We start from the raw sequence: 40,798 nt of genomic DNA on the forward strand, positions 1-40,798 counted from the left end.
ACGCGGTCTGGCCCCAGCGCAGGAACTGGTAGCGCTCCTTGTTGCGCTCGTACTCCAGCTCGACGTTGCGCTCGAAGGCGTCCTCGCGGCCGAACAGGTCGGCGATGACCGAGTGGTCGATGACCAGCTCGGCCGGGGCCAGCGGGTTGACCTTCGTGGCGTCGCCGCCGAGGTCGCGTACCGCCTCGCGCATGGTGGCCAGGTCGACCACGCAGGGCACGCCGGTGAAGTCCTGCATCAGCACCCGCGCCGGGGTGAACTGGATCTCCACGCTCGGGTCGGCGGTGGCGTCCCACGCGCCGAGCTGCTGGATGTGGTCGGCGGTGATGTTCGCGCCGTCCTCGGTCCGCAGCAGGTTCTCCAGCAGGATCTTCAAGCTGTAGGGCAGTCGCTCGTGGCCCTCCACCTTGTCGATCTTGAAAATCTCGTAGCTCGCGTCTCCGACGCGTAGCTGGGTCTTCGCACCGAAGGTGTCGAGGCTCGCCACGTCGTACTCCTTCACACCAGCGACCGTGAGTAGTCCTGAGCAGTTTGTCGCACCGACCGGAGCGCCGCCGTGCTTAGGCAACACTTACCTGCGTCGGTCTCTACAAAACCGTACGTCCGTCTTGCTATTCACGCAACCTCGTGCCACGCTGCGGGACGAGGAGGTGCCACCATGATCCATCACGTCCTGCTCGCCTGCCCCCGCGGCTCCGAGGATCTCTCCCGCTCCTTCTACACCGGCCTGCTCGGCCTCACCGAGAAGCCCAAACCCCCGGCCCTCGCCGCCCGCGGTGGTTGCTGGTTCACCGGGTACGACGCCGAACTGCACCTGGGCGTCGAGGACGACTTCCGCCCCGCCCGCAAGGCCCACCCGGCCCTGGTGCGCCCCGACCTCGACGAGCTGGCCGCCCGCCTGGACGCCGCCGGCCACGCCGTGACCTGGGGCGACGAGGAGATTCCCGGCATGCGGCGGTTCCACACGCACGACCCGCACGGCAACCGGCTGGAGTTCTTGGCCCCCGCCGGGTGACCGGGCGCGGGTAGGGTCGGCGGGGTGGTCGACGTACAGCACTGGCTCGCCGCCCTCCCACCGGGCCTGATCTGCCTGCTCGTGGGCGTGGTGATCGGCGTCGAGAGCATGGGCATCCCGCTGCCCGGCGAGATCGTGCTGGTCAGCGCCGCCCTGCTCGCCGCCACCGGCGCCGTCGGGCCCGAGTGGGTGGCCGCCGCCGCAGCCACCGGCGCGATCCTCGGCGACTCCGTCGGGTACGCCGTCGGCCGCCGCGGTGGCCGTCCCCTCTTGGAGCGGCTCGGCCGGCGCTTCCCGAAACACCTCGGCCCCGCGCACCTGGCCCGCGCCGAGTTGAGCTTCGCCCGGCACGGTGTCTGGGCGGTGTTCTTCGGGCGGTTCGTCGCGCTGCTGCGCATCCTCGCCGGGCCGCTCGCCGGAGCGCTGCGCGTGCCGTACCGCCGGTTCCTGATCGCCAACGCCGCGGGCGGGCTGGTCTGGGCGTTCGGCACCACCTACCTGTTGTTCTATCTGGGGCAGGCCGCCGAGCACTGGCTCAAGGACATCTCCTGGGCCGGGCTGGTGCTGGCCGTGCTGGCCGGCGTGGTGAGCACCGCGTGGCTGCGCCGCCGAGCCAAGCGCCTGCAGCCCCTGGACAGCCCCGACACCCCCGACCCGGTCCCCGCAGCCGACCGCTGACCCACCCCGCCCGCACTCCGGTCCCCGCCCTGGGCCATGGCCCCTGCTCCGGTCCCCGGCCCTGCTCCGGTCTCCGCCTCGCCTAGCTGCCTCCCCCCGGGCGCCGCCGCCGAGGTGATCAAGGAGTTTGTGTACGGATTCGGCCCGCCAGAGGACCAAAACTCCTTGATCGTCCGGCGTGGGCGCTGGCTGGTGGGCTGTAGGCCGGGAAAGCGAGAACGGGCGGGGCGAGCGGGAACGGGTGCTCAAGCGCGGGTGCGGGATTCCGGTGCGCCGCCCGCCCCGTTGATCATGAGGTTGGCGGCAGTTTGTGTCTGCTTTGTCCCGGCCAACCTCATGATCAACGAGGCGGGGTGAGGGCGTGGGGAGATCTGGTGGTGCGATGGCCGGTGGTCAGGGGGCGGTCAGCAGGTCGAGCAGGGTGTCGCGGGCGGTGCGTACGGCGGCCCGGGACTCCTCGGTGTGGTCCAGCGCGTCGAATCCGTGCTGACCGTTCGGCACGTCCACCACGTGCAGCGGGATGCCGCGCCGCCGGGCGACCACCGTGAACGCCTCGATGGTGGGTGCGACCTCGGGCCGTTCCCGGCCCGCCCTGGTCAGCACCAGCGTCGGCCGAGCCGGCTCGGCCGGCCGCGCGGCGGCGATGCCCGTGCCGCCGGAGTCCACGCTGCCCGGCGTCGTGGTGTCGTCCGGCAGCGCCGGGGTGGCGGTGGCGTCGCCGGTGGGGGCGGGCAGGTCGAGCGCGTCGATCGGGCGGAAGCGCGGATCCACCGGGGGCCACCCGGGCAGCGGGGCCAGCAGCGGATAGGTCGCGGCCAGGCCGCGCAGCCAGCGGGGCGGGTCGCGGAGCCAGTCGCCGAGCAGCAGGCCGGCGCCGGAGAAGAACCAGAGGCCGAGCCGGTCGGCGTCGACGCGCGAATCGGCGCGGAGCAGTTCGGCGGCGGCGGCGACCCGCGCGGCGACGGCGTACAGGTCGTCGGGGCCGGCCACGGTGAGCTGGGGAATCGCGGCCAGCACGCCCCGCTCGGCGAGCAGCGCGCCGTAACCGCGGTAGAGCGGCCAGTCGCGCGCGTCCGGCGCGTCGGGCGGGCCCGGCACGCCGTGCACGATCACGACTGCGGGATGCCGGCCGTCGCCGGTGGGGACGTGCAGGTCGACGTCGCCGTGCCGCTCCACTGCGGCGGGCCGGGGGTCGAGGACGAACGGGCTTTCCCAGAAACTGGTTCCCATCACGCCGATGCTAGGAGAACCCGCCCGGCCCCGCCGCCCCGTGACTGTCCGTTCAGGAGGACGACGACGCCTTCGCGTGCCGCTCGCGCAGCCGGTCCCGGATCTCCTCCGGGGTGTACGCGCGGCGTCGCCGTTCCGCGCGCGCCACGACCACTCCGGTCGCCGCGACGCCGGCGAGACCCGCGAGTCCGAGTACCTTCCACCACCGCATCCGTTGCCGCATCCGCTTAGGGTAGTCCTCCATGAGCATCAGCCTGGACGAGGCCGTGGAGCTGACCCGCACCGGCGATCTGTGGGTGTTCCGCGGGCGCAGCGTGCCGGACCGCGCCATTCAGCTCACCACCAACAGCCCGGTCAACCATGTGGGCATGGCGGTGGTGCTCGACGACATGCCGCCGCTGATGTGGCACGCCGAGCTGGGCCGTTCGCTGCCGGACATGTGGACCGGCACGCACCAGCGTGGCGTGCAGCTGCACGACCTGCGCGACGCGGTCTGCGTCTGGGCCAACCGGTACGGCCAACGGGGCTGGCTGCGTCAGCTCGAACCGCCGGCCGACCCGGCGATGGAGGAGGCGGTGCTGCGTACCGTGGCCCGTCTCGACGGCACGCCGTTCCCGTCCACCGCGCAACTCGCCTGGCGGTGGGCCCGGGGCCGGGTGCCGCACCCGCGCCGCCTGAGCCTCGACGGCATCAAGGGCCGGATCGGCGGCCGGGGCCGGACCAGGAGCGGAGACGAAAGCACGGACGGCGGGCAGAGCAGCGACAACGCGTTGGAGACGGCGTACTGCGCCGAGGTGGTGGCGGTGACGTACGAGGCGATGGGGCTGCTGCCCGCCGGGCGGCGGCCCAACTGGTACGACCCGGGACGGTTCTGGAGCGGCGACGACCTGGCCCTCAGCGGCGGCGCGCGCCTCGGAGCCGAGATCGAGGTGCGGATCCCGCCGCGCTGAGGAAGGTTTGCCGCCGCGCCGGGCCGGTAATGAGGAGCGTCGTGACGGCTTCCACCGACCTCGACACGCTCACCGACTTCTTCGACCGGTACGGCGTGGCGCTGACCACCGCCGACGTGCCGGCCATCGCCGGCTGCTACGCCCTGCCCGGGCTGGTGGTCGCCGACACCTACAGCTTCTCGTTCACCTCGCCGGCGGCGGTGGCGCTCAGCTTCGTCGGCGCCGCCCCCGACTACCAGGAGCGGGAACTGGTGGCCGCGAACGCGCAGATCGAGGACGTGCAACAGGTCTCGGCGTTGCTCACCGAGGTGGCGGTGCGCTGGGAGTTCCTGGACAGCCAGGGCGGCGCGGTGCCCGGCGAGCGTTACCGCTACCTGCTGCGTACCACCGAGGACGGTCCGGTCATCTGCACTGTCATCCGTACCGCCTGATCGTGGTGGTGCGGCGGCCGGCCACGGGGGCCGGCCGCCGCACCGACGGACGTCAGCGGTGGTGGGCGCCGGCCCAGCGGTCGGCCTCGGGGGCCGGGTGCAGGCCGGGCTCGTGCAGGCCCTCCTCGGTGACCTGGCCGATCCGGCGGTACGTCTCGGGCCGGCTGGTGCGCAGCACCGCGCCCCAGATCAGGCCGAGCACGCCCGCCGCCACCGGAATCGCCGGCAGCAGCCACTTCAGGTAGCTCGCGGTGTCGGGCGCGAGCAGCGCGTCGAAGTTGAACAGCAGCACCAGCAGCACGGCGGTGAGCAGGATCGTGCCGAGCCCCGGGGCGATCGCCCGCTGCCACGCGCTCTCCGGGCCGGGACGGCCCCGGAAGAAGCCCACGACGGAGGCCGAGGTGAGCGTCATCAGCAGCACGACGCCGACCGCCGCCGCGCCGGACAGCCAGGTGAACAGGTCGATGACCGGGTCACGGCCGGTCATCGCGAACGCCAGGAACACCACTACGGCGAGGATGCTCTGCACCAGCGAGCCCGCCACCGGGGCGCCGCTGCGGCTGGAGGTCGCGCCGAGGAAGCCCGGCAGGACCCGCTCGCGGCCCAGCGCGAACAGGTACCGCGCCACGCCGTTGTGGAACGACAGCAGGGCGGCGAGCACGCTGGTGATGAACAGGACGTTGGCGATGTCCGCGACGACCGCGCCGGTGTACTGGTCGAGCGCGCCGAAGATGACGCCGGGCCCCGCCTCGGCGCTGGCCGCCGGCGCGTTCTCCGGGCCGGTCAGCACGGTCAGCGCCCACGCGGAGAAGGCGTAGAACAGGCCGGTGAACGCGACGGCGATGTAGGTGGCCCGGGCCACCGTGCGCCGCGGGTCCTTGACCTCCTCGCTGTAGATGGCGCCGCTCTCGAAGCCGGTGAAGGAGGCGATGGTGAACGCGAGCACCGCGCCGAAGCCGGCGCCGAACAGGTGGCCGGGGCTGATGCCGGCGGTGGTGACGGCGCCGCCGGCCGGGTTCGCGAAGGCGACCAGGTCGAAGATCAGCACGGCGATGCACTCGAGGATGAGCAGCACCGCCAGCACGGTGGCGTTCAGGTCGATGCGCAGGACGCCGAGCGCGCCGATGAAGACCCAGGCCAGCAGCGCCCAGACCCACCAGTCGAGGCTGATGCCGGTCTTGGCGTCCATGAAGTCGCCGAGGATCGCGCCGAGCAGGCCGTAGAGCCCGATCTGAATGGCGTTGTACGCGGCCAGCGCGACGGCCGAGCCGGCCACCCCGCCGGCTCGACCGAGGCCGTTGGCGATGTACGCGTAGAACGCGCCCGCGTTGGCGACGTACCGGCTCATCGCGGCGTAGCCGGTGGCGAAAACGGCGAGCACTGCCGCGAGCAGCACGTATCCGAGCGCGGCGCCGATGTTGCCGCTGACCGCGTACATGGTGGTGACGCCACCGCCGAGAACGGTCAGCGGGGCCGACGCGGCGACGGTGAAGAAGACGAGGTGAGCGGTGCCGAGACGACCGCGGCGCAGCCCACCGTCAGAGAAAAACGGATCGGAGGACAAGGCTTCTCCAGGGGAGGGAAGTGAGGGGGTTCAGCTGTCTACTTCGGAACAACCTGAAGCAGGGTATTGGTGATCACTGATCGTCACAACCCCGTCTCGATATCGATTTGGGGGGCTCCTGATCGACCGGAATTGAGCTGTGCGTGGTCATGCCGTACCGTCCCGTGTCGACGTTCACGGCCACCGTTCGAGGATGGACCATGACCTACCCCGGGGCGCAGGCCACCTACCGGCTTGCGGATGCGCTGTTCCTTATCGGACACGACGAGTTCACCGGCAAGCCGCATGTCGCCGTCGACCGGCTGGAGTGTGGGCTGGCCGGCGCCGCGCTCGCCGAATTGATGTTCGAGGGCCGGATCGCCCTCGACGGCGGCGGAATCGCCGCTGTCGATCCGCGACTGTGGCAGGAGCCGCTCACCGATCTGCTCATTACCGAGATTCTGCGTCGGGAGGGCGCGCACCCGGCCCGGCTGTGGATCCGTTATCTGCGGACCCAGCTCAACATCAACGAGCGTGTCGGCACCCGGCTGGTCACCGCCGGCGTGCTCCGCCGGGAGCAGGGCAAGCTGATCGGCCGGACGGTGCGCTGGCCGGCCAACGACCCGAACCAGGCGGCCTCGCCGCGGGTACGGCTGACCGCCATGCTGATGCACTCGTCCCCGGCCGAACTGGACCCGGGCACGCTGCTGCTGGCCAGCCTCGCCGAGGCGGTCGGGCTGGCCGCGAACATCTTCGACCCGCAGGTCGGCGTCCGGATGCGGGACTGCCGGCGGTTCCTGCCGGGGCAGCTCGACGGACTGCTCGCCGCCGTCGTGGGCGCGCTCGACGTCAGCACCACGACGGTACGGCGATGACGTCCCGCCCCGGGTGAGGCCGGGGCGGGACGATCCCGGTCAGGCCGGGTCGCGCCACATCGGGTAGAGGCTGGGCCCGTCCGGCAGGTCGAGCGTGACCGGGCGGCGCCGGAACCCGAGCCGCTCGTAGAGCGCGGCGTTGCGCGGCGAGCTGGCTTCCAGGTACGCGGCGGAGCCGGCCTGATCCAGCTCGGCCAGCTTGTTACGCAGCAGCGCCGACCCGACGCCCTTGCCGTGATGGTCCGGGTGTACCGCGATGAAGGGCAGGTACCAGTGCGGCTCGCTCGGGTGGCGGGCGCCCATCATCTCGTCGAGCATGCCGAACCGCTTCATGGCCTCGGCGCCGATCGCGGCCTCCATTCCGGCGAACTCGTCGCCCTCCTCGGCCTCGTGGCCGTCGCCGGTGGGCAGCCAGAGCGTGGCGCCCAGGCCGTCGCCCGCGAGGTGGACCTCGCCGGTGCGCAGCGCCAGCGCGACGAACGGCCCGAAGAAGGCGGGATGGACCCGCGCGCGGTGGTCGTCGGCCGGGAAGACCCAGCCGCTCACCGGATCCCGCATGAACGCCTCGGCGAGAATCGCGGTCACGACGGCGGCGTCCGCCGTGGACGCCCGCCGGATGTTGCCCTGCCACTCAGTCACTGGCCATCCGTCCTACCGGCTCGACGAGCCATTGTGGTCATTGATCGGCGTGCAAGGTATCAGGAGTCCGCGCCGTGCGGCAGGCCCGATTCCGGCCGCTCGCCGCGGCCCGGTCCCGGTGGCTACGCTGGCCCGGACCCCGACAGGAGGACCATGTCCCACACGCGTCGCTCCGGCCCGCAGCCCGGGGCCGCCATGACCTCGTCCCCCTGGATCCTCGTCGCCGCCGGCGTGGTCGTGATGGTGGTCCTGTTGGCGGTGGCGCTCGGTTCGGTGCGGGGACGGAGCACGTTCCCGGCGGCCGATCCGCCCGATCCGCTGATGCCGCTGCCGCACGTGCCGCCGACCCCCACGGCGGTCAGCGCCAGCGGTCCGTCGCCGGTCTCCGCCACCGCTCCGGTGTTGCCGGGCCTGTCGCCCCGCTCCACGGAGCTGCCCGCCCGGCCGACGCCGGCCGCGTCGACGCCCAGCCCCCGGGGCGTCGCCCGGCCGGTGCCGCCCCCGTCGTCTCCGCCGCCGGTGGCGCCGCCGTCCGCGGTGACCGGCAGGTACAGCGTGCAGAGCGCCTTCGACGGCGGCTTCATCGGCGAGGTGCTGCTCGTCAACACCGCGCGTTCGCACCGGGGCTGGACGGTGCGCGCGGTCTTCCCCGGCGGAAGGCTGGTCACCGCCTGGGTCGAGGGCGCCGAGCAGGGCGTGTTCCGTTTCGACGACGGCGTCTTCACCTACCGCAGCGGATTCGACCTGGCCCCCGGGCAGTCCCTGGCGGTGCGGTTCCACATCGAGCGGGCGGGCACCCGGCCGGCGAGCTGCACCGTCGACGGCACGCCCTGCGTCGCTCGGTAGAACCCGCGCCCCGGGATCGGGGCGACACGCGTGCACTCTCTTGCAAGGTAACTGCTTTGTTGCAGCATGGTTTGCAAGGTATTGCAGAATATTTCGGCAAGGGCTAGCGTGCGGGCGAATCAGCGACCAGAGAAAGGCCGTCGATGAAACCGCCGCCGATATCCCCCAAGGCGCTGCTCGCCCTGGTCACCTCCCTCGTGCTCGCCGTCGTCGGCGTTCCGGTGGCCCTCCATCAGCTCGGCGACGACGCTCCCGAGCGCGCCGCCACCCCCGACGTCCTCGCCGCCGGCAACGCTCCCCAGTGGAACCACGAGCCCTCGCCCGACGCGCTGCTCGCGGCGAGCCGCAACACCGCCAAGGCCGAGCAGTTCTACTTCGTCCTGCCGGACCGCTTCGCCAACGGCGACAAGCGCAACGACAACGGCGGCCTCACCGGCGGCCGGCTCACCACCGGCCACGACCCGACCGACAAGGGCTTCTACCACGGCGGCGACCTCAAGGGCCTGATCGACCGGATGGACTACATCCAAGGGCTCGGCACCACTGCCATCTGGCTCGCCCCGATCTTCAAGAACCGGCCCGTGCAGGGCACCGGCGCCGACGTCTCGGCCGGCTACCACGGCTACTGGATCACCGACTTCACCCAGGTCGACCCGCACTTCGGCACGAACGCGGAGCTGAAGAAGCTGGTCGACCTCGCCCACCGGCGGGGCATCAAGGTCTACCTCGACATCATCGTGAACCACACCGCCGACGTCATCCGGTACGCCGAGGACAAGTACGGCTACGTGGACAAGAAGACCGCGCCCTACCGCGACGCGCAGGGACGACCCTTCGAGGACCGGAACTACGCCGACGGCACCCGTAAGTTCCCCGCCGTCAACGAGAAGTCGTTCCCGTACACCCCGGTGTTCGCCACCCCCGCCGACGCGAAGGTCAAGGTACCGGCGTGGCTGAACGACCCGACCATGTACCACAACCGCGGTGACTCCACCTTCGCCGGGGAGAACAGCGAGTACGGCGACTTCTCCCGCCTGGACGACCTGTGGACCGAGCGGCCCGAAGTGGTGCGCGGCATGACCGACATCTACGCCGAGTGGATCGGCAAGGCCGGCGTGGACGGGTTCCGCCTCGACACCGTCAAGCACTCGAACCTCGAGTTCTGGCCGCAGTTCGCCCGTGGCATCGACGCCGCCGCGGCGAAGGCCGGCAAGAAGGACTTCTTCATGTTCGGCGAGGTCTACAGCGCCGAACAGGAGATCCAGTCCACCTACGTGCGGCGCGGCGGCCTCCCCGCCACGCTCGACTTCTCCTTCCAGGAGGCGGCACGTGGCTACGCCGCCGCCGACGGCTCGGCCAAGGCCCTCGCCGACGTGTACGCCAAGGACGACCTCTACACCGCGCGGGACACGAACGCCAACCGGCTCACCACGTTCCTCGGCAACCACGACATGGGCCGGATCGGCTCGTTCGTCGCCGCCGGCGGCGGGGACGACGCCGCCCAGCTGACGCGCAGCCGGCTCGCCCACCAGCTCATGTTCCTCACCCGTGGCCAGCCGGTCGTCTACTCCGGCGACGAGCAGGGCTTCACCGGCCCGGGCGGGGACAAGGACGCCCGGCAGGACATGTTCGCCTCCCGGACCGCCGACTACCTCGACGACGACCTGATCGGCACCACCCGCACCCACGCCGTCGACCAGTACGACACCCGCCACCCGCTCTACCGGACCATCGCCGAGCTGGGCGGCCTGCGGGCCGCGCACCCGGCGCTGCGCGACGGCGTCCAGGTCACCCGGCACGCCGCCGACGGCCCCGGCGTCTTCGCGTTCTCCCGCGTCCTGCCCGCCGACCGGATCGAGTACGTGGCGGCGGTGAACAACGCCGCCACCCCGCAGACTGTCACGGTGGACACCTGGTCGGCCGGCGCCCGCTTCACCGGCGTGTACGGCGGCGCCGCAGACGTGACGGCCGCCGCCGACGGCAAGCTGAGCCTCACCGTGCCGGCGATGTCGGCGGTGGTGCTCAAGGCCGACCGGGCCATCCCGCACCCCGGGGCCGCTCCGAAGATCACGATCACCGAGCCGGGTGACGAGCCCGCCCCCGGCAAGGCCACCGTCACCGCCCAGGTCACCGGCGACCCGCTCGCCACCGTCACGTTCGCCGCCCGCGTCGACGGCGGGAAGTGGACGCTGCTGGGCAGCGCGCACCGCGCCCCGTACACCGTGCACCACGACCTCACCGGCCTGCCCGGCGGCACCACTGTCGAGTACAAGGCAGTGGTCCGCGACGGCAAGGGCCGCACCGCCACCGCCCGCGCCACCGGCACCGTCGGCACCCCGGACCGGGGCGAGTCGCGGGACTGGGCGATCGTGCACTACAAGCGCCCGGCCGGCGGGTACGACGACTGGCGGCTCTACGCCTGGGGTGACATCGACCCGGCGTACGTCACCGAGTGGCCCGCCGGGCAGCCGTTCGCCGGCGAGGACTCGTACGGCCGGTTCGCCTGGGTGAAGCTCAAGCCGGGCGCGAAGTCGGTCGGCTTCGTCGTGGTCGACTCCGGCGGCAACAAGGACGTCGCGGCCGACCGCTTCATCGACGTGACCCGGACCGGGGAGGTCTGGGTCAAGCAGGGCGACGCCGAGGTGTACCCGACGCGGCAGGCCGCCACCGGCGAGCCCGACCCGCCGGTGGCGCCGGACACGGCGCTGATCCACTGGCGCAAGGCCGACGGCAACTACGACGGCTGGGGCCTGCACCTGTGGGACGGCGCCGCCAGCCCGACCGACTGGGCCACGCCGCTCAAGCCGGAGAAGATCGACGCCTACGGCGCGGTGTTCCGCGTGCCGCTGAGCGCCGGCGCGACCGGGCTGAGCTACATCGTGCACTCCGGCGACCAGAAGGACCACCCCGAGGACCAGCGGCTCGACTTCGCCACCGCCGGGCGCGAGGTGTGGCTGCTCGCCGGCGTCAAGGGCCGGCTGCTGCCGACCACCACGTCCGGCGCCGCGACCGACATCGACATCACCAGGCAGAAGGCGAACTGGATCGACAGGTCCACAGTCGCCTGGGCCACCGGCCCGACCGACGGCAGGCGGTACGCGCTCGCGGTCGCCCCGGCCGGTGGGATCGGCGTCGCCGACGGCGAGCTGACCGGCACGTACACCGAGTTGCCGCTGCGGGCGCAGCGCAACGGGCTGACCGAGGCGCAACGACAGGCGTACCCCCATCTCTGGGACCGTCGCGCCTTCACGCTCGCGCGCGGCGACCTGGCCAAGGTGCCGGCGGCGCTGCGCGGGCAGCTCGTGGTGACCGAGCGGGACGCCGAGGGCGCCCTGCTCGCCGCCACCGGCGTGCAGATCCCCGGCGTGCTCGACGACGTCTACGCGGCCGCGACCGGCGCGAAACTCGGCCCGACGTTCGCCGGGCGGGTACCCACGCTGGCCGTGTGGGCGCCCACCGCGCAGAAGGTGGCGCTGGAGCTGTTCGACTCGCCCACGGCCGAGCCGACCACTGTGGCGATGCGACGCGACGACCGCACCGGTGTCTGGTCGGTGCGCGGGACGAAGGCGTGGACCGGCCGCTACTACCGCTACCAGGTGCAGGCGTGGCAGCCGGCGACACAGAAGGTGGTCACCGCGTCGGTGACCGACCCGTACTCGGTGGCGCTCGCGCCGAACTCCACGCACAGCCAGATCGTCGACCTGACCGACCCGGCGCTCGCGCCGGCCGGCTGGGCGAACCTGCGCAAGCCGGCCGCCCCGCCGGCGTCGAAGGCCCAGATCACCGAGCTGTCGGTGCGGGACTTCTCCATCGCCGACAACACGGTTCCGGCCGAGCGGCGCGGCACCTACCTGGCGTTCACCGACCCGCAGACGGCGGGCATGAAGCACCTGCGGGCGCTCGGCGACGCCGGGGTCAACTACCTGCACCTGCTGCCCGCGTTCGACTTCGCCACCATCCCGGAGAAGCGGGCCGACCAGGCCCAGCCGGCCTGCGACCTGGCCGCGCTGCCGCCGGACTCCGACCAGCAGCAGAAGTGCGTCGCGGCGGTCGCCGACACCGACGGCTACAACTGGGGGTACGACCCGCTGCACTACACGGTGCCGGAGGGCGGGTACGCCACCGACCCGAACGGCGCCAAGCGCACCACCGAGTTCCGGCAGATGGTCGCCGGGGTGAACAAGGCCGGCCTGCGGGTGGTCATGGACGTGGTCTACAACCACACCTCGGCCGCCGGCGCCGACCCGAAGTCGGTGCTCGACCAGGTGGTGCCGGGCTACTACCACCGGCTCCTCGACGACGGGTCGGTGGCCAACTCGACCTGCTGCGCCAACACCGCCCCGGAGCACGCCATGATGGGCAAGCTCGTGGTGGAGTCGATCGTCACCTGGGCCAAGGCGTACAAGGTCGACGGCTTCCGGTTCGACCTGATGGGCCACCACCCGAAGGCGAACATCCTGGCCGTACGGGCCGCGCTGGACAAGCTCACGCTCGCCCGCGACGGCGTCGACGGCCGGAAGATCCTGCTCTACGGCGAGGGCTGGAACTTCGGCGAGGTCGCCGACGACGCCCGGTTCACCCAGGCCACCCAGATCAACATGGCCGGCACCGGCATCGGCACGTTCAACGACCGGCTCCGCGACGCGGTGCGCGGCGGCGGCCCGTTCGACGCGAACCCGCGCGCGCAGGGCTTCGCCTCCGGCCTCTACACCGACCCGAACGGCGACGAGGTCAACGGCACGGCGGCCGAGCAGCGGGCCCGGCTGCTGCACCAGCACGACCTGATCAAGGTGGGCCTGACCGGTAACCTGCGCGACTACCGGTTCACCGACTCCTCCGGGAAGCGGGTCACCGGCGCGCAGGTCGACTACAAGGGCGCGCCGGCCGGATACACGGCCGCGCCGGGCGAGTCGGTCACCTACGTCGACGCGCACGACAACGAGATCCTGTACGACGCGCTGGCGTACAAGCTGCCGCAGGGGACCTCGGCGCAGGACCGGGCCCGGATGCAGGTGCTCGCGCTGGCGACCACAGCGCTCGGGCAGGGCGCCGGGTTCGTCACCACCGGCTCGGAGCGGCTGCGCTCGAAGTCGCTGGACCGCAACTCGTACAACTCGGGGGACTGGTTCAACCAGATCCGCTGGGACTGCGCCCAGGGCAACGGGTTCGGCGCCGGCCTGCCGCCGGAGGCCGACAACCGCGACAAGTGGTCGTACGCGAAGCCGCTGCTGGCCGACCCGTTGCTGGTGCCGGACTGCGCGGCGGTCGAACTGGCCGACGCCCGGTACGCGGAGCTGCTGCGCGTCCGCCGATCCTCGCCGGTGTTCGGGCTCAGCAGCGCCGAGCAGGTGCAGAAGCGGGTGGCGTTCCCGCTGTCCGGACCGAAGGAGACGCCGGGCGTGCTCACCATGACCCTCGACGCGCGCGGGCTGGACGGGACGTGGAAGTCGGTGACCGTCGTCTTCAACGCCACGCCGGAGACGGCGAAGCAGACGGTCACCGGGCTGCGCGGGGCGAACGTGACGCTGCATCCGGTGCTGCGGAACTCGGCCGACCCGGCGCTGCGTACCGCCTCGTTCGACCGGGCCGCCGGCACGTTCACCGTGCCCGCGCGCAGCGTGGCGGTGTTCGTCCAGAGCTGACCGGCACGGCCGACCGGCCCCCTGCCACGTCACGTGGCAGGGGGCCGGTCGCGTACCCCGGGACCGTCAGGTCAGTTGAAGCAGTCCTCGACGGTGTTGGCGCAGTTGGTGGGGTCGTTGTTGCTGATGAGGGACTTGTCGTCGAGCTTGACGCGTCCTTCGTTGTTGAGGACGCCGCCGGCGACGCGGTGGAGCTTGCTGGAGTCGGTGGCGGTGTTCTTGGTGACGTGGGTCTTGGTGAGGGTGATCTTGGCCTTGTTGTTGAAGATGCCGCCGCCGTTGAGGGCGGTGTTGGCCTTGATCTCGGTGTCGCGGATGGTGAGGGTGGCGTTGTCGTCCTTGTCGTGCTCGCGGGTGAGGAAGCCGTCCTCGATCTTGATGAGCCACTCACCGTTGTAGATGCCGCCACCGAAGCGGTTGGCGGTGTTGTCGACGATCTTGCTGTCGGCGATCGTGGCGCTGGCGTGCTCCTTGTCGTTCGGGTAGCCCCAGTGCTTGCCGCCGGTGACCACCACGCCGCCGCCGTTGCCGTCGGCGTGGTTCTTGGCCACGTGCACCTTGTCCAGGTCCAGGTCGGTGTTCTCGGCGTAGACGCCGCCACCGTTCTCGCAGGCGGTGTTGCCCGTGATCGCGGTGAAGGAGACCGTGACGGTGCCGCCGCTGCTGAACAGACCGCCGCCGTTCTTGCCGGCGCGGTTGTCCGACAGGCTGGACTTGATGCCGTCCTTGCCGTGGTCGGAACCGAAGATCTCGACGATCCCGGCCTCGTGGTGCTTCTCCTTCTTGTCGTAGCCCTTCGGCGCGGCCGAGGCCGCCGGGCCGTGCTCGCCGGAGAAGCCGCCGCCGTTGGCGATGCCGCCGCCGTTGCCGCCGGCGGTGTTGTCGTCGACGTGGGTTTCCTCGACCTTGAGGATGCCCTCGTTGAAGATGCCGCCGCCGTCGCCCTGGGCGTGGTTGTTGACGACCTTGCTCTCCTTGAGCCAGGTGCGGCCGTAGTTGGCGACGGCGCCACCGTCGCCCTCGGCGTTGTTGTCGACGAGCTTCACATTGTCCAGGTAGGCGCTGCCGCCGCGCTCGACCAGCAGCGCGCCGCCGTCACCCTCGACCCGCTTGTCGTCGTCCTTGCCGCCGTTCATGCCGTCGGCGACGGGCGTGGCAGCGGCGGCCGTGGTCGCCGCGGCCGGAGCCGCGACAGCCGGAGCGGCCGGGGCCGCCACCGCCGGGGCGGCCGCCGGAGCAGCGGCCGGCGGCTGGCCGCCGCCACCCGGGTACTTGAACTCGTTGGCGTTGCCGCCCTTGATTGTGAGGTCCTTGAGGGTGAGGTCGCCGCCGTCGCGGACGCGGAAGATGCGGAAGGTGTCTTCGGCGTCGCGCTTGATGGTGGAGCCGTTGCCCTTGATGGTGACGTCCTGCTTGATCTCGGGCAGGGCGGAGCCGAACTTGCGGTCCTTGACGCCGAGTTCGTAGGTGCAGTTCTCGGCGAGCTTGAGGGTGCCGCCGTGGTCGCGGTTGGCGAGTTCGAGGGCGTCGATCAGGGCGTCGTCGTCGCAGGCGACCTCGCGGGTCTTGCCGTGGTCGTCCTTGCCCCAGTCGCCCTTGTCCGGGCCCCACTCGCCGCGGTCACGGCCTTCCTGGCCACGGTCCTTGCCGTCCTTGCCGTCCTTGTCGTACCCGTCCCGGCCGTACTCGCCCTTGTCGCCGTGGTCGTCGTCGCTGAGCTGCTGCGTGGTCGACCACTTGACGTCGGCGAGCCGGTGCGGGCCGGTGGCCCCGGTGGTCGCGTAGGCCACGCCGGCGAGGCTGACCGCTCCGGTCAGGCCCACGACGCCCGTGGCGAGCCACATCCGGCGACGCCGGAGCGGGGAGATGGTCTTGCTGGTGGCGTCATTGTTATTGCGAAGGTAGTTGGACATCGGAGCTCTCTGCCCTCTCCTTGTACCTGACAAGGTCGCTTCGCCCTGGCGAGGCGGCCTTCGCTACAAATCGGTTGTAGCTGCTGAGAACGACCGTATGAGAACCTTCTTCGCCTCGTGGCCATATACGAAAAAAACCCGCATAAGGGTGCGGGTGGGATGGGCGGGCGCAGTGCGGTCCGGACGCCCCGGTGGGGGACACCACGGCCAGCCGGGTCGCTCCGAGGTCGGGAGCCCTCCTCCCGCCGTCGCGGCGGAAGGAGGGCACCCCGGGTTATGTGGTGGAGCGAATCAGTTGAAGCAGTCCTCGACGGTGTTGGCGCAGTTGGTGGGGTCGTTGTTGCTGATGAGGGACTTGTCGTCGAGCTTGACGCGTCCTTCGTTGTTGAGGACGCCGCCGGCGACCCGGTGGAGCTTGCTGGAGTCGGTGGCGGTGTTCTTGGTGACGTGGGTCTTGGTGAGGGTGATCTTGGCCTTGTTGTTGAAGATGCCGCCGCCGTTGAGGGCGGTGTTGGCCTTGATCTCGGTGTCGCGGATGGTGAGGGTGGCGTTGTCGTCCTTGTCGTGCTCGCGGGTGAGGAAGCCGTCCTCGATCTTGATGAGCCACTCACCGTTGTAGATGCCGCCGCCGAAGCGGCCGGCCGTGTTGTCCACGACCGCGCTGTCGGCGATCGTGGCGCTGCCCGCGAGGCCGTCCTTCTCGGCGCCGTTGCCGGCCCAGTCGCGCCCGCCGGTCGTCACCACGCCGCCGCCGTTGCCGTCGGCGTGGTTACCCGCCACGTGGACCTTCTCCAGGAGCAGGTCGGTGTTCTCGGCGTAGACGCCGCCACCGTTGTCGCAGGCGACGTTGCCGCCGATCGCGGTGAACGAGACGGTGACCCAGCCGCCGCTGCTGAACAGGCCGCCACCGTTGTGGCCCGCCCGGTTGCGGCTCAGGGTGCTCAACGAGGCGTCCTTGCCCTCGTACGCCCCGGTGATCTCGACCGTGCCGGCGCGGTGCTTGCCGTGCTCACCCTTGTCGGCCTTCGCCGCCGAGGCCAGGTCGACCGGCCCGTCGTGGTGCTCACCGCTGCCGTTGGCGATGCCGCCGCCGTTGCCGCCGGCGGTGTTGTCGTCGACGTGGGTTTCCTCGACCTTGAGGATGCCCTCGTTGAAGATGCCGCCGCCGTCGCCCTGGGCGTGGTTGTTGACGACCTTGCTCTCCTTGAGCCAGGTGCGGCCGTAGTTGGCGACGGCGCCGCCGTCGCCCTCGGCGTTGTTGTCGGTCAGCTTCACGTTGTCCAGGTGCGCGCTGCCGCCGCGCTCGACCAGCAGCGCGCCGCCGTCGCCCTCGACCCGCTTGGCATCCAGCTCGGCCGGGTCGGCCGCCTTCGGCACGGACGGCCCGGGGTACTTGAACTCGTTGGCGTTGCCGCCCTTGATTGTGAGGTCCTTGAGGGTGAGGTCGCCGCCGTCGCGGACGCGGAAGATGCGGAAGGTGTCTTCGGCGTCGCGCTTGATGGTGGAGCCGTTGCCCTTGATGGTGACGTCCTGCTTGATCTCGGGCAGGGCGGAGCCGAACTTGCGGTCCTTGACGCCGAGTTCGTAGGTGCAGTTCTCGGCGAGCTTGAGGGTGCCGCCGTGGTCGCGGTTGGCGAGTTCGAGGGCGTCGATCAGGGCGTCGTCGTCGCAGGCGACCTCGCGGGTCTTGCCGTGGTCGTCCTTGCCCCAGTCGCCCTTGTCCGGGCCCCACTCGCCGCGGTCACGGCCTTCCTGGCCACGGTCCTTGCCGTCCTTGCCGTCCTTGTCGTCGGAGTCGTTGCCGGCGTTCTGGGGAGCGGCGGCGTGGTTGTCCGCCACCGGCTCGGTGCCGGACTTGTCGTCGCGGGCGGCGAGACCGCCCAGCGCCGCCAGCCCGACGACGCCGGTCAGCCCGGCCACGCCGGTGGCGACCCAGAGCGCCCGCCGCTTGCTCGTCCGCGGGGCAGGCGCCATCGGCGCTCCACCGTCGGGTGTCGTTACATCGTTCGACATGAGATGAGAGCCCTTTCGGTTCTTCCCAAACGGGTCGCGCCGCCCCAGGCCGGGCGACCAGCTACAAACCGGTTGTAGCCTCTGATCAGCACCGTATGAGAAGGTTCCTCGCGAGGAAGACGTATCCGAAAAAAGCCCGCATTCCTCCCACGATCGGCGGTCGGTGACCAACCACGTGAGCGGACCGCAACTCCCCCAGACGGCGGCGGGCCCCACCACCTGCCGTGAAGGCGCGGTGGTGGGGCCCGCCGGAAGATCGCGGCCCGCAGGACTCAGCCGGGCAGGCGGGGGCCCGCCTCACGCTGCTCGGCCAGCCAGGTCTCCACCTCGTCGGAGCGCCGCGGCAGACCGGCCGACAGGTTCACCGGACCGTCCGCGGTGACCAGGATGTCGTCCTCGATCCGCACGCCGATGCCCCGCAGCTCCTCGGGGACCATCTCGTCCTCCGGCTGGAAGTAGAGCCCCGGCTCGACGGTCAGCACGTACCCCTCGCCGAGCGGACCCTCCCGGTAGTTCTCCTTGCGCGCGTTGGCGCAGTCGTGCACGTCGATGCCGAGCATGTGGCTGGTGCCGTGCAGCGTCCACCGCCGGTAGACCGTGGAGGCCGGGTCCATCGCCTCGTCCACGCTCACCGGCAGCAGCCCGAGATCCTTCAGCGCCTCGGCCAGCACCCGCATCGAGGCCAGGTGCACGTCCCGGAACGCCACGCCCGGCCGGCACATCTCGATGCCGGCCTGCTGGGCGGCGTACACGGCGTCGTAGACCTGGCGCTGCAGCGGCGTGAACCGGCCGTCGACCGGCAGCACCCGGGTGACGTCGGCGGTGTAGAGGTTGCGGTTCTCCACGCCCATGTCCATCAGCAGCAGGTCACCCGGACGGGTGGCGCCGTGGTTGTGCACCCAGTGCAGGACAGTGGCGTGCTCGCCGGCCCCGACGATCGAGCCGTACCCGACGTCGTTGCCGTCGTGCCGGGCGCGCAGCGCGAAGACGCCCTCCAGCAGCCGCTCGGAGACGCCGCGGTCGGCCGGCAGCGCCCGTGCCACGTCCTCGAAGCCGCGCACCGTGGCGTCGCACGCCTCCTGGAGCTGCGCGATCTCCCACTCGTCCTTGACCAGCTTCAGCTCGGCGATCGCGATGGCCAGTTCCCGGTCGCGGCCGGGCTGACCGTCGGCGCGCGCGCCGTCGTACTGACGCACCGCCGCGTCCACCCGGGCGTCGAAGCCGCGCAGCACCCGGGTACGCCCCGGCGCCAGCTCGGCCAGCGTCGCGTCCAGCTCGCTCAGGTCGGCCGTCGGCAGGCCCAGCTCGGTGGACTTCTCCCGCAGCGTCGGCCGGCGGCCCACCCACAGCTCACCGTGCCGGCTGCGGAAGAACTCGTCGGTCACCCGCGACGACCGGGGCCGCATGAACAGCGTGGACTCGCCACCCGGGCGCAGCACGAGGACGCTGTCCGGCTCCAGGTCGCCGGTCAGGTACGCGAAGTCGCTGCCCGGACGGAACCGGTGCTCGGTGTCGTTGGCGCGTACCTTCTCGTTGCCCGTGGGGATGACCAGCGTCTCGCCCGGGAAGGCCTCGGCCAGCGCGGCCCGCCGCTTGGCGTGGTTGGGCGCCTCCGGGCGCGGGGCGACCGGCAGTTCGGTGTCCCGCCAGCCCTGGCGCATGAACGACAGGAACGCCTCCGGGAAGTCCGGGTCGTGCGACTCCGTACCGTCCGCCGGTTTGCCCTGTCGCGTCCGCTCCTCGGCCATGATCCGTCCCTCCCTGAGCCTCGTCGCTGGTCCAGACGGTACCGCGCGCACGACAGCGGGAGGTGCCTGCGGTGCCGCGACGGAGGCTTCCGGCGCGTGGAAAGATGGCGGCCATGTGCGGACTCCTGGCCTTCTTCAGCGCGCGCGGCGACGCCGCCGCCCACCGCGACAACATCGCCGGCGCACTGGAGTGCCTGCACCACCGTGGCCCGGACGAGACCGGGGTCGAGGTGGTCGGCGACGCCTCCGGCCGGTACGCGGACGGTGTGTTCGCGCACAAGCGCCTGGCGATCATCGACGTGGCGCTGAGCCACGAGCCCCTGCCGTACGCGGGCGGGCGGTACCTGCTCACCTTCAACGGCGAGATCTACAACTACATCGAGCTGCGCGAGGAGCTGATCCGCGACTACGGCGCCCAGTTCGCCACCAACGGCGACGGCGAGGTGATCGTCGCCGGCTACCACTACTGGGGTGAGCAGGTGCTCACCAAGCTGCGCGGCATGTTCGCGTTCGTCATCTGGGACCGGCAGGAGCGGCGGGCCTTCGGCGCCCGGGACTACTTCGGCATCAAGCCGCTGCACTACCTGGAGACCCAGGACGGCCTCTACCTCGCGTCGGAGAAGAAGGCGCTGCTGCCGTTCGCGCACTCGGCGTACCAGGGCGACGCGGGCATCGACACCGCCAACCTGAGCCATTACCTGACGCTGCAGTACGTGCCGGAGCCGGGCACGCTGCACAAGGGGATCAGCCGGATCGGCTCGGGGGAGTACCTGAACTGGACCCCTGGTGGCCGGATCGAGGTGCGCCGCTGGTACCGCCCGGTGTTCCGGCCGGCCCCGGTCTCCGACGAGCAGCGGCTCTACCACGACATCCGGGAGACGCTGCGGGAGAGCGTCCGGATGCACATGCGCTCGGACGTGCCGGTCGGCTCGTTCCTGTCCAGCGGCATCGACTCCACCGCCGTGGTGGCGCTGGCCCGCGAGTTCAACCCGAACATCCTCACCTTCACCGTCGGCTACGACGTGCCCGGCTACTCCGAGATCGACGTGGCCCAGGACTCGGCCCGGCACCTCGACGTGACCACCATCCCGACCAAGATCGGGCCGCAGGACATGATCGACGCGCTGCCGAAGATCGTCTGGCACCTGGACGACCCGGTCGCCGACCCGGCGCTGGTGCCGCTGTACTTCGTGGCGAAGAAGGCCGCCGAGCACGTCACGGTGGTGCTCTCCGGCGAGGGCGCGGACGAGTTCTTCGGCGGCTACACGATCTACCGGGAGCCGCTGTCGCTCAACTCGGTGAACAGCCTGCCCGACGGTGTGCAGAAGGGCCTGCGCGCGGTGTCCAAGGCCATTCCGCAGGGGGTCAAGGGCAAGAGCTTCCTGGAGCGCGGCACCACCCCGATCGAGCAGCGCTACTACGGCAACGCCCGGATGTTCACCGAGGAGGAGAAGCAGCACCTGCTGCGCCGCTACGACCCCTCGGTGCGCTACACCGACGTGACCGCCCCGATCTACGCCGAGTGCACCGAGCTGGACGACGTCACCAAGATGCAGTACGTCGACCTCTACACCTGGCTGCGCGGCGACATCCTGGTCAAGGCCGACCGGATCTCGATGGCGCACTCGCTGGAGGTGCGGGTGCCGTTCCTGGACCGGGAGGTGTTCAACGTCGCCGCCGGCATCCCGGTCGACCTGAAGCTGCCGCCCCGCTCCGAGGCCACCAAGTACGCGATGCGCCAGGCGCTGCAGGGCGTCGTGCCGCCGGCCATCGTCAACCGCAAGAAGCTGGGCTTCCCGACCCCGACCCGGGTCTGGCTGCGCGGCGAGATGTACGAGTGGGCGCGGCACGTGCTGTCCACCTCGGGCGCGGGCGACCTGATCGACCTGTCGTACGCGATGCGCCTGCTGGAGGAGCACAAGCGGGAGGAGGCGGACCACTCCCGCAAGGTGTGGACCGTGCTGATCTTCTGCATCTGGCACGCCATCTTCGTGGCCAAGACGCTCGACCCGGGCATCCAGCGCAACCAGTCCGCGCTGCTCACCAAGCCGGTCGTCGGCAGCATGGTCCGCTGACCCGAGCGTGACGAGGAAGGGCCCCCGGGGTGTTCCCCGAGGGCCCTTCCCGTTACGGGGTCACCTGCCGGTGCAGGTGACCGTCGGCAGGGTGTTGGTGCCGGAGAAGTTCGCGGTGAAGCCGAACGTGGTGGTGCCCTCCGGCGGGACGCTGCCGTTGTAGGCGGCGTTGGAGACGCTCACCGACGCCCCGCTGCCGCTCAACGTGCCGTTCCACACCTGGTTGATGGTCTGGCCGCTGGGCCAGGTCCAGTTCGCGGTCCACCCGGAGTACGTCCGGGTGCTGTGGTTCATGATCGTCACTTCGCCCTGGAAGCCGCCACCCCAGGCGGTGACCACCTTGTACACCGCCATGCAGGAGCCGGCCGGCATGGTCGGGCTGGTCGTCACCGGCGGAGGCGAGGTCGGCGGCGCGGTCGTCGGGGGCGCGGTGGTCGGCGGCGCGGTGGTCGGCGGCGCGGTCGTCGGGGGGTTGCTGCCGCCCGAGCCGATCCCGGTCACCTCGCCGTTACCGCCGTCGAACGTCACGTCCGAGCAGCCGAAGAAGTTCTCCTGGCTGTCCGAGCGGACCCAGCGCGAGTAGATGATGTGCCGGCCGCTCTTGTTCGACGGCAGGTTGCCGGTGAAGTAGTAGTGACCGTCGTTGGTGCCGACCGCGCCGCGCTGCGGCGGGTTGGTCACCTGCAGGAACGGCTGCTCCTCCAGGTCGCTCCAGGCCAGCGGCCGGTTCGGGCTCCAGCTGTCCTTGGTCACGTAGAAGTAGAACGTGCCCGGGTGGTGGGCCCAGTTGCTGTACCGGAACTCCATCGACCGGCCCGCCGTCAGGTGGGTGATCGGCCAGTCGTTGCGCGCCGCGTCGTACCCGCTGAAGCCGGGGTTGCCGCCGCTGCACAGCTTGCCGTCGGGGATGAACCCGACGGTCCGCCCGCCGGCGTCGGAGCGCAGCACGCTGAACCAGTTGTACAGCGAGTTCGCGCCGCTCTCGGCCACCGCCGACGAGCAGGCGGGGTTGTTCGGCCGGATCTCACCGGTCCCGGTGAGGCCGTCCTTCCAGCACAGGTAGGTGCGGGCGCCCGGCGTCATGGCCGCGCCGTGCGCGGCCGCCGGTCCGGAGTTGGTGACCAGGGCGAACGCGCCCAGGGTCAGGGTGGCGGCCGCGGTGAGCAACGCGGCCGTACGGGATCGGGATCGGTGCACGGGGATCTCCTGACTCGCGGAGCGTGGCCCGGTTCGGCCCGCCCCGCTGCGACGAGCGGATGCGACGATCGCGGTGCCCGCGCCCGGTCGGAGTGCGGCCGTGGCCGTCGACGGGCGCGCACCGTCTGCGGTCCGTTGCCCAACGGACCGTGGATGCCCTCGCGTCGGATCGACCCGGCGGCCGGTGACGCGGCAGCCCCCGCGTCGTCACCCGGCACCGCCATCCCACCACGTCCGGGCGCGGCCCGCAATAGGCGCCGTTCGATGCCAGGGTCCCGGCGCGCGGTGGCGCCGGTATGCGCCAGGATCGGGGTAGGACGACGAGGGGAGCCAGGATGGGGTACGCGGTGGTGCTCGGCGAGGCGCTGGTGGACCTGCTCGACGCCGAGCGCGACGGAGAGCCCGTCTATCGGCAGGCGATCGGCGGGGGACCGCTCAACGTGGCGGTGGCGACCGCTCGGCTCGGCGGAGACGCGCGGTTCGTCGGGTCGCTCGGCGACGACGCGCTGGCCGGACGGATCCGCGCCTTCCTCACCGACGCCGGTGTGGACGTGAGCGGGACGGTGACCGTGCCGGCCCCGACAGCGCTCGCGGTGGCCACCTTCGCCGGCCCCGAGCCGGACTTCCGCTTCTACGGCGAGCCCCGCTCGTACGCGCTGCTCGGCCCGGACGACCTGGACGTGGCGCTGGTCGAGGGCGCGGACGTGCTCTACTGCGGCTCGATCGTGCTGCTCGACCCGCCGGTGCTCGCCGCCGCCCGCCGCGCCTGGTCGATCGCGGGCGCGCTGCGGGTGTTCGACCCGAACGTGCGGCCCCGGCTGCTCACCGCCCCGGACGCGCTGGACGGGCTGCGCGCGGTGGTCGCCGAGTTCGCCGCCGCCGCGCACCTGGTCAAACTCAGCAGCGCCGACGCGCGGGTGCTCTACCCGCACGAGCCGGTCGAGGGCGTGGCCGCGTACCTGCGGGAACTGGGCGCGAGCACGGTCGTGGTCACGCTCGGCGCGGACGGCGCGCTGGTCGCCGCTGGCGACGACGTGGTGCGCGTGCCCGCGCCGAAGGTGGACGCGGTGGACGCGACCGGCGCGGGGGACTCGGTGATGGGCGCGCTGGTGGCCGAGCTGCTGGCCGCCGGTGAGCCGGCCGACCCGGCCGGGTGGCGGGACCGGGTGGCGTTCGCGCTGCGGGTGGCCGCAGTGGTCTGCGAGTCCCCGGGTGGCGCCACCGCCATGCCCACCCGCGCCGAGGTGACCGCCCGCTTCGCGTGAAAGGAAGGGCCCCTTGTTAACGCCTCAGGTAGAGAAGGGGCCCCTTCTTAACGCGCTCAGCGCTCAGCCCGCGTGCGGGTCATCGTCAGGACGGTGACCAGGGTGAGAACGGCGGCGCCGGCCAGGACCGTGGCCATCGGCAGCGCGCTGCCCTCGCCGCCGAGCCCGACCAGGGGCGCGGCCAGCGCGCCGACGACCGACTGGATGCCGCCCATCAGCGCGGCGGCGGTGCCGGCGTGGCGGGCGTGCGCGTCCAGCGCCAGCGCCGTGCTGTTCGGCGTCACCATGCCCAGCGCGCCGACGTACCCGAACAGCGCCACCGCGGTCAGCGCGAGGCCGTCGGTCAGCGCGCCGCTCAGCACGCCGGCCGCGGCGACCAGGCCGACCGCCAGCGCGGTGACCAGCAGCCGGCGTGGCGGGAACCGGTCGAGCAGCCGGGCGTTCAGCTGCCCGACGGCCACCAGGCCGAGCGCGTTGACGCCGAAGATGACGCTGAACACCGCCGCGGAGACGCCGAAGACGTCCTGGAACACGAACGACGACCCCGAGATGTACGCGAACAGCCCGGCGAAGGCGAAGCCCTGGGTCAGCGCGTACCCGAGGTAGACCCGGTCGGCGAGCAGCGACCGCATGGTCCGGGCGGTGGCCCCCAGCCCGCCGGTGCTGCGGCGCTCGGCCGGCAGCGTCTCCGGCAGGCGCAGCGCGACCGCGACGGCCAGCACCGCGCCGATGGCGGCCAGCACCAGGAAGACGGACCGCCAGGAGCCGAACCGGAGCACCAGGCTGCCCACGCCCGGCGCCGCGATCGGCGCGACCCCGAAGACCAGGGTGAGCCGGGAGAAGTACTTCGCGGCGTCCCGGCCCGAGTAGAGGTCGCGGACCACGGCGCGGGCGACCACCACGCCCATGCCGCCGGCCAGGCCCTGGGCGAACCGGACGGCGGCCAGCAGCGGGGCGTTCGGCGCCGCCGCGCACGCCAGCGCCAGCACGGTGTACGCGACCACGCCCACCAGCACCGGGCGGCGGCGCCCCCAGCGGTCGCTGAGCGGCCCGGTGACGAGCTGGCCGAACGCCAGGCCGATCAGGCAGGTGGTCAGCGAGAGCTGGATGCCGGCCTGGTCGGCGCCGAGGTCGCGGGTCATGGCCGGGAACGCGGGCAGGTACATGTCCAGCGAGAGCGGGCCGATCGCGGTGAGCGTGCCGAGCAGCACCAGCAGGCTCGCGCCCCCGGTGGACGCGGTGGCGCCGGCACCGGTCGGGCGGGCGGCGGGCGGCGCGGCTTGACTCACGAGCGGGTACCCCCTGAAATCCGATGTGCTCGGGTACCTTACCTCTGTAGTCAGAACTATTGCGATGTGAGGCGGGTGACCCCGTGTCGACGAACGAGCAGGTCGCGCGGTTCGGCGCGGTCCTCGGGGAGCTGCACCGGCTCGTGCGCCGCCGGTCCACGGCGCGCGCCGGGCGGGACCCGCTGCCCGAAGCTCAGGTGGAACTGCTCCTGCTCGTCCGGGACACGCCGGGCATCAGCGGCAAGGACGTGGCCCGGCGCCTCGGCACGGCGCCCAACACGGTGAGCACGCTGGTCCGCGACCTCACCGACGCCGGGCTGCTGGCCCGCGACCGCGACCCCGCCGACCGCCGCGTGGTCCGGCTGCGCGTCACCGAGGCCGCCCACCGGCGGATGGCCGACCACCAACGGCACCGCACCGCGCTGCTCACCGAGGCGCTGGCCGACCTCGACCCGGCGGCGCGCGACGCGATCCTGGCCGCCGCCCCGCACCTCGACACGCTGCTCACCACGCTGCGGGCACACACCCGCCCGGAACGGGACCCCCGTACGTCCGGAAACCCGGTGGCCGCCGCGCCGCCCGGCACCGGATGATCGCCCGGTGATGCTGCACCAGGACGAGACACCTGTGGACGAGGGGATCGTCCGGGCGCTGCTGACCGACCAGCGCCCCGAGTGGGCCGCGCTGCCGTTGACCCCGGCCGGCGCCGGGACCGACAACACCATGTACCGGCTCGGCGACGACCTGCTCGTCCGGCTGCCCCGCACCGCGGAGAAAGCCGGCGCGCTGCGCAAGGAACAGCTGTGGCTGCCCCGGCTCGCGCCACTGCTGCCGTACCCGGTGCCGGAACCGCTCCACGCCGGGACGCCGACCGCCGCCTTCCCGCTGCCGTGGTCGGTGCAGCGGTGGATCCACGGCGACGAGGTCGGACCCGGCACGGTCCGGGACTGGGCCGCCCTCGGGGCCGACCTGGCGGTGTTCGTGCGTCACCTGCACGCGGCCGACCTGCTCGGCGCGACCCGCGCGGACGCGCTGAGCGGATACCGCGGCGGCAGCCTGCACCCCTGTGACACCTGGGTCAGCGCGGCGCTCGACGACTGCCGGCGCAGGATCGGCGACGAGACCGACGTCGACACCCTGCACCGGCTCTGGCGCGACGCCCTCACCCTGCCCGAACCCACCGGCCGGCACGTCTGGCTGCACAGCGACCTCAAGCCCACCAATGTGCTGGCACGCGACGGCCGGCTGTGCGCGGTGATCGACTTCGGCGGGCTGACCGTCGGGTTCCCGGACGCGGAACACGCGCCGATCTGGGACCTGCCGCCGCCGGCCCGGCACGCCTACCGGGAGGCGCTCGGTGTCGACGACGTGACCTGGGTACGGGCCCGCGCCTGGGCGCTCGGGGTGGCGGCCAGCGGCGTCTCCTACTACTGGCACACGTTCCCGGCGTTCGTCGCCGAGTGCCGCAACCGTCTCCGCGAGATCCTCGCCGACGCCGGCTGAGCCCGGGCCGCCGCTCAGGCGGTGCCGTCGAGTTCGGCGTAGCCGCGGCGGGCGGCGATCAGGCCCGGCCGGGCGCCGAACGGCGACTCGGCCGCCACCCGCTCCGGCGGCGCGCTGCCGGTGTGCCCGGCGCGGATCAGCCACGCCTGCCGCGCGAGCTGCGCGTGCTGCTCGCGGACGAAATCCGCGCCGACCGGCTCGCCGTGGCCCGGCACCACCACCGTCGCGGGCGTGGTCAGCCGCAGCAGGTCGGCCAGCGCGTCCGGCCACCGCAACGGGTACGACTCCTCGAACGCCGGCGGCCCGCTCTGCTCCACCAGATCGCCGGCCACCAGCACGTCCGCATCGGGCACGTGCACCACCAGGTCGGCGTCGGTGTGCCCGTGCCCGGGATGGCGCAGCACCACCCGGCGGCCACCGACGTCGAGCACCGTCTCCTCGACCACCTCGTGCGTCGGCGCCCGCAGCTCGGTACGCGCCAGCTCCTCGGCCAGCGCCGGATCCTCGGCGCGCATCTCCTCGTACGCGGCGCGGCGCAGCGCGTCCGGCCGGTCCCGCAGCGCCGCCACGGCCTGCGGGTGCGCGTAGATCGCGGTGTCCGGCCCGGCCAGCGTGGCGTTGCCGAAACAGTGGTCGAAGTGGTGGTGCGTGTTCACGATCGTCCACGGGTACGGCGTCACCGCCCGCGCCGCCGCCGCCAGTTCCCGCGCCTGCCCGGCCGTGGAGAGCGTGTCGACCAGCAGCGCCGCGCCGTCGCCGACCACGAGCACCACGTTCACCGCCAGCAGCGGCTCACGTCGCACGTGCACACCGGGGGCGACCTCGGTGAAGCCGGCGGTCATGACGGGCCGAGGGCCCGCTCGACGAAGCGCTGCCGGTCGACCAGCGCCCGCTCGACCCGGCCCTGCGCCGCCACCGTCGGACCGTCGGTGACAGTCACCTCGAAGACGAGCCGCTTCCCGTCGACCTTCACCAGCTCGGTGTGGGCGGCCACGGTACGCCCGACCGGGGTGGCCGCGCGGTGCTCCAGCTCCACCCGTACGCCGACGGTGGTCGACCCGGACGGCATCCGGGTCGCGGTGGCGGCCACCGTCGCCGCCTCGGCCAGCGCCAGCACGCGCGGGGTGCCGAGCACCGGCACGTCCCCGGAGCCCACCGCCTGCGCGGTGTCGGCGTCGGTCACTGTCAGCTCGACGCGGGCGGTCAGGCCCGGCGTGAAGGGCGACTCCGGCTGCTCCTGCATGCGGCCGAGCCTAGTGCAGATGAACGGGGGCCGTCCGGCGTCCGAGCCGCCGCGCCCGTGTCGTCCCCGCCCGCCCGCAGGCCCGCCCGTCGCCCGCCGTTAACCTTGTCCGCGATGGCCGAGCAGACACAATCTCCGACCCCCGCCCCCGACGCGACCACCGAGTCGCCCGACGGCGGGCGCCGCCGTGTGATCGCGATGACCATCTGGGGCGTCGCCTTCGTGGCGGGCTGGCTCGTCATCGGCCTGCCCACCGACCCGGCGTACGCGTTCCTGTGGATCTGGGCCGGCACCGTCGCCTGGAACTCGGCCCGCCCGTGGCGCAGCCACCTGCGCTTCGCCCGGGACTGGATCCCGGTGGTGCTGCTGCTCGCCGCGTACAACCTGTCCCGGGGCTTCGCCGACAACGGCGCCACCCCGCACGCGATGGAGCTGATCGTCGCCGACCGGTTCCTCACCGGCTGGCTCACCGGCGGTGAGGTGCCGACGATCTGGCTGCAGGAGCGCCTGTACGACCCGTCCGAGGTGCGCTGGTGGGACGTGCTGGTGAGCTGGATCTACTTCTCGCACTTCGTGGCGACGTTCGCCGCCGCGGCCGTGCTGTGGATGCGCAACCGGCGGCGCTGGATCGCGTACATGTCCCGCTGGGGCTTCCTGTGCGCGGCCGGCCTGGTCACCTACTTCGCCTACCCGGCCGCGCCGCCGTGGTGGGCGGCGCAGAACGGCCTGCTGACCGAGGTCGCGCGGATCTCCACCCGGGGGTGGAAGGAGATCGGCATGCACGGCGCGGGCAATCTGCTCAACGCCGGGCAGATCGCCTCCAACCCGGTGGCCGCGATGCCGTCGCTGCACACCGCGTTCGCGCTGTTCGTGGTGCTGTTCTTCATGCGGTCGGTGCGCAAGCGCTGGTGGCCGCTGATGCTGGCGTATCCGCTGGCCATGACGTTCACGCTGATGTACAGCGGCGAGCACTACCTGATCGACGTGCTGGTCGGCTGGGCGTACGTGGGCATGACGTTCCTGGTGGTCGGCCTGGCCGAGCGCTGGTGGGCGGCGCGGCGGGCCCGGCGTGCCGGTGAGCCCGCCGGCGCGGCCGGCGTGCCGCAGCCCGCCACCGCGGCCGAGGCCGACGCCCCCGCCGACGACCGGGACGCGGTGCCGGCCGAGCGACGCTAGCCCCGCTGGCGGGTCAGCGGCGGTGGTCGGCCCGGCGCGCGGCCCGCGACCGCTCGGTCAGCTCCGCGGCCAGCTCCCAGGCGTCGGCCAGGTCCCGGTCGACCGCCGCCGCCCCGGCCCCGCCCGCGGTGTCCGCGTGCACGGTGGCCAACCGCAGCAACCGCTGCGCCGGCCCCTGCGTGACGCGCACGCTCTGGATCCGGGCGTACGGCACCAGCGTCAGCTGGCGGGTCAGCAGCCCGGACCGGGCCACGAACACCCGCTCGTCGAGGCCGGCGCCGACCACCTTGCGGCTCAGCGGGCGCAGCCAGCGGGCCCGGGACGGGGGCGGCGTGCCGGGCAGCTCGTCCAGCCGCACGCCGGGCAGCACCTCCGCCACCACCATCGCGCCGGTGCCGGCGTCGCCGACCGGCAGCAGCCGGTCCGGGCGGTTGCGGTCGTCCGGCTCACCGGCCGAGTAGCCGGCCACCTCCAGCCGCAGCCGCAGCCAGCCCTTCATCCGCCAGAGCAGCGGCCAGGTCGCCCGCACGGTCTGCACCCGGTGCAGTGGCACCGTCTGCACCCGCGTCTCCAGCAGCCCGTTGTGCACACGCAGCGTGCCGTCGTCCCGGTCGAGCCGGAAACTCCAGTCGTCGAGCACCCGCCGGACCGGTTGCAGCACCACACCCGCCATAGCGGTGAGCGTGCTCGCCACCGCGATGAACGACCACGAGCCCTCGGAGAGGAACTGGGCGCCCACGAACACCACGCCGACCGGCAGCAGGAACGCCTGCGGCGTGAGCAACTGGCTGACCAGCAGGTCCTGGTTGCGGACGACGTGCAGCCGGCGGCCGGCCGGCGCGGACGCGACCGGCGTACCCGGGGCGGCCGGCACGCCCGGCTCGGCCACGGCGGACGGGGCCCGGCCGGCGACAGCGAGCAGCCGCTGCCGCAGCGCGGTGGCCTCGGCCACGCTGAGGTAGGCCAGCGGCGCCTCGGTCTTGCCCCCGCCGACCACCTCGAGCCGCAGCTCGGCCAGGCCGGTGAGCTGGGCCAGCAGCGGCCGGACCACCTCCACCGCCTGCAACCGCTCCAGCGGGATGGCGCGCGTGCGCCGCCACAGCAGGCCCTCGTACACGCGCAGCTCCCGGCCCACCAGGTGGTAACCGGTGTTCCACCAGCTCACCACGGACAGCACGGTGGCCCCGAGCACGAAGACCGTGACCAGCAGGGCGAACCAGCCGAACCCGACCCGCGACAGCGTCGACCAGGACAGACCGGCGATCACGACGACGAGTGACTTCGCGCCGTGCAGCGCGGGGCTCAGCGGATGCAGCCGCTGCCGCGGTTCCTCCCCGTCGGACGAGGGCGCGGCGGCCGGACCCCAGGGTCCCGGGTACGGCGGCGCGGGCGCGGGCCACGGCCCGGGCGTCGCGTCGGCTGCCGTCCCGTATCCGGGCGGGGGCCCGTAACCGGGTGGTGGCGCGTATCCGGGCGGTGGTCCGTAGCCGGGCGGCGCGGCGGACGGCCCGTAACCCGGCCCGGGCGGCTGTTCCGGACCGGCCGGCGGTGGGGGACCGGGCGCCGCCCCGGGCCGGTCGTCGTGGGGCCGCGGCGCGCCGGGATCGCTCCGGTCGCTCACAGGCCCTCCGCCCGGTCCTCGCCCAGCGCGGTGAGCCGGTCGCGCAGCCGGGACGCCTCGGCCGGACGCAGCCCCGGCACCCGGGCGTCGCTGGCGGCCGCCGCCGTGTGCAACTGCACAGTGGCGAGGTCGAAGGCACGCTCCAGCGGACCGGCGCTCACGTCGACGAACTGCATCCGGGAGTACGGCACGATGGAGAGCCGCCGCACCAGCAGACCGTGCCGCACCAGCAGGTCGTCGTCGCGCTCGGCGTACCCCCAGGCGCGGACCGCACGCACGATGGTGATCGCCCGCCAGACGCCGATCAGCAGGGCCACGCCGACGGCGGCGCCGAGCAGCCAGTGCCCGGACAGCGCCCAGGCCACGCCGAGCACCACGAGCGCCACCGCCAGCCCGATGCCGAGCCGGATCAGCTCCACCCAGATCAGGTCGCGGGAGATCGGCCGCCAGTCGACGGTGTCCGGCCAGGGCTCCAGCGCGCTGCGCGACGCGGGCGGGAGGCCGGTGTGGCCGTCACCGCTCACCGGGAGGACCTGCCGTGCTCGCCGCCGGTACGGGCTCGGGTCGTCTGCTCGCTCACGCTTCGAGCGTAGGCGATCAGGGAAGCGGGACCACCTCGCGGAGGAAGCCGCGTGCGTCGAGGAAGTCCCCGAGGGAGTCCCGGTGCGCCGGGCAGGCGAGCCAGGTCTTGCGCCGGTCGGGCGCGTGCAGGCGGGGATTGTGCCAGCGAAGCTGGTAGGCGGCGGGAGCGCGACACCCCCGCGCCGAGCAGATCAGCTCGTCTTCGGGGGCGTTGGGAGTCGTCACCGGGGCGAGTCTAGGCGTCGCACGCCGGGAGTTTTAGCGCCGGGCGGCCACGGGGGGAGCCGCCCGGCGACGGGGTGAATCGTACACACTGCGGACCCCTTTTTGTCCACCCGTGTTCAGCGTTTTCGTGCGGCGGTACGGCGTGGCCGGACGGCGCGGCGAAAATCGTGCCTCTCCCACCCTCGGCTCTCAGCGAGGCATGACAGTCTTGATACGCACCACGCCGCGACGACGACCCTGCTGTGGAGGACCGGTGGCCCAGCCGACCACACCCGACGTGCCGAACCCGACCGAGGCGCCGCCGGACGCCCCGCCCCCGGCGGCCACCACCCCGGCGCAGGACGCCACGCTGCTGGAGCGGGCGCTGTTCGAGACCAAGCGGGTGATCGTCGGCCAGGACCGGATGGTCGAGCGGATGTTCGTCGCGCTGCTGGCCCGGGGGCACTGCCTGCTGGAGGGCGTACCGGGCGTGGCCAAGACGCTCGCCGTGGAGACGCTGGCCCGGGTCGTCGGCGGATCGTTCGCCCGGGTCCAGTTCACGCCGGACCTGGTGCCCGCCGACATCATGGGCACCCGGATCTACCGGCAGTCCAGCGAGAAGTTCGACGTCGAGCTGGGTCCGGTCTTCGTCAACTTCCTGCTCGCCGACGAGATCAACCGCGCGCCGGCCAAGGTGCAGTCGGCGCTGCTGGAGGTGATGAGCGAGCGGCAGGTCTCCATCGGTGGCGAGAGTCACCGGGTGCCGGACCCGTTCCTGGTGATGGCCACCCAGAACCCGATCGAGCAGGAGGGCGTCTACCCGCTGCCGGAGGCGCAGCGGGACCGCTTCCTCATGAAAATCGTCGTGGGCTACCCGACCGATGCCGAGGAACGCGAGATCGTCTACCGGATGGGCGTCGCCCCGCCGGAGCCGGCCCGGGTGTTCGACACCCCCGACCTGATCGCCCTGCAGCGCAAGGCCGACCAGGTCTTCGTGCACAACGCGCTCGTCGACTACGCGGTCCGGCTGGTGCTCGCCACCCGGGCGCCGGCCGAGCACGGCATGCCCGACGTCGCCCAGCTCATCCAGTACGGCGCCAGCCCGCGCGCCTCGCTCGGCCTGGTCCGGGCCACCCGCGCGCTGGCGCTGCTGCGCGGGCGCGACTACGCGCTGCCGCAGGACGTGCAGGACATCGCGCCGGACATCCTGCGGCACCGGCTGGTGCTCAGCTACGACGCGCTCGCCGACGACGTGCCGGCCGACCACATCGTGCACCGGGTGATGTCGACCATCCCGCTGCCCGCCGTCGCGCCCCGTCAGCAGGCCGCGCCGCCGCCGGCGGTGCCGCACAACGGATGGCCCGGGCAGCGGCCGTGACCCCGCCCACCCGGCTCGCCACCGGCGACCGCTCCGGAGCCGTGCTGGCCCGGCTCCAGCTCATGGTCACCCGCAAGCTGGACGGGCTGCTCCAGGGCGACTACGCCGGGCTGCTGCCCGGCCCGGGCAGCGAGGCGGGGGAGTCCCGGGAGTACCGGCCCGGCGACGACGTGCGCCGGATGGACTGGCCGGTCACCGCCCGCACCACCATGCCGCACGTGCGGCGTACGGTCGCCGACCGCGAGCTGGAGACCTGGCTGGCTGTGGACATGTCGGCCAGCCTGGACTTCGGCACCGGGCGGTGGCTCAAGCGGGACGTGGCGGTCGCCGCCGTCGCCGCGCTGGCCCACCTCACCGTGCGGGGCGGCAACCGGATCGGCGCCGTCGTCGGCACCGGCGGGGCCGGTGGGCCGGGGACGATGCTGCGGCTGCCCGCCCGGTCCGGCCGCAAGGAGGCCCAGGGGCTGCTGCGGGCGGTGGCCGGCGCCGAGATCCGGCCCGGTCGCAGCGACCTCGGCGCGCTCGTCGACATGCTCAACCGGCCGCCCCGGCGGCGCGGCGTGGCGGTGGTCATCTCCGACCTCCTCGCGCCGCCGCAGCAGTGGGGCCGGCCGCTGCGTAAGCTGCGGGTCCGCCACGACGTGCTGGCCGTGGAGGTGGTCGACCCGCGGGAACTGGAACTGCCCGACGTGGGGGTGCTGCCGGTGGTCGACCCGGAGAGCGGGGAACTGCACGAGGTGCAGACCGCCGACCCGGGACTGCGCCGCCGGTACGCCGAGGCGGCGGCCGCCCAGCGCGGGGCGATCGCCGCCGAGCTGCGCGCCGCGGGCGCGGCCCACCTGCGCCTGCGTACCGACCGAGACTGGCTGCTGGACATGGTGCGTTTCGTCGCCGCGCAGCGGCACGCCCGCACCCGAGGGACGACGCGATGATCCGTTTTCTGCAACCGTGGTGGCTGCTGGCCGTGCTGCCGGTGCTCGCCCTCGCCGCCGCGTACGTCTGGCGGCAACTGCACCGCCGGCAGTACGCGCTGCGGTTCACAAACGTCGACCTGCTGCGTACCGTCGCGCCCAAGGGACTGGGCTGGCGGCGGCACGTGGCGGCCACCGCGTTCCTGCTCTGCCTGCTGGTGCTGGCGACCGGGCTGGCCCGCCCGGCGATCGACACCCGCGAGCCGCTGGAGCGGGCCACCGTCATGCTCGCCATCGACGTGTCGCTGTCGATGCAGGCCGACGACGTGTCACCGAACCGCCTGGAGGCGGCGCAGGAGGCGGCCAAGCAGTTCGTCGGCGAGCTGCCGGAGAGCTACAACCTAGGGCTCGTGTCGTTCGCGAAGTCCGCGAACGTGCTGGTGCCGCCGACCAAGGACCGGGCGGCGGTGAACACCGCCATCGACGGGCTGGTGCTGGCCGAGGCGACAGCCACCGGCGAGGCGGTCTTCACCTGCCTGGAGGCGATCCGGTCGGTGCCGGCCGACGGCGCCGCCGGCATCCCGCCGGCCCGGATCGTGCTGCTGTCCGACGGCTACCGGACCTCCGGCCGGTCGGTGGAGGAGGCCGCCGCGGCGGCGCAGGCGGCGAACGTGCCGGTGTCCACCATCGCGTTCGGCACCGACTCGGGCCAGGTCGACATCGGCGGGCAGCTCCAGCGGGTGCCGGTGGACCGCACCGCGCTGTCCCAGCTCGCGGAGACCACCCAGGGCTTCTTCTACGAGGCCGCGTCGGCCAGCGAGCTGAAGCAGGTCTACCAGGACATGGGCAGCTCGATCGGCTACCGGACCGAGCCGCGCGAGATCACCCAGTGGTACGCGGGCGTCGCCCTGCTGCTGGCGCTGTGCGCGGGCGGGCTGAGTCTGCTCTGGACGTCCCGGCTGGTCTGAGCCGGGCCCGGCCGGCGGTGGTCAGTGACCGCCGCCGGCCAGCACGAACAGGACCGCCACCCAGACGGCGGCGAGGGTGAAACCCAGGGGGGCGACGTAACGGCTCATGGGTGTGCTCCGTGGCGACAGTCGGCCCGGTGCGGGCCGTGGGGGGTCGGGGCGTACGCGCACGAAGTCGTGACCGGGTGCTCCGCCGCGCGGCAGGGCCGCCCCGGCGTGGGCGCCGGAGAGCGGATGCGGTGCGGAGGGCGGGAAGCGGGTCAGCCGCGTCGACCGAGCCGTGGCTCAGCGGGGCTGACGGTGGGCCCGGCCACGACTGGGAGGATCGCTATCTCGCACAGCGATCACCTCCTACGGTCGGCGGGGCCCGGAACGCGGGCGCAGACCGGCCCGCAGACCCGGTGATCGTACACCGGTGTGTGCGGGTGTCGCGCGCGCGGCCGCCGACCCCGGCGGCGCCGGCGTGTGACCTGCTCGGGTTAGCGCTTACCTACCGGTAACCCCTAGGCTCCGACCGGACCGAGAGATCACTGGAGCAGAGGGGGATCCGTGGCCCGTACGGTGCTGGTGACCGGCGGCAACCGGGGGATCGGCCTGGCCATCGCGCAGGCCTTCGCCAAGCAGGGCGACCGGGTGGCCGTCACGTACCGGAGCGGCGAGGCCCCGGAGGGCCTGTTCGGGGTGCGGTGTGACGTGACCGACGCCGAGTCGGTCGACGCCGCGTTCACCGCGGTCGAGGCCGAGCTGGGCCCAGTGGAGGTGCTCGTCGCCAACGCCGGCATCACCGACGACACGCTGCTCATGCGGATGTCCGAGGAACAGTTCACCCGTGTGCTCGACACCAACCTGAGCGGCTCGTTCCGGGTCGCCAAGCGGGCCTCGACGAAGATGCTCCGGAACCGGTGGGGCCGGATGATCTTCATCTCCTCGGTGGTCGGCCTCTTCGGTGGCGCGGGCCAGGTCAACTACGCGGCCAGCAAGGCCGGCCTGGTCGGTGTGGCCCGCTCGATCACCCGCGAGCTGGGCAGCCGCAACATCACCGCGAACGTGGTGGCGCCCGGCTTCATCGACACCGACATGACCGCCGGGCTGCCCGAGGAACGCAAGGCGGAGCTGCGCAAGGCGATCCCGGCCGGGCGGATGGCCACCCCGGACGAGGTCGCGGGCGTCGTCACCTGGCTCGCCTCGGACGCGGCCGGCTACGTCACCGGCGCCGTCATCCCGGTCGACGGCGGCCTCGGCATGGGTCACTGAGCAGAGCACGGAGGAGACACGCAATGTCCGGACTTCTCGCCGGTAAGCGACTGCTGGTCACCGGCGTCATCACCGACGCCTCGATCGCCTTCTCGGTGGCGAAACTCGCCCAGGAGAACGGCGCCCAGGTCGTGCTCACCGGCTACGGCCGGCTCTCCCTGGTGGAGCGGATCGCCAAGCGGCTGCCCGAACCCGCGCCGGTGATCGAGCTGGACGTCACCAGCGAGGAGCACCTGGCCGGGCTGGCCGACAAGGTACGCGAGCACGTCGACGGCCTGGACGGGGTGGTGCACTCGATCGGGTTCGCCCCGCAGAGCTGCCTCGGCGGCGGCTTCCTCGACGCCCCGTGGGCGGACGTGGCCACCGCGCTCCAGGTCTCCACCTACTCGTACAAGTCCCTGGCCATGGCCGCGCTGCCGCTGATGTCCTCCGGCGGTGCCGTGGTGGGCCTCACCTTCGACGCCACCAAGGCGTGGCCGGTCTACGACTGGATGGGCGTGGCCAAGGCCGGGCTGGAGTCCGCCTCCCGCTACCTGGCGCTGCACCTGGGCAAGCAGGGCATCCGCAGCAACCTGGTCGCGGCCGGCCCGCTGCGCACCATCGCCGCCAAGTCCATCCCCGGCTTCGACCAGTTCGAGGACGCCTGGACCGAGCGGGCCCCGCTGGGCTGGAGCCTCACCGACCAGGAGCCGGCCGCACGGGCCTGCCTGGCGCTGCTGTCGGACTGGTTCCCGGCCACCACCGGCGAGATCGTCCACGTCGACGGCGGCTACCACGCCATCGGCGCCTGAGATGTAAGGAAGGGCCCCTTCTTAACGCCTCGCGCATAGGAAGGGGCCCTTCTTAACACCCCATGCCCGGGTGGTCACCGCGCCGACCAGGGGGCGTCGCCACACCGTCACGGCGGGCGAGGAAGAATGGACCCCATGGCGTACGACGCGTTGGTGCTGGTCTCCTTCGGCGGCCCGGAGCGGCCCGAGGACGTTCTCCCGTTCCTGCAGAACGTCACCCGGGGGCGGGGGGTGCCGCCGGAGCGGCTGGCCGAGGTCGCCGAGCACTACCTGCACTTCGGCGGGGTGTCGCCGATCAACCAGCAGTGCCGTGACCTGCTCGCGGCGATCCGCGCGGACTTCGCCGCCAACGGCGTCGACCTGCCGGTCTACTGGGGCAACCGCAACTGGGATCCGATGCTCGCCGACACGGTGGCGCGGATGCGCGACGACGGGATCACCCGGGCGCTGGCGTTCGTCACCAGCGCGTACGGCGGCTACTCCTCCTGCCGGCAGTACCAGGAGGACATCGCCTCGGCCCGCGCCGCGGTCGGCCCGGACGCTCCGCTGATCGAGAAGCTGCGCCAGTTCTGGGACCACCCCGGCTTCATCGAGCCGCACGCCGACGCGGTCCGCGCCGCGCTCGCCCAGCTCGACCCCGCGAAGCGGGACAGCACCCGGCTGGTCTTCACCGCGCACTCGGTCCCGATGTCGGCGGCCGCCAGCGCCGGCCCGCACGGCGGCCGGTACACCGCCCAGCTCGAGGAGGTCGCCCGGCTGGTGCACGCTGCGGCCGCGCCGGACCTCGCGTACGACCTGGTCTGGCAGAGCCGGTCCGGCCCGCCGCAGGTGCCGTGGCTGGAGCCGGACGTCAACGACCACCTAGCCACGCTGCCCGAGCAGGGCGTGACGAGCGTCGTGGTCAGCCCGATCGGCTTCGTCTCCGACCACCTGGAGGTGGTGTGGGACCTGGACACCGAGGCGCTGGAGACGGCCAAGCAGCTCGGCCTGGACTTCGTCCGCGCCGGCACCCCGGGCGTCGACCCGCGGTTCGTCGCGATGGTCCGCGAGCTGGTGCTGGAACGCACCGCCCCGGACGGCGAGCGGCTGCGCCGCCGGCTCGGCGAACTGCCGGCCTGGGACACCTGCCCGGCGTTGTGCTGCGTACCCCCGGCCCGCCGGCCCTGAGCCCGACCCGACGACACCCCTGGGGACGACACGATGCTTGACCGCAAGCCGGTGCAGAGCTGGCTCACCGACATGGACGGCGTGCTGGTGCACGAGGGGCAGCCGGTGCCGGGCGCGCCGGAGTTCGTCAAGAAGCTGCGTGCCTCCGGCAAGCCGTTCCTGGTGCTGACGAACAACTCCATCTACACCCCGCGTGACCTCCAGGCCCGGCTGGCCCGGATGGGGCTGGACGTGCCGGAGGAGGCGATCTGGTCGTCCGCCCTGGCCACCGCCCAGTTCCTGGCCGACCAGCGGCCGGGCGGGACCGCGTACGTCATCGGTGAGGCCGGGCTGACCACGGCGCTGCACGCGGTGGGGTACGTGCTCAGCGACTTCGCCCCGGACTACGTGGTGCTGGGGGAGACGCGCACCTACAGCTTCGAGGCGATAACCAAGGCGATCCGGCTGATCAACGACGGCGCCCGGTTCATCTGCACCAACCCGGACGCCACCGGCCCGTCGATGGAGGGCGCGCTGCCGGCGGCCGGTTCGGTGGCGGCGATGATCTCCAAGGCGACGGGCGTCGACCCGTACTTCGTCGGCAAGCCCAACCCGATGATGATGCGCTCGGCGCTGAACACCATCGACGCCCACTCCGAGTCGACCGCGATGATCGGCGACCGGATGGACACCGACATCCTGTGCGGCCTGGAGGCCGGCCTGGAGACGATCCTGGTGCTCACCGGCATCAGCAGCCGGGCCGAGGCCGAGCGGTACCCGTACCGTCCGTCGCGGATCGTCGACTCGGTGGCCGACCTGATCGACGAGGTCTGAGCCCGGGTTCTACAGCCGCAACGGCGCGTTGCAGGCGGCCACCAGGGCCTGCCGGCAGGCGGTGGTCAGCGGCCGAAGCGCCGCATCGCGCTGCTGCGCCTCGTAGGTGTTCACCGCGCCGCCGGGCGCGCTCTCCCCGGCCAGCGCCAGCACCCGATCGAGTACGGCGGCGCGCGCGAACAGCCGGCGGGCCCGCGGATCGAAGCCGGGCGGCAGGTCGGTGCCTCCGTCCGGGCGACGCAACGCGGCGAGCGCACCGGCCAGCTCGGGCCGCCACTGCGCGACGTCGAGGCGGGTCAGCGTGGCTGTCGTCTCGGCGAGCACCGCGGAGAGTTCCGCCTCGGCCTCCGCCGCGCCGGGCGTGGACAGGGACGCCTTCGGCGCGTCCGCCGGCAGCGGGTGGACCCGCCACAGCACTGTCTCCCAGGTCATCCCCGACCCGGAGGTGTGCGTGCGGACCTCCGGCACCAACCCCATGCCGCTGGCCACCACCGCCTCGCCGGCCACCAGCGCCGCCCCGGCGAACGCGCCCGGGCCGGGCAGGCCGCGCGGGTCGCCCGGCGCGGGCAGCACCAGGCGGATGTCGTCCGGGGAGTGCTTGGCCAGGCTGGGCAGCGCCTCCCGCAGGGACACGTCGGTCCAGGTGCCGGGTGCGTCGGCGACCAGGTGCTCCTCGTCGCCGGCGACCGCGTCGGCCACCTCGTCGAACGGCACCAGGCCGGCTCGCCAGGCACGCACCCAGGCGACGAACCGGCTCGACCGGCGCGGAGCCAGTGTGGCCGCGCCCGCTGCGGGGGAGGACATGCCGAAAGGGTACGTGCTCCGCGCCGCTGCTGTCTCGGCTGCCGCTCCGGTGGCGCGACCTGCCCCCAACTAACCCCTTCGCACCGTTTCGTGCCGACGGATGACGCCCCGGTCGGCGCGTCGGCGAGCGACACGCCGAGGTCGTGGCTAGCGTCTCCGGCATGGCGGGGCGATACGACGGCGACGTGCTGGCCGGCGACTGGCGGCGACGGAAGGTGACCCCCGAGGTCGACGCCGAGCCGGACCTGGTGGTCGAGGACGCCGACTCCGGGTTCTGCGGCGCGGTGGTCGGCTTCGACACCGGCGCGGTGGTGCTGGAGGACCGGCACGGGCGACGGCGAAACTTCCCGCTGCTGCCCGCCGCGTTCCTGCTCGACGGCCGGCCGGTCACGCTGCGGCGGCCGGCCCGCGCCCCGGTGCCCGCCGCGCGCCGCCGTACCGCGTCCGGCTCGATCGCTGTGGACGGCGTACGGGCGCAGGTCGCCAAGGCCAGCCGGATCTGGGTCGAGGGCGTGCACGACGCCGCGCTGGTCGAGCGGATCTGGGGCGACGACCTGCGCATCGAAGGCGTCGTGGTGGAACCGCTGGACGGCATCGACGCGCTCGCCGACGAGGTACGCGCGTTCGCGCCCGGCCCCGGCCGCCGCCTCGGCGTGCTGGTCGACCATCTCGTGCCCGGCTCGAAGGAGAGCCGGATCGTGGCCCGGGTGAACTCGCCGCACGTGCTGGTCACCGGGCACCCGTACGTCGACGTGTGGCAGGCGGTACGCCCGGACGCCCTGGGCATCGCGGCCTGGCCGGTGGTGCCGCCGGGGCAGCCCTGGAAGGAGGGCGTCTGCGCGGCGCTCGGGGTGGCCGAGCCGGCTGACATGTGGCGGCACATCCTGTCGCGCGTGGACAGTTTCGCCGACGTGGAGACGCCGCTGATCAACGCGATGGAGCGGTTGATCGACTTCGTCACCGAGCCTGTCTGAGAGGTCGGTTGCGGTTGAGGGCCGGGGGCGACCGTGTCCGGCTCCGGGCGGTCAGGCTTG

General features: G+C 72.7%; 36 protein-coding genes (1 of these 36 cut by a window edge). 20 read left to right on the forward strand and 16 right to left on the reverse strand.

The window, feature by feature from the left end; translation table 11 throughout:
• Positions 1-502: the 5' portion of an aconitate hydratase gene (locus KBX43_RS23245; RefSeq protein WP_043329693.1), read on the reverse strand. It extends 2,354 nt beyond the left edge of the window; 502 of the gene's 2,856 nt are visible here — the first part of the coding sequence; its start codon is at positions 500-502; its stop codon lies beyond the left edge, outside the window.
• 156 nt (positions 503-658) lie between these two features.
• Between KBX43_RS23245 and KBX43_RS23250 the strand changes: the two genes are divergently transcribed.
• Both KBX43_RS23250 and KBX43_RS23255 read left to right on the forward strand, forming a co-directional pair.
• Positions 659-1,015 carry a VOC family protein gene (locus KBX43_RS23250; protein ID WP_043329695.1) on the forward strand — a complete coding sequence of 119 codons (357 nt, stop codon included), beginning with the start codon at positions 659-661 and terminating at the stop codon, positions 1,013-1,015.
• Positions 1,016-1,039: 24 nt separating this feature from the next.
• A complete protein-coding gene (locus KBX43_RS23255; protein WP_043329697.1) occupies positions 1,040-1,693 on the forward strand; it encodes a DedA family protein in 654 nt (217 codons plus the stop codon).
• Positions 1,694-2,086: 393 nt separating this feature from the next.
• Here KBX43_RS23255 and KBX43_RS23260 read toward each other — a convergent pair whose 3' ends face one another.
• Complete coding sequence (locus KBX43_RS23260) at positions 2,087-2,923, reverse strand: hypothetical protein (protein WP_247677656.1); 837 nt, start codon at positions 2,921-2,923, stop codon at positions 2,087-2,089.
• A 52-nt stretch (positions 2,924-2,975) separates the two neighbouring features.
• Positions 2,976-3,167 carry a hypothetical protein gene (locus tag KBX43_RS23265; RefSeq protein ID WP_036343738.1) on the reverse strand — a complete coding sequence of 64 codons (192 nt, stop codon included), beginning with the start codon at positions 3,165-3,167 and terminating at the stop codon, positions 2,976-2,978.
• Between KBX43_RS23265 and KBX43_RS23270 the strand changes: the two genes are divergently transcribed.
• Positions 3,166-3,873 carry a hypothetical protein gene (locus KBX43_RS23270; RefSeq protein ID WP_064445335.1) on the forward strand — a complete coding sequence of 236 codons (708 nt, stop codon included), beginning with the start codon at positions 3,166-3,168 and terminating at the stop codon, positions 3,871-3,873. The genes KBX43_RS23265 and KBX43_RS23270 overlap by 2 nt on opposite strands.
• A 41-nt stretch (positions 3,874-3,914) precedes the next feature.
• Complete coding sequence (locus KBX43_RS23275) at positions 3,915-4,304, forward strand: hypothetical protein (protein ID WP_064445336.1); 390 nt, start codon at positions 3,915-3,917, stop codon at positions 4,302-4,304.
• Positions 4,305-4,356: 52 nt separating this feature from the next.
• Here the strand turns inward: KBX43_RS23275 and KBX43_RS23280 are convergent, their stop codons facing one another.
• On the reverse strand, positions 4,357-5,868 hold the full coding sequence (locus KBX43_RS23280) for an APC family permease (protein ID WP_043329703.1): 1,512 nt from the start codon (positions 5,866-5,868) through the stop codon (positions 4,357-4,359).
• 200 nt (positions 5,869-6,068) lie between these two features.
• Here KBX43_RS23280 and KBX43_RS23285 point away from each other — a divergent pair, with 200 nt between their 5' ends.
• The gene (locus KBX43_RS23285) at positions 6,069-6,722 is read left to right on the forward strand and encodes a GPP34 family phosphoprotein (RefSeq protein WP_030503305.1); all 654 of its coding nucleotides are present in this window, start codon (positions 6,069-6,071) and stop codon (positions 6,720-6,722) included.
• Between the two features lie 39 nt (positions 6,723-6,761).
• Here KBX43_RS23285 and KBX43_RS32140 read toward each other — a convergent pair whose 3' ends face one another.
• Complete coding sequence (locus KBX43_RS32140) at positions 6,762-7,361, reverse strand: GNAT family N-acetyltransferase (RefSeq protein WP_210887137.1); 600 nt, start codon at positions 7,359-7,361, stop codon at positions 6,762-6,764.
• 153 nt (positions 7,362-7,514) lie between these two features.
• On the opposite strand from KBX43_RS32140, the gene KBX43_RS23295 reads away from it, so the two are divergent.
• Together KBX43_RS23295 and pulA are read left to right on the forward strand one after the other, a co-directional pair.
• A complete protein-coding gene (locus KBX43_RS23295; RefSeq protein ID WP_064445338.1) occupies positions 7,515-8,207 on the forward strand; it encodes a cellulose binding domain-containing protein in 693 nt (230 codons plus the stop codon).
• A 143-nt stretch (positions 8,208-8,350) separates the two neighbouring features.
• The gene (pulA, locus tag KBX43_RS23300; RefSeq protein WP_210887139.1) at positions 8,351-13,849 is read left to right on the forward strand and encodes a pullulanase-type alpha-1,6-glucosidase; all 5,499 of its coding nucleotides are present in this window, start codon (positions 8,351-8,353) and stop codon (positions 13,847-13,849) included.
• A gap of 71 nt (positions 13,850-13,920) precedes the next feature.
• Here pulA and KBX43_RS23305 read toward each other — a convergent pair whose 3' ends face one another.
• The 3 genes from KBX43_RS23305 to KBX43_RS23315 all read right to left on the reverse strand — a co-directional run bounded on the left by KBX43_RS23305 (position 13,921) and on the right by KBX43_RS23315 (position 19,523).
• The gene (locus tag KBX43_RS23305; protein WP_210887142.1) at positions 13,921-15,762 is read right to left on the reverse strand and encodes a hypothetical protein; all 1,842 of its coding nucleotides are present in this window, start codon (positions 15,760-15,762) and stop codon (positions 13,921-13,923) included.
• A 291-nt stretch (positions 15,763-16,053) separates the two neighbouring features.
• The gene (locus tag KBX43_RS23310; protein WP_247677657.1) at positions 16,054-17,736 is read right to left on the reverse strand and encodes a hypothetical protein; all 1,683 of its coding nucleotides are present in this window, start codon (positions 17,734-17,736) and stop codon (positions 16,054-16,056) included.
• A gap of 311 nt (positions 17,737-18,047) precedes the next feature.
• Entirely contained in the window at positions 18,048-19,523 is a 1,476-nt protein-coding gene (locus KBX43_RS23315) for an aminopeptidase P family protein (RefSeq protein ID WP_030504250.1), read from the reverse strand.
• Positions 19,524-19,636: 113 nt separating this feature from the next.
• Between KBX43_RS23315 and asnB the strand changes: the two genes are divergently transcribed.
• Positions 19,637-21,598, forward strand: coding sequence for an asparagine synthase (glutamine-hydrolyzing) (asnB, locus tag KBX43_RS23320; RefSeq protein WP_043329713.1), 1,962 nt, complete (start codon positions 19,637-19,639; stop codon positions 21,596-21,598).
• Positions 21,599-21,658: 60 nt separating this feature from the next.
• Here the strand turns inward: asnB and KBX43_RS23325 are convergent, their stop codons facing one another.
• Complete coding sequence (locus KBX43_RS23325) at positions 21,659-22,795, reverse strand: lytic polysaccharide monooxygenase (protein ID WP_043329714.1); 1,137 nt, start codon at positions 22,793-22,795, stop codon at positions 21,659-21,661.
• Between the two features lie 335 nt (positions 22,796-23,130).
• Here KBX43_RS23325 and KBX43_RS23330 point away from each other — a divergent pair, with 335 nt between their 5' ends.
• Positions 23,131-24,060 carry a carbohydrate kinase gene (locus KBX43_RS23330; RefSeq protein ID WP_166457836.1) on the forward strand — a complete coding sequence of 310 codons (930 nt, stop codon included), beginning with the start codon at positions 23,131-23,133 and terminating at the stop codon, positions 24,058-24,060.
• Positions 24,061-24,116: 56 nt separating this feature from the next.
• Here KBX43_RS23330 and KBX43_RS23335 read toward each other — a convergent pair whose 3' ends face one another.
• Positions 24,117-25,349 carry a multidrug effflux MFS transporter gene (locus tag KBX43_RS23335; protein WP_104115085.1) on the reverse strand — a complete coding sequence of 411 codons (1,233 nt, stop codon included), beginning with the start codon at positions 25,347-25,349 and terminating at the stop codon, positions 24,117-24,119.
• An 83-nt stretch (positions 25,350-25,432) separates the two neighbouring features.
• On the opposite strand from KBX43_RS23335, the gene KBX43_RS23340 reads away from it, so the two are divergent.
• Complete coding sequence (locus tag KBX43_RS23340) at positions 25,433-25,942, forward strand: MarR family winged helix-turn-helix transcriptional regulator (protein ID WP_043329717.1); 510 nt, start codon at positions 25,433-25,435, stop codon at positions 25,940-25,942.
• A gap of 10 nt (positions 25,943-25,952) precedes the next feature.
• Positions 25,953-26,852, forward strand: a complete 900-nt coding sequence (locus KBX43_RS23345; protein WP_199495984.1) for an aminoglycoside phosphotransferase family protein — start codon at positions 25,953-25,955, stop codon at positions 26,850-26,852.
• Between the two features lie 14 nt (positions 26,853-26,866).
• Here KBX43_RS23345 and KBX43_RS23350 read toward each other — a convergent pair whose 3' ends face one another.
• Positions 26,867-27,694 (reverse strand): MBL fold metallo-hydrolase, encoded by an 828-nt coding sequence (locus KBX43_RS23350; RefSeq protein ID WP_113972459.1) that lies wholly within the window; start codon positions 27,692-27,694, stop codon positions 26,867-26,869.
• Positions 27,691-28,095 carry a thioesterase family protein gene (locus KBX43_RS23355; protein ID WP_210887147.1) on the reverse strand — a complete coding sequence of 135 codons (405 nt, stop codon included), beginning with the start codon at positions 28,093-28,095 and terminating at the stop codon, positions 27,691-27,693. The genes KBX43_RS23350 and KBX43_RS23355 overlap by 4 nt, the downstream gene beginning before the upstream one ends.
• Before the next feature lie 114 nt (positions 28,096-28,209).
• Here KBX43_RS23355 and KBX43_RS23360 point away from each other — a divergent pair, with 114 nt between their 5' ends.
• Positions 28,210-29,271, forward strand: a complete 1,062-nt coding sequence (locus tag KBX43_RS23360; RefSeq protein WP_113972458.1) for a phosphatase PAP2 family protein — start codon at positions 28,210-28,212, stop codon at positions 29,269-29,271.
• Positions 29,272-29,284: 13 nt separating this feature from the next.
• Here KBX43_RS23360 and KBX43_RS23365 read toward each other — a convergent pair whose 3' ends face one another.
• From KBX43_RS23365 to KBX43_RS23375, 3 genes are all read right to left on the reverse strand, one after another.
• On the reverse strand, positions 29,285-30,892 hold the full coding sequence (locus tag KBX43_RS23365; protein WP_370446786.1) for a PH domain-containing protein: 1,608 nt from the start codon (positions 30,890-30,892) through the stop codon (positions 29,285-29,287).
• Positions 30,889-31,416 (reverse strand): PH domain-containing protein, encoded by a 528-nt coding sequence (locus KBX43_RS23370; RefSeq protein WP_064445350.1) that lies wholly within the window; start codon positions 31,414-31,416, stop codon positions 30,889-30,891. Before KBX43_RS23370 ends, KBX43_RS23365 begins: the two co-directional genes overlap by 4 nt.
• Before the next feature lie 73 nt (positions 31,417-31,489).
• Positions 31,490-31,699, reverse strand: coding sequence for a hypothetical protein (locus KBX43_RS23375; RefSeq protein ID WP_069087711.1), 210 nt, complete (start codon positions 31,697-31,699; stop codon positions 31,490-31,492).
• A gap of 253 nt (positions 31,700-31,952) precedes the next feature.
• On the opposite strand from KBX43_RS23375, the gene KBX43_RS23380 reads away from it, so the two are divergent.
• The 7 genes from KBX43_RS23380 (at position 31,953) to KBX43_RS23410 (ending at position 38,960) form a co-directional block, all read left to right on the forward strand.
• A complete protein-coding gene (locus tag KBX43_RS23380) occupies positions 31,953-33,056 on the forward strand; it encodes a MoxR family ATPase (protein WP_043329721.1) in 1,104 nt (367 codons plus the stop codon).
• Positions 33,035-33,988 (forward strand): DUF58 domain-containing protein, encoded by a 954-nt coding sequence (locus KBX43_RS23385; protein WP_210887150.1) that lies wholly within the window; start codon positions 33,035-33,037, stop codon positions 33,986-33,988. The genes KBX43_RS23380 and KBX43_RS23385 overlap by 22 nt, the downstream gene beginning before the upstream one ends.
• On the forward strand, positions 33,985-34,935 hold the full coding sequence (locus KBX43_RS23390) for a VWA domain-containing protein (RefSeq protein ID WP_064445352.1): 951 nt from the start codon (positions 33,985-33,987) through the stop codon (positions 34,933-34,935). Before KBX43_RS23385 ends, KBX43_RS23390 begins: the two co-directional genes overlap by 4 nt.
• A gap of 549 nt (positions 34,936-35,484) precedes the next feature.
• Positions 35,485-36,189, forward strand: coding sequence for a beta-ketoacyl-ACP reductase (fabG, locus tag KBX43_RS23395; protein ID WP_043329724.1), 705 nt, complete (start codon positions 35,485-35,487; stop codon positions 36,187-36,189).
• A gap of 23 nt (positions 36,190-36,212) precedes the next feature.
• A complete protein-coding gene (fabI, locus tag KBX43_RS23400) occupies positions 36,213-36,980 on the forward strand; it encodes an enoyl-ACP reductase FabI (RefSeq protein ID WP_043329725.1) in 768 nt (255 codons plus the stop codon).
• A 135-nt stretch (positions 36,981-37,115) separates the two neighbouring features.
• A complete protein-coding gene (locus KBX43_RS23405) occupies positions 37,116-38,147 on the forward strand; it encodes a ferrochelatase (protein ID WP_064445353.1) in 1,032 nt (343 codons plus the stop codon).
• A gap of 33 nt (positions 38,148-38,180) precedes the next feature.
• Entirely contained in the window at positions 38,181-38,960 is a 780-nt protein-coding gene (locus tag KBX43_RS23410; protein WP_043329726.1) for an HAD-IIA family hydrolase, read from the forward strand.
• Positions 38,961-38,969: 9 nt separating this feature from the next.
• On the opposite strand, the gene KBX43_RS23415 is transcribed toward KBX43_RS23410, so the two are convergent.
• Positions 38,970-39,764 (reverse strand): hypothetical protein, encoded by a 795-nt coding sequence (locus KBX43_RS23415; RefSeq protein ID WP_030504270.1) that lies wholly within the window; start codon positions 39,762-39,764, stop codon positions 38,970-38,972.
• 161 nt (positions 39,765-39,925) lie between these two features.
• Here KBX43_RS23415 and KBX43_RS23420 point away from each other — a divergent pair, with 161 nt between their 5' ends.
• A complete protein-coding gene (locus KBX43_RS23420) occupies positions 39,926-40,738 on the forward strand; it encodes a DUF3097 domain-containing protein (protein WP_210887153.1) in 813 nt (270 codons plus the stop codon).
• The last annotated feature ends 60 nt before the right edge of the window (positions 40,739-40,798 follow it).

This window comes from Micromonospora sp. C41, assembly GCF_018070485.1.
Lineage (GTDB): Bacteria > Actinomycetota > Actinomycetes > Mycobacteriales > Micromonosporaceae > Micromonospora > Micromonospora chalcea.

Excerpts from the sequence above, each read along its gene's own strand:
- KBX43_RS23250 (WP_043329695.1), top strand. The coding sequence starts at position 659 with ATGATCCATCACGTCCTGCTCGCCTGCCCCCGCGGCTCCGAGGATCTC.
- KBX43_RS23260 (WP_247677656.1), bottom strand. The coding sequence starts at position 2,923 with ATGGGAACCAGTTTCTGGGAAAGCCCGTTCGTCCTCGACCCCCGGCCC.
- KBX43_RS23270 (WP_064445335.1), top strand. The coding sequence starts at position 3,166 with ATGAGCATCAGCCTGGACGAGGCCGTGGAGCTGACCCGCACCGGCGAT.
- KBX43_RS23265 (WP_036343738.1), bottom strand. The coding sequence starts at position 3,167 with ATGGAGGACTACCCTAAGCGGATGCGGCAACGGATGCGGTGGTGGAAG.
- KBX43_RS23285 (WP_030503305.1), top strand. The coding sequence starts at position 6,069 with ATGACCTACCCCGGGGCGCAGGCCACCTACCGGCTTGCGGATGCGCTG.
- KBX43_RS23295 (WP_064445338.1), top strand. The coding sequence starts at position 7,515 with ATGTCCCACACGCGTCGCTCCGGCCCGCAGCCCGGGGCCGCCATGACC.
- pulA (WP_210887139.1), top strand. The coding sequence starts at position 8,351 with ATGAAACCGCCGCCGATATCCCCCAAGGCGCTGCTCGCCCTGGTCACC.
- KBX43_RS23305 (WP_210887142.1), bottom strand. The coding sequence starts at position 15,762 with ATGTCCAACTACCTTCGCAATAACAATGACGCCACCAGCAAGACCATC.
- KBX43_RS23310 (WP_247677657.1), bottom strand. The coding sequence starts at position 17,736 with ATGGCGCCTGCCCCGCGGACGAGCAAGCGGCGGGCGCTCTGGGTCGCC.
- KBX43_RS23315 (WP_030504250.1), bottom strand. The coding sequence starts at position 19,523 with ATGGCCGAGGAGCGGACGCGACAGGGCAAACCGGCGGACGGTACGGAG.
- asnB (WP_043329713.1), top strand. The coding sequence starts at position 19,637 with ATGTGCGGACTCCTGGCCTTCTTCAGCGCGCGCGGCGACGCCGCCGCC.
- KBX43_RS23330 (WP_166457836.1), top strand. The coding sequence starts at position 23,131 with ATGGGGTACGCGGTGGTGCTCGGCGAGGCGCTGGTGGACCTGCTCGAC.
- KBX43_RS23345 (WP_199495984.1), top strand. The coding sequence starts at position 25,953 with ATGCTGCACCAGGACGAGACACCTGTGGACGAGGGGATCGTCCGGGCG.
- KBX43_RS23350 (WP_113972459.1), bottom strand. The coding sequence starts at position 27,694 with ATGACCGCCGGCTTCACCGAGGTCGCCCCCGGTGTGCACGTGCGACGT.
- KBX43_RS23355 (WP_210887147.1), bottom strand. The coding sequence starts at position 28,095 with ATGCAGGAGCAGCCGGAGTCGCCCTTCACGCCGGGCCTGACCGCCCGC.
- KBX43_RS23360 (WP_113972458.1), top strand. The coding sequence starts at position 28,210 with ATGGCCGAGCAGACACAATCTCCGACCCCCGCCCCCGACGCGACCACC.
- KBX43_RS23385 (WP_210887150.1), top strand. The coding sequence starts at position 33,035 with ATGGCCCGGGCAGCGGCCGTGACCCCGCCCACCCGGCTCGCCACCGGC.
- KBX43_RS23390 (WP_064445352.1), top strand. The coding sequence starts at position 33,985 with ATGATCCGTTTTCTGCAACCGTGGTGGCTGCTGGCCGTGCTGCCGGTG.
- fabI (WP_043329725.1), top strand. The coding sequence starts at position 36,213 with ATGTCCGGACTTCTCGCCGGTAAGCGACTGCTGGTCACCGGCGTCATC.
- KBX43_RS23405 (WP_064445353.1), top strand. The coding sequence starts at position 37,116 with ATGGCGTACGACGCGTTGGTGCTGGTCTCCTTCGGCGGCCCGGAGCGG.
- KBX43_RS23410 (WP_043329726.1), top strand. The coding sequence starts at position 38,181 with ATGCTTGACCGCAAGCCGGTGCAGAGCTGGCTCACCGACATGGACGGC.
- KBX43_RS23415 (WP_030504270.1), bottom strand. The coding sequence starts at position 39,764 with ATGTCCTCCCCCGCAGCGGGCGCGGCCACACTGGCTCCGCGCCGGTCG.
- KBX43_RS23420 (WP_210887153.1), top strand. The coding sequence starts at position 39,926 with ATGGCGGGGCGATACGACGGCGACGTGCTGGCCGGCGACTGGCGGCGA.